The organism is Marinilactibacillus sp. Marseille-P9653, from assembly GCF_916618885.1.
Taxonomy (GTDB): domain Bacteria; phylum Bacillota; class Bacilli; order Lactobacillales; family Carnobacteriaceae_A; genus Marinilactibacillus.
The window spans coordinates 461,372-519,042 of record NZ_CAKAKH010000001.1 but is presented as its reverse complement, the minus strand read 5'-3'; the positions used below and the strand labels follow the sequence as shown (position 1 = coordinate 519,042).

58 protein-coding genes, 7 tRNA genes, 3 rRNA genes and 1 riboswitch (2 of these 69 running past the window's edge) are annotated in these 57,671 nt (G+C 39.5%); of the genes, 11 read left to right on the top strand and 57 right to left on the bottom strand.

Going from position 1 to position 57,671, the window contains the following annotated elements:
• The 4 genes in view from tsaD to tsaB are tightly spaced (at most 27 nt apart) and all read right to left on the bottom strand, a layout consistent with a single transcriptional unit that may run on beyond the window.
• A protein-coding gene (gene tsaD, locus LG377_RS02595; protein ID WP_225743157.1) for a tRNA (adenosine(37)-N6)-threonylcarbamoyltransferase complex transferase subunit TsaD crosses the window boundary here: on the bottom strand, window positions 1-426 show its start. It extends 579 nt beyond the left edge of the window; the window shows 426 of its 1,005 coding nt (coding positions 1-426); its start codon is at window positions 424-426; its stop codon lies beyond the left edge, outside the window.
• Window positions 427-442: 16 nt separating this feature from the next.
• The gene (gene rimI, locus LG377_RS02590; RefSeq protein WP_225743156.1) at window positions 443-910 is read right to left on the bottom strand and encodes a ribosomal protein S18-alanine N-acetyltransferase; all 468 of its coding nucleotides are present in this window, start codon (window positions 908-910) and stop codon (window positions 443-445) included.
• A 27-nt stretch (window positions 911-937) separates the two neighbouring features.
• Complete coding sequence (rimI, locus tag LG377_RS02585; RefSeq protein WP_255612735.1) at window positions 938-1,513, bottom strand: ribosomal protein S18-alanine N-acetyltransferase; 576 nt, start codon at window positions 1,511-1,513, stop codon at window positions 938-940.
• On the bottom strand, window positions 1,500-2,225 hold the full coding sequence (tsaB, locus tag LG377_RS02580) for a tRNA (adenosine(37)-N6)-threonylcarbamoyltransferase complex dimerization subunit type 1 TsaB (RefSeq protein ID WP_225743154.1): 726 nt from the start codon (window positions 2,223-2,225) through the stop codon (window positions 1,500-1,502). The genes rimI (LG377_RS02585) and tsaB overlap by 14 nt, the downstream gene beginning before the upstream one ends.
• Before the next feature lie 185 nt (window positions 2,226-2,410).
• Here tsaB and LG377_RS02575 point away from each other — a divergent pair, with 185 nt between their 5' ends.
• Both LG377_RS02575 and LG377_RS02570 read left to right on the top strand, forming a co-directional pair.
• On the top strand, window positions 2,411-2,602 hold the full coding sequence (locus LG377_RS02575; RefSeq protein WP_225743153.1) for a CsbD family protein: 192 nt from the start codon (window positions 2,411-2,413) through the stop codon (window positions 2,600-2,602).
• 122 nt (window positions 2,603-2,724) lie between these two features.
• A complete protein-coding gene (locus tag LG377_RS02570) occupies window positions 2,725-3,459 on the top strand; it encodes an NAD(P)-dependent oxidoreductase (RefSeq protein WP_225743152.1) in 735 nt (244 codons plus the stop codon).
• Between the two features lie 49 nt (window positions 3,460-3,508).
• On the opposite strand, the gene LG377_RS02565 is transcribed toward LG377_RS02570, so the two are convergent.
• From LG377_RS02565 to LG377_RS12435, 7 genes are all read right to left on the bottom strand, one after another.
• Complete coding sequence (locus LG377_RS02565) at window positions 3,509-4,501, bottom strand: LacI family DNA-binding transcriptional regulator (RefSeq protein WP_225743151.1); 993 nt, start codon at window positions 4,499-4,501, stop codon at window positions 3,509-3,511.
• Window positions 4,502-4,578: 77 nt separating this feature from the next.
• The gene (locus LG377_RS02560; RefSeq protein WP_225743150.1) at window positions 4,579-5,628 is read right to left on the bottom strand and encodes an aldose epimerase family protein; all 1,050 of its coding nucleotides are present in this window, start codon (window positions 5,626-5,628) and stop codon (window positions 4,579-4,581) included.
• A 54-nt stretch (window positions 5,629-5,682) separates the two neighbouring features.
• Window positions 5,683-7,200, bottom strand: coding sequence for a UDP-glucose--hexose-1-phosphate uridylyltransferase (gene galT / locus LG377_RS02555; RefSeq protein ID WP_225743149.1), 1,518 nt, complete (start codon window positions 7,198-7,200; stop codon window positions 5,683-5,685).
• Window positions 7,197-8,369: a galactokinase gene (locus tag LG377_RS02550; RefSeq protein WP_225743148.1), complete on the bottom strand. Its 1,173-nt coding sequence runs from the start codon at window positions 8,367-8,369 to the stop codon at window positions 7,197-7,199. The genes galT and LG377_RS02550 overlap by 4 nt, the downstream gene beginning before the upstream one ends.
• Window positions 8,370-8,507: 138 nt before the next feature.
• Window positions 8,508-8,657 (bottom strand): hypothetical protein, encoded by a 150-nt coding sequence (locus tag LG377_RS02545; RefSeq protein ID WP_225743147.1) that lies wholly within the window; start codon window positions 8,655-8,657, stop codon window positions 8,508-8,510.
• A gap of 82 nt (window positions 8,658-8,739) precedes the next feature.
• Window positions 8,740-8,940: an isochorismatase family protein gene (locus tag LG377_RS12440; protein WP_255612816.1), complete on the bottom strand. Its 201-nt coding sequence runs from the start codon at window positions 8,938-8,940 to the stop codon at window positions 8,740-8,742.
• Between the two features lie 20 nt (window positions 8,941-8,960).
• Window positions 8,961-9,194 carry an isochorismatase family protein gene (locus tag LG377_RS12435; RefSeq protein WP_255612732.1) on the bottom strand — a complete coding sequence of 78 codons (234 nt, stop codon included), beginning with the start codon at window positions 9,192-9,194 and terminating at the stop codon, window positions 8,961-8,963.
• 272 nt (window positions 9,195-9,466) lie between these two features.
• Between LG377_RS12435 and LG377_RS02535 the strand changes: the two genes are divergently transcribed.
• Entirely contained in the window at window positions 9,467-10,180 is a 714-nt protein-coding gene (locus LG377_RS02535; protein WP_225743146.1) for a zinc metallopeptidase, read from the top strand.
• A gap of 56 nt (window positions 10,181-10,236) precedes the next feature.
• Here LG377_RS02535 and LG377_RS02530 read toward each other — a convergent pair whose 3' ends face one another.
• The 17 genes from LG377_RS02530 to LG377_RS02450 form a co-directional block, all read right to left on the bottom strand.
• Window positions 10,237-11,538, bottom strand: a complete 1,302-nt coding sequence (locus tag LG377_RS02530) for a M20 family metallo-hydrolase (protein ID WP_225743145.1) — start codon at window positions 11,536-11,538, stop codon at window positions 10,237-10,239.
• A gap of 92 nt (window positions 11,539-11,630) precedes the next feature.
• Window positions 11,631-12,110: an S-ribosylhomocysteine lyase gene (locus tag LG377_RS02525; RefSeq protein WP_225743144.1), complete on the bottom strand. Its 480-nt coding sequence runs from the start codon at window positions 12,108-12,110 to the stop codon at window positions 11,631-11,633.
• Between the two features lie 60 nt (window positions 12,111-12,170).
• Window positions 12,171-12,821 carry a class I SAM-dependent methyltransferase gene (locus LG377_RS02520; protein ID WP_225743143.1) on the bottom strand — a complete coding sequence of 217 codons (651 nt, stop codon included), beginning with the start codon at window positions 12,819-12,821 and terminating at the stop codon, window positions 12,171-12,173.
• The gene (epsC, locus tag LG377_RS02515) at window positions 12,814-13,368 is read right to left on the bottom strand and encodes a serine O-acetyltransferase EpsC (protein ID WP_225743142.1); all 555 of its coding nucleotides are present in this window, start codon (window positions 13,366-13,368) and stop codon (window positions 12,814-12,816) included. The genes LG377_RS02520 and epsC overlap by 8 nt, the downstream gene beginning before the upstream one ends.
• A gap of 15 nt (window positions 13,369-13,383) precedes the next feature.
• Window positions 13,384-14,532, bottom strand: coding sequence for a bifunctional cystathionine gamma-lyase/homocysteine desulfhydrase (locus LG377_RS02510; RefSeq protein WP_225743141.1), 1,149 nt, complete (start codon window positions 14,530-14,532; stop codon window positions 13,384-13,386).
• Window positions 14,532-15,458: a PLP-dependent cysteine synthase family protein gene (locus LG377_RS02505; RefSeq protein WP_225743140.1), complete on the bottom strand. Its 927-nt coding sequence runs from the start codon at window positions 15,456-15,458 to the stop codon at window positions 14,532-14,534. The genes LG377_RS02510 and LG377_RS02505 overlap by 1 nt, the downstream gene beginning before the upstream one ends.
• Window positions 15,459-15,831: 373 nt before the next feature.
• Complete coding sequence (locus LG377_RS02500) at window positions 15,832-16,527, bottom strand: DUF975 family protein (RefSeq protein ID WP_225743139.1); 696 nt, start codon at window positions 16,525-16,527, stop codon at window positions 15,832-15,834.
• A 16-nt stretch (window positions 16,528-16,543) separates the two neighbouring features.
• Window positions 16,544-17,095, bottom strand: a complete 552-nt coding sequence (locus tag LG377_RS02495; RefSeq protein ID WP_225743138.1) for a nucleoporin NDC1 — start codon at window positions 17,093-17,095, stop codon at window positions 16,544-16,546.
• Between the two features lie 79 nt (window positions 17,096-17,174).
• Window positions 17,175-18,071, bottom strand: a complete 897-nt coding sequence (locus LG377_RS02490; RefSeq protein ID WP_225743137.1) for a hypothetical protein — start codon at window positions 18,069-18,071, stop codon at window positions 17,175-17,177.
• 130 nt (window positions 18,072-18,201) lie between these two features.
• Complete coding sequence (glmM, locus tag LG377_RS02485) at window positions 18,202-19,554, bottom strand: phosphoglucosamine mutase (protein ID WP_225743136.1); 1,353 nt, start codon at window positions 19,552-19,554, stop codon at window positions 18,202-18,204.
• 41 nt (window positions 19,555-19,595) lie between these two features.
• Complete coding sequence (locus LG377_RS02480; RefSeq protein ID WP_225743135.1) at window positions 19,596-20,606, bottom strand: YbbR-like domain-containing protein; 1,011 nt, start codon at window positions 20,604-20,606, stop codon at window positions 19,596-19,598.
• Window positions 20,603-21,463, bottom strand: coding sequence for a diadenylate cyclase CdaA (gene cdaA / locus LG377_RS02475; RefSeq protein ID WP_225743134.1), 861 nt, complete (start codon window positions 21,461-21,463; stop codon window positions 20,603-20,605). The genes LG377_RS02480 and cdaA overlap by 4 nt, the downstream gene beginning before the upstream one ends.
• A 258-nt stretch (window positions 21,464-21,721) precedes the next feature.
• A tRNA-Gln gene (locus LG377_RS02470) sits at window positions 21,722-21,794 on the bottom strand.
• A gap of 6 nt (window positions 21,795-21,800) precedes the next feature.
• Window positions 21,801-21,881, bottom strand: a tRNA-Tyr gene (locus LG377_RS02465).
• 31 nt (window positions 21,882-21,912) lie between these two features.
• Window positions 21,913-21,985: transfer RNA gene (locus tag LG377_RS02460), tRNA-Thr, on the bottom strand.
• Between the two features lie 34 nt (window positions 21,986-22,019).
• A tRNA-Glu gene (locus LG377_RS02455) sits at window positions 22,020-22,091 on the bottom strand.
• Between the two features lie 87 nt (window positions 22,092-22,178).
• Window positions 22,179-22,454 (bottom strand): GNAT family N-acetyltransferase, encoded by a 276-nt coding sequence (locus LG377_RS02450; RefSeq protein ID WP_225743133.1) that lies wholly within the window; start codon window positions 22,452-22,454, stop codon window positions 22,179-22,181.
• 230 nt (window positions 22,455-22,684) lie between these two features.
• On the opposite strand from LG377_RS02450, the gene LG377_RS02445 reads away from it, so the two are divergent.
• Window positions 22,685-23,041: a hypothetical protein gene (locus LG377_RS02445; RefSeq protein ID WP_225743132.1), complete on the top strand. Its 357-nt coding sequence runs from the start codon at window positions 22,685-22,687 to the stop codon at window positions 23,039-23,041.
• 31 nt (window positions 23,042-23,072) lie between these two features.
• A complete protein-coding gene (locus LG377_RS02440) occupies window positions 23,073-24,284 on the top strand; it encodes a cation:proton antiporter (protein WP_225743131.1) in 1,212 nt (403 codons plus the stop codon).
• A gap of 167 nt (window positions 24,285-24,451) precedes the next feature.
• On the opposite strand, the gene LG377_RS02435 is transcribed toward LG377_RS02440, so the two are convergent.
• From LG377_RS02435 to LG377_RS02395, 9 genes are all read right to left on the bottom strand, one after another.
• Complete coding sequence (locus tag LG377_RS02435) at window positions 24,452-25,501, bottom strand: lysylphosphatidylglycerol synthase transmembrane domain-containing protein (protein ID WP_225743130.1); 1,050 nt, start codon at window positions 25,499-25,501, stop codon at window positions 24,452-24,454.
• Window positions 25,482-26,504, bottom strand: a complete 1,023-nt coding sequence (locus LG377_RS02430; RefSeq protein ID WP_225743129.1) for a glycosyltransferase family 4 protein — start codon at window positions 26,502-26,504, stop codon at window positions 25,482-25,484. Before LG377_RS02430 ends, LG377_RS02435 begins: the two co-directional genes overlap by 20 nt.
• Before the next feature lie 267 nt (window positions 26,505-26,771).
• Window positions 26,772-26,844: transfer RNA gene (locus LG377_RS02425), tRNA-Thr, on the bottom strand.
• Between the two features lie 22 nt (window positions 26,845-26,866).
• Window positions 26,867-26,939 (bottom strand) — tRNA-Asn (locus LG377_RS02420).
• A 34-nt stretch (window positions 26,940-26,973) separates the two neighbouring features.
• Window positions 26,974-27,089: ribosomal RNA gene (gene rrf / locus LG377_RS02415) — 5S ribosomal RNA — on the bottom strand.
• 109 nt (window positions 27,090-27,198) lie between these two features.
• Window positions 27,199-30,114, bottom strand: a 23S ribosomal RNA gene (locus LG377_RS02410).
• 163 nt (window positions 30,115-30,277) lie between these two features.
• A tRNA-Ala gene (locus LG377_RS02405) sits at window positions 30,278-30,350 on the bottom strand.
• 94 nt (window positions 30,351-30,444) lie between these two features.
• A 16S ribosomal RNA gene (locus LG377_RS02400) occupies window positions 30,445-31,996 on the bottom strand.
• Together the 16S, 23S and 5S rRNA genes with 3 tRNA genes alongside form the textbook arrangement of a ribosomal RNA operon.
• A 411-nt stretch (window positions 31,997-32,407) precedes the next feature.
• A complete protein-coding gene (locus LG377_RS02395) occupies window positions 32,408-33,139 on the bottom strand; it encodes an O-methyltransferase (RefSeq protein WP_225743128.1) in 732 nt (243 codons plus the stop codon).
• A gap of 130 nt (window positions 33,140-33,269) precedes the next feature.
• Here LG377_RS02395 and cbpA point away from each other — a divergent pair, with 130 nt between their 5' ends.
• Window positions 33,270-33,908 carry a cyclic di-AMP binding protein CbpA gene (gene cbpA / locus LG377_RS02390; RefSeq protein ID WP_225743127.1) on the top strand — a complete coding sequence of 213 codons (639 nt, stop codon included), beginning with the start codon at window positions 33,270-33,272 and terminating at the stop codon, window positions 33,906-33,908.
• Between the two features lie 77 nt (window positions 33,909-33,985).
• Here cbpA and LG377_RS02385 read toward each other — a convergent pair whose 3' ends face one another.
• From LG377_RS02385 to LG377_RS02315, 15 genes are all read right to left on the bottom strand, one after another.
• Complete coding sequence (locus tag LG377_RS02385; protein WP_225743126.1) at window positions 33,986-34,477, bottom strand: QueT transporter family protein; 492 nt, start codon at window positions 34,475-34,477, stop codon at window positions 33,986-33,988.
• A 175-nt stretch (window positions 34,478-34,652) separates the two neighbouring features.
• Complete coding sequence (locus LG377_RS02380) at window positions 34,653-35,009, bottom strand: type II toxin-antitoxin system PemK/MazF family toxin (RefSeq protein ID WP_208559610.1); 357 nt, start codon at window positions 35,007-35,009, stop codon at window positions 34,653-34,655.
• 90 nt (window positions 35,010-35,099) lie between these two features.
• Window positions 35,100-35,351, bottom strand: a complete 252-nt coding sequence (locus tag LG377_RS02375; RefSeq protein ID WP_225743125.1) for a hypothetical protein — start codon at window positions 35,349-35,351, stop codon at window positions 35,100-35,102.
• A 246-nt stretch (window positions 35,352-35,597) separates the two neighbouring features.
• A complete protein-coding gene (gene acpS / locus LG377_RS02370; protein ID WP_225743124.1) occupies window positions 35,598-35,951 on the bottom strand; it encodes a holo-ACP synthase in 354 nt (117 codons plus the stop codon).
• A gap of 222 nt (window positions 35,952-36,173) precedes the next feature.
• The gene (locus tag LG377_RS02365; RefSeq protein WP_305067546.1) at window positions 36,174-37,682 is read right to left on the bottom strand and encodes a DEAD/DEAH box helicase; all 1,509 of its coding nucleotides are present in this window, start codon (window positions 37,680-37,682) and stop codon (window positions 36,174-36,176) included.
• A 380-nt stretch (window positions 37,683-38,062) separates the two neighbouring features.
• Complete coding sequence (gene murF / locus LG377_RS02360; RefSeq protein ID WP_225743123.1) at window positions 38,063-39,442, bottom strand: UDP-N-acetylmuramoyl-tripeptide--D-alanyl-D-alanine ligase; 1,380 nt, start codon at window positions 39,440-39,442, stop codon at window positions 38,063-38,065.
• A gap of 66 nt (window positions 39,443-39,508) precedes the next feature.
• On the bottom strand, window positions 39,509-40,561 hold the full coding sequence (locus LG377_RS02355; RefSeq protein WP_225743122.1) for a D-alanine--D-alanine ligase: 1,053 nt from the start codon (window positions 40,559-40,561) through the stop codon (window positions 39,509-39,511).
• 277 nt (window positions 40,562-40,838) lie between these two features.
• A complete protein-coding gene (locus LG377_RS02350) occupies window positions 40,839-41,090 on the bottom strand; it encodes a type B 50S ribosomal protein L31 (protein ID WP_208559605.1) in 252 nt (83 codons plus the stop codon).
• 206 nt (window positions 41,091-41,296) lie between these two features.
• On the bottom strand, window positions 41,297-42,556 hold the full coding sequence (gene rho / locus LG377_RS02345) for a transcription termination factor Rho (protein ID WP_225743121.1): 1,260 nt from the start codon (window positions 42,554-42,556) through the stop codon (window positions 41,297-41,299).
• A 34-nt stretch (window positions 42,557-42,590) separates the two neighbouring features.
• On the bottom strand, window positions 42,591-43,865 hold the full coding sequence (locus LG377_RS02340; protein WP_225743120.1) for a UDP-N-acetylglucosamine 1-carboxyvinyltransferase: 1,275 nt from the start codon (window positions 43,863-43,865) through the stop codon (window positions 42,591-42,593).
• 81 nt (window positions 43,866-43,946) lie between these two features.
• Window positions 43,947-44,495 carry a biotin transporter BioY gene (locus tag LG377_RS02335; RefSeq protein ID WP_225743119.1) on the bottom strand — a complete coding sequence of 183 codons (549 nt, stop codon included), beginning with the start codon at window positions 44,493-44,495 and terminating at the stop codon, window positions 43,947-43,949.
• A 183-nt stretch (window positions 44,496-44,678) separates the two neighbouring features.
• Window positions 44,679-45,536, bottom strand: coding sequence for a class II fructose-1,6-bisphosphate aldolase (gene fba / locus LG377_RS02330; protein ID WP_225743118.1), 858 nt, complete (start codon window positions 45,534-45,536; stop codon window positions 44,679-44,681).
• A 196-nt stretch (window positions 45,537-45,732) separates the two neighbouring features.
• Window positions 45,733-47,343: a CTP synthase gene (locus LG377_RS02325; RefSeq protein ID WP_225743117.1), complete on the bottom strand. Its 1,611-nt coding sequence runs from the start codon at window positions 47,341-47,343 to the stop codon at window positions 45,733-45,735.
• A 313-nt stretch (window positions 47,344-47,656) separates the two neighbouring features.
• On the bottom strand, window positions 47,657-48,232 hold the full coding sequence (gene rpoE, locus LG377_RS02320) for a DNA-directed RNA polymerase subunit delta (RefSeq protein ID WP_225743116.1): 576 nt from the start codon (window positions 48,230-48,232) through the stop codon (window positions 47,657-47,659).
• A gap of 126 nt (window positions 48,233-48,358) precedes the next feature.
• A complete protein-coding gene (locus tag LG377_RS02315; protein ID WP_225743115.1) occupies window positions 48,359-48,802 on the bottom strand; it encodes a DUF1934 domain-containing protein in 444 nt (147 codons plus the stop codon).
• 183 nt (window positions 48,803-48,985) lie between these two features.
• On the opposite strand from LG377_RS02315, the gene LG377_RS02310 reads away from it, so the two are divergent.
• The 5 genes from LG377_RS02310 to LG377_RS02290 all read left to right on the top strand — a co-directional run bounded on the left by LG377_RS02310 (window position 48,986) and on the right by LG377_RS02290 (window position 54,149).
• Window positions 48,986-49,822, top strand: coding sequence for a lipoate--protein ligase family protein (locus tag LG377_RS02310; RefSeq protein WP_225743114.1), 837 nt, complete (start codon window positions 48,986-48,988; stop codon window positions 49,820-49,822).
• A 107-nt stretch (window positions 49,823-49,929) separates the two neighbouring features.
• Window positions 49,930-51,288 (top strand): HD domain-containing protein, encoded by a 1,359-nt coding sequence (locus tag LG377_RS02305; RefSeq protein WP_225743113.1) that lies wholly within the window; start codon window positions 49,930-49,932, stop codon window positions 51,286-51,288.
• Between the two features lie 7 nt (window positions 51,289-51,295).
• On the top strand, window positions 51,296-52,105 hold the full coding sequence (yidA, locus tag LG377_RS02300) for a sugar-phosphatase (protein WP_225743112.1): 810 nt from the start codon (window positions 51,296-51,298) through the stop codon (window positions 52,103-52,105).
• Between the two features lie 180 nt (window positions 52,106-52,285).
• The gene (locus LG377_RS02295; protein WP_225743111.1) at window positions 52,286-52,723 is read left to right on the top strand and encodes an organic hydroperoxide resistance protein; all 438 of its coding nucleotides are present in this window, start codon (window positions 52,286-52,288) and stop codon (window positions 52,721-52,723) included.
• A 130-nt stretch (window positions 52,724-52,853) separates the two neighbouring features.
• Window positions 52,854-54,149: a Y-family DNA polymerase gene (locus tag LG377_RS02290; protein WP_225743110.1), complete on the top strand. Its 1,296-nt coding sequence runs from the start codon at window positions 52,854-52,856 to the stop codon at window positions 54,147-54,149.
• Between the two features lie 85 nt (window positions 54,150-54,234).
• Here LG377_RS02290 and LG377_RS02285 read toward each other — a convergent pair whose 3' ends face one another.
• From LG377_RS02285 to LG377_RS02265, 5 genes are all read right to left on the bottom strand, one after another.
• Window positions 54,235-54,807, bottom strand: coding sequence for a folate family ECF transporter S component (locus LG377_RS02285; protein WP_225743109.1), 573 nt, complete (start codon window positions 54,805-54,807; stop codon window positions 54,235-54,237).
• 117 nt (window positions 54,808-54,924) lie between these two features.
• Window positions 54,925-55,023, bottom strand: a riboswitch (THF riboswitch).
• A gap of 26 nt (window positions 55,024-55,049) precedes the next feature.
• Window positions 55,050-55,643 carry a 5-formyltetrahydrofolate cyclo-ligase gene (locus tag LG377_RS02280; protein WP_225743108.1) on the bottom strand — a complete coding sequence of 198 codons (594 nt, stop codon included), beginning with the start codon at window positions 55,641-55,643 and terminating at the stop codon, window positions 55,050-55,052.
• A gap of 15 nt (window positions 55,644-55,658) precedes the next feature.
• Window positions 55,659-56,519, bottom strand: coding sequence for a bifunctional 5,10-methylenetetrahydrofolate dehydrogenase/5,10-methenyltetrahydrofolate cyclohydrolase (locus tag LG377_RS02275; protein ID WP_225743107.1), 861 nt, complete (start codon window positions 56,517-56,519; stop codon window positions 55,659-55,661).
• Between the two features lie 3 nt (window positions 56,520-56,522).
• Window positions 56,523-57,188, bottom strand: a complete 666-nt coding sequence (locus LG377_RS02270; protein WP_225743106.1) for a cyclodeaminase/cyclohydrolase family protein — start codon at window positions 57,186-57,188, stop codon at window positions 56,523-56,525.
• Window positions 57,189-57,208: 20 nt separating this feature from the next.
• Window positions 57,209-57,671, bottom strand: partial view of a formate--tetrahydrofolate ligase gene (locus LG377_RS02265; RefSeq protein WP_225743105.1) — the final stretch only. The gene runs 1,205 nt beyond the window's last position; the window shows 463 of its 1,668 coding nt (coding positions 1,206-1,668); its start codon lies beyond the right edge, outside the window — the gene reads right to left on this strand; the stop codon is at window positions 57,209-57,211.

Sequence of the window (57,671 nt, the reverse complement as noted above, 5' to 3'; positions counted from 1 at the left end):
CAATTCTGTGTGTCCGCCACTAACGACCAAAGACAGCAGTGGGAATACTAGCGGCTGTACGAGTTGATTGGCATAAATATGTCCGATAATATGGTTCACTGGGATCAACGGTAAATCATGTGCATAAGCCACAGCTTTTGCTGCATTGACCCCAATGAGTAAAGCACCTACCAGTCCTGGACCTTCCGTAACTGCAATGGCATCCAGCTCTTCATAAGTCGTATTCGCTTCCTTTAGCGCTTCTTCCATGACAATGGTCATTTGCTCGACATGATGTCGACTGGCTACTTCTGGAACAACGCCCCCAAATCTCTGATGACTTTTAATCTGAGAAGCGACAATATTTGATAATTGTTTTGTCCCATCTTCTATAACGGCAGCACTTGTCTCATCACAACTTGTTTCTATTGCTAAAATTCTTTTCATTCTAGTACGCTCACTTTCATAGTTCACATTTCAATACAACAGCATCTTCTCGCGGATTTGAGTAATAGTCTGATCGAACACCAACAGGAACAAATCCAGATTTTTTATACAGTAAGATTGCTGGTTCATTCGATATCCGCACCTCTAAAAATAGTTCTGTTACGTTTTCTTCTCGTAATCTCTTATTGGTTTCTTGCAACAATTGAGTGGCGATACCATTTCGCTTAAAGTCCGTTTTGATTACGATCGTATATACTTCAGCTTCTAGGTGTACCTTAGAACCTCCCAGAAATCCAATGAGTTCCCCTTCATATTCAACAAGTAAATAGAATAGATTGGACTGTTCAAAAGTAGCCTCAAATTGGTCAATCGTCCACGGGGATCCAAACGCAAAACTTTCCTCTGATAAAGCGTGCAATGTTTCTGCAATATCTTCCTGATGCTCCAGAAAACGATAAACTAGATTTGATTGATTCATCTCCATCATGTTTGCTCCTCATGTCTGTTTCGGTCAGTTACTGGCTAACATCATTGTCATTTCCAGTGCATCTTCTCTATCATTTGCATAGTACCCTTTTTTAACTCGCCCATTCGCAAATTGCATTTTACTATACAGACTTTGTGCTCGAATATTTGATACTCGGACCTCTAGGCTGATTTTATCCATTTTTTCAGAAATCGCAATCTGTTTCAATTCTTCAATCAAAAAAGTGGCTATTCCTCTACCCTCATACGCAGGAATTGTCGCGATATTCGTGATATGAGCCTCTCTTGAGACAAACCATGATCCAAGGAAAGCGACTGGTTCTTTTTGATCCGTCACGACCATATAAAAAGCATTTTTATTGTACCGTATCTCGTGAAACAGCGCTGCTCGATTCCAGGGCGTGTGCCCATCATAGCACCGACGCTCAATCAAGAGAATATCGTCAATGTGCTCTTCTGTAGCGATTTTAACACTTAAAAACTGTTCGTCGTTTAACGCAAAGAAAGGATGCTCTAACCTGATACGCTCCGCTATTGGTTCAGGAAGCGGTTCTTTATGTGCAGGTAATCTATCGGTCAACCATTGTTTAATATTTTTCAACCAAGCTTCCCCCTTTGTTATCAGGATTTGCCTCATTCCATTTTTCTTCTGCTTCTGTTAATTTCGTGTATTCAGGTACAAATGTATGAACGTCAACCGGTTCTTCTTCCGCTCCAATCCATGCAAGCACGCTAGCTCTTGGTAATTGCTGAAATTCTGGTAAGACTAATAGACGGTCTTTTAAAGACTTCTGGAATACTTCTCGGTGTTTTTCTGAATCTGTTCCAACAATTATAACAGGCTCTTTTCTTTCTAGAAGCCTATTGACCCATGTTTCTGCAAAGACGTGCTGGTCTTTTTCAAGTTGTTCTAACTTTCCGTTTACAAAGCGGTAAAGGCCGGTATAGATGTTTCCTCTTCTAGCGTCCATGATCGGAACGACCAAAGCTTCTGTCCCCCGAGACGCGTTTCCAGCTAATACTTTTAAGCTAGACACACCTACAAGTTCTATTTCTCTTGTCCAAGCAAGTGTTTTGGCTACCGTAACCGCTATTCGGACTCCAGTATAAGAACCGGGTCCTTTAGCGACGACGACCCTATCTATTTCTTCAATCTTCATGTCAGCATCTTGTATGACTCTTTGCACTGCTGGCATGAGCTGTATACTATGATTTCTTTTAACATTCGTGGTTTGTTCTGCTACTGTTATGCCGTTTTCTACTACGGCAACAGTCATTGATTGATTAGATGTATCCATTGCTAGAATGCGCATTTGGTCTCTCCTTGCTGAATTCCTTTTCTTTAGTCTAGTTTAGCATATTTATGCTATCCGAGAAACTAATGAGGTACTGTTCATAAGCGTATTCTTTGTATTATCGAACAAATCCTCTTATAATTGTATTGTAGTAATGGGTAACCGTTTTATTAGTTTTATAAATTGAAAGGAGTTTTTTGATTATGGCAGATAACAAAGATAGCATGAAAAGTAAACTTAAAGGCGCTAAAGATAAAGTCGTTGGTGAAGCAAAAGATCAATACGGTAAAATGACCGATGATAAAGGTAAGCAAGTTGAAGGTAAAACTCAAAAAGTTGAAGGCAAAGGCCACGAAACTTACGGTAAGGCCATCGAAGATAAAGACAAGCACTAAGACAAGTAGCCAAACAATAAAATCAGCCTACCTTTTACCCATTCGAAGGTAGGCTGATTTTGTACTATTAACTGAACCTTATTAACCACCTTACTTAAATCAATCATAAAAGGAGAAAATTTATGACTAGAATTTTAATCACAGGTGCTACTGGCACAATTGGAACAAATTTAGTGAAGCACTTAAAAACAGATTATGATTTGGTTCTTGCTGATGTTGATTTTTCAGATTTTCCAAGTGAATTAAAAGAAGGTTCAAAAATGATTGAAGAAGATCTAACGATCTTAGAAAACTGGGAAAATGTTTTAGATGGTGTGGATTATGTCATTCAATTAGCCGGAAACCCTGATGCGGAAGCCAACTTTTACGAAGGATTACTGGACTTGAATTACAAGCTTCCTCAAAATCTCTATCAAACCGCAGAGAAAACCGAGAGTGTGAAGCGCATTATCTTCGCTAGCTCAATTCACGCAAGTGATGCCTACCCAAAAAATGTCCAAGTTAAAACATCTGATCCAATCAGACCGGATGATCTTTATGGAGTATCGAAAGTTTTTCTGGAAGGTCTAGCTAGCTATTATGCTTTTAAAAAGGGTATTGAGTCCATTGGCATTCGTATAGGTGATTACAAGTCTCCAGGAGAAGGTGTGGATCCGGAAGCAGATTTGTATTCAAGAGGATCTTACTTTTCCTATAAAGATATGAATCACCTCATTGACTGCTGTTTGAAAGCCGAACTGGAAGAACCTTATTTACTTGTAAACGGCGTTTCCAATAATACATTCCCTAGACTAGATATCGATCAAGCTAGAGTTAAATTAGGGTACCAACCGCAAGTTAACGCATTCGAACTCTAACAATAAGGAAAGGTTTACTAGAGTCTTAATCCACTCTAGTAAACCTTTTTTACGCGCTGTCTCTTTTGATCAATTTTGTACTGACTGTAACACTTTTGATTGCTTCTCTATCTTCTTGTATTCTTTCATGTAAAAGCTGAATGCCACTACGTCCCATCTCTTCTGTATATACCTTAACTGTAGTCAAAGACGGCGTTATGTATTTTGCAGTTGAGATATCGTTGAATCCTATAATGCTCACTTCCTCAGGAACTCTGATTTGATGCTCATAAAGAGCCTTCAGACACCCGATTGCAATCGCGTCATTCGCCGCAATAAATGCAGAAGGAAGATTTTCTTTACCTAGTTTTGTGATGGCTTTCTCCATATTGTCTTTGCCATCTTGTACTCGAAAAGCGCCTTTGAAAAAGTACTGCTCGTTATAGAGTTGCTTTTTCTTAAGGTAATTTTTTACATGATTCGTTCTTGGGTCTGTCCACGTACCGGAAAAATCACTATAAGACTCTTCTCCCGCTATAAATCCAATTTTTTTATGTCCCGTTTGAATCAAATAATCAATGTTTTGGCGCATCGCTTCCTTGAAATCGATCAAAACCGTATCGTCTGCACGGTCATCAGGTATATAATCTACGAAGCAAACATATGGGGCTTGTTGTCTCAGCTTTTTAACTTGAGTAGGACTGAACTTACCGATTGCTAGAATCCCTGCCAAGTCGCTCTCCATTTTTTCTTCTTCTCTATGATAAACGCGTACGATTTCGTAATCCATTAACTGTGCTTGTTGTTCTGCTCCCAGACGAATGGATAAGTAATATAGATCGTTCAGTTCCTCTTCTTCGGTATACCAGTTTACAATCGCAACTTTATACTTTTTCTGAGTGATTTTCTTACGGTGATTCTTGTATTCCAATTCTTCAGCAGCTTCGAAAATTCTTTTTTTCGTCTCATCTCCTACTGAAAGTGTTGGATCATAATTCAATACTCTGGAAACGGTCGAAGTAGAAACTTCTGCCTTTTCAGCTATATCTTTTAATGTCGCCATATCCTTACCCCTCCTCCCTTATCTTACCTATTGTACAAAAAGATGCTCAAAAGAGCACCTTTTTTATTTTTATTCGATTATTTCATAGTACTGAAACGATAGGTTGTCTTAGACTGATACGTTTCTTCTGGACGTAAGACGATGTTCCCGAAACCTTCCTGATTTACAGCATCCGGTAATGCTTGTGTCTCCAGTGTGATTCCGGCATATTGAGGAGCCGGTCTTCCCTTAATCGTATAAGTATCCATTTCAGCGTTATGTGTGAAAATAACCACGCTTTGTTCTTCTGTATACATTTCCACTTTACGACCACTTTGGCTTTCTGTCAAGATGGCTTGAGGTCCTTCTACTGTCTGATCCAGTACAAATGGATGATCAAGTCCTGACAGTGATTTGATTTGAGGTTCGTTTGATAATACTGCTTCTTCGAGAACTTTCGGTTCAGAAAAATCAAACGGGGTTCCTTTAGAGTCTTCCAGTTGTCCTGTTGGCAAATTCCGGTCGCCAAGTGTCCCATGTTTAGTGCTTTTTAACTGAAGTTCGTGATTTAGTATAGGCTGATGAATATCGCCATTCAAATTAAAATAAATATGATTGGTTGGATTAAACAAAGTCGTCTTGTCCGTATTTGCTGTATAAGCAATCGTCCATTCATCGTTCTCATTCAACGTGTATTCAACGCTCACATCCAGATTCCCTGGAAAGCCTTCTTCTCCAGATAAACTCTTGTAAGAGAATACCAAGCTGATCGAATCCGATGCTTCTTTTGTTTCTACGTCAAAAAGTTTGGTGTCCAGTCCTGCCGGTCCACCATGTAACAGGTTCCCTTTTTCGTTCACATCCAACTGAACTTGCGTACCGTCTACCTCGTATTGACCATCTGTTATACGTCCAGCCACTCTACCAATTGTTGCACCATAAAAAGGTCGGTGGGCAAGTATGTCTTCTAAGGTTTCAACATTTAATGTAATATCTGCTGTTTTTCCACTTTTATCCGGTGTCACGATTTTAGTTACAATCGCACCGTAAGGAATCGCCGAAAGAGACACACCCTTTGTATTTGTCATTGTGTATTCCGTTATCTCTTGATTCAAATAAAATCCAAATGCTTTTGTAGTTAATTTCAACCTACTTCCTCCTCTATTAAATAACCTCTTTAAGCAAACGTTATCATCTATATATTATACCGTTTTCAACGTCTCAGCGAAACGGTTAAATGCCTCTTTTCCAGCCTGATCTCGTTTAAATACACCCGCGTCTTTTAGAACTTGTAAGAATACATCTCCAACTGCGGATTGTATCACTTCATTAGCCGTCGTTTCGTTCAACTCTCCATGCTCTTCTTTAAGCTGCTCTGCCCATTCCTGATGGATCTTTTCTACAGTTGCATCTTGTCCTATAAGATAGTTCTGTACTTCAGCTAATTCTCTTTCAAGTCTTGGTGGTAAAATAGCCAAACCCATAACTTCTATCAAGCCAATATTTTCTTTCTTGATGTGCTGTACTGATTGATGCGGATGGAAAATACCATCTGGATAAGTTTCAGATGTTCGATTATTTCTGAGTACCAGATCCAGTTCAAATTGATTCCCCCTCATTCTGGCAATAGGTGTAATCGCATTGTGTGGTGTCTGACCTGTGAAAGAAACAATATCCACTGAATGGTCTTCATACGATCCCCATGCTGTCATGATTTTCTTAGCTGCTTTTTCCATAGACTGCTTATCCGTACTTTGGATACGGACAACGGACATCGGCCATTTAACGATTCCTGCTGTTACTTGCGGCAGATCCTTCAATTTAAATGTTTGCTCCATTTCAGCACGTTCCAGCGCAAAAGTATGTCTTCCACCTTGATAGTGATCATGAGAGAGAATGGATCCTCCAACAATTGGTAATCCAGCGTTAGACCCTACAAAATAATGCGGGAAAGTCGTTAAAATATCGAGTAAGTTTCGAATTGCTTTTTCTCCAACATTCATCGCCCGGTGTTCTTCAGAAAGGAATATCGCGTGCTCATTGTAGTACAAATAAGGAGAGTATTGGTATCCCCAAGGTTCACCTGCAACGTCCAATCGAACAATTCGGTGATTGGTTCTTCCAGGGTGATTTGCATTACCTGCATATCCTTCGTTTTCTACACATAGTAGATTCACTGGATAGTCTGATTTCTCTGTTTTTGCTAGTGCAATTTTTTTTGGATCTTTTTCTGGTTTGGAAAGGTTGATTGTAATCTCAATTTCTCCATACTCTGTTGCATGTCTGTATTCTATGTTCTTAGCGATTTCTCGTGTTTTAATGTAATTACTGTCTTTACTGAGTTTGTAAAAGTAATCGGTCGCTTCTTGTTTACTGTCTTTATATCGATCCCAAAAAGCACGGTTTACTTCTGAAGGTCTTGGTACGATCACATCCATAATTTTCGATTCCAAGATGTCTTTTTCAGATAGTGTATCTTTGATCACGTTCTGGCCTATAGCATATTCAATCATTTGATCCAGTAAAGTTAATGGATCGGAAACCGCTTGTACTTCAACTGGTTTCAGCTCTTTTTTACCTAACAGCTCTACTATCTTATTCGTAAAGTAAATGCTATCTAGCGGATCGATTTTATGATTTGTCTGATAATACTTTATAAATGAAACAATCGTCTGGTCGATTGACTGTTTTTCCAACTTTTTTGAAGTCACGTCTGTCATACAAGATCCCATTCCTTTGTTCCATCCGCTGTTTCTGCTATATAGACCTCGCCCGGATGTCCAATCTCTTCTTCATACGCTTTCTCAACTTGTTCAATAAAGGTTTCTACTGCATCCTGTTCTACGATGGCAATACAGCATCCACCAAATCCGCCACCTGTCATTCTAGCGCCCACAACACCTGGTTGCTTCCATGCTAATTTCACTAATAAATCCGTTTCTTTAACTGTCACTTCATAGTCTTCATGTAAAGAAGTATGCGACTCGTTCATCAGTTGACCAAAAGTCTTTAAATCTCCTGATTTTAAGGCATCAGCTGCTCGCTCTGTTCTTTTGTTTTCATAAACTGCATGTTTGGCTCTACGAACAAGTACATCTTCACCAATGACGTGTTTGTTTTCTTCAAATTCTTGTTCTGATAGTTCACCTAATGAAGAAATTTCTAAAACCGTCTGTAGTTTTTCAAGAGCTTCCTCACATTGGCTTCTTCTTAGATTGTACTCTGAATCGACAAGTTCTCTTCGTGTCATCGAATTCATGATCAGGATTTTATGATCGGGTAAGTCTACGGGTACTTGCTCGTATTCTAGCGTATTAGTATCCAGTAACATGGCGTGAGATTTTTTAGCCATCCCGACTGCAAACTGGTCCAGAATTCCTGAGTTTAACCCCATAAACTGGTTTTCTGTTTTCATACCCAGCTTAACTAAATCAAGCTGTTCAATGTCTAAGTTGAATACTTCTCTGATCACTACACCTGTCAGGAGTTCTAGTGACGCAGAAGAAGATAATGATGCGCCATTTGGGATGTTTCCATTAATATAAATGTCAAATCCGTTAGGTAATGAGCCATAATTTTCTTGGATGTATTGAGTCATACCTTTTAAATAATTCGTCCATTTGTCTTCTTTTTTATATGAAATATCGGTTAAGTCAAAATACATGATGCCGTCATCTGGAAAGTTCGCTGAATAAGCGGCTACAGATTGATCTTCTCTCATAGATACCACTGCATATGTGCCCATTGTAATCGCGCAAGGAAAAACTTTCCCTCCATTATAATCTGTATGCTCTCCAATTAAATTAATTCTTCCGGGAGAAAAAAATACACGTTCTCCGTCCTTTTCAAATACATTCTTGAATCCGCTTAATAATTGTTTCGTCTCCATGCCACTCCCACTTTCAACTGTATTTATTTACATTGTAAGCCTTTTAGTAAAAATAAACAAGTAAATTTAGTAAAAATAGAATCAAAATAAAAACGCCCTCTGAATAGTCACTTAGGCGTTAAGTCTTTCATTAAGGATTTATCCAAAGATACTTTCTAGAATTTGAACGATTGGATCTGAGAGATTCGTCCCCATTGCGCTAGCTATCATGTTCAAGACGAAAAAACTCATTACACCCACCTCAAATATTAAAGCGCCTTTTTTGTATTTTGCTTTATCGTTTTTCATGTGCTCACCTTCTAAAATTACCCTTTCAAAGACAATATCGTTCTTTATACTCTTCCATATACAAAACTTCTACGGTTCCGGATCAATCTAAAACACTTCCAACGAAATCAACAATATCGAGACCTTTCATTTCATATGTATCTTCATCATTCACCGTGCCCGAAGCGTCTTCTATATAAGTGACTTTATAACCTCTATCTACCCCTGCTATCGAAGTGAATAAGCAGCAATACTCTGCATTAAAGCCGACTACAAATAAATGTGTAACCTTATTTAACTCCAGGTATGTTTGTAGTGGCGTGCTTATTTTTCTACAATCTCCATACTTTGTTTTCCGATCGTCTCTTCTAGTTCACTATCAACGGAATTAGGATCAAATATAGAATCCGAGCGCTCAAGGATATGTCTTGTTGAGATCACAATCTGATCCCTTTGTTTGAAATCATCTATGAGCGTATGAATATGCTCTATTTCTTTACTAAAATCTTTCATCTTTAAAAGACCTTTTTGCGCATCTAAAATAATCAATGCCTGCATTGAACGACTCCTTTATCTTTTATACCAGCCTTAAAAGCTCATTTAATACTCATTTTTCTTAACGTTCTATCATTTAGCCTAACTCTGCACTTTTAACACTATGTTAGCAATCGTTTAGAGAAATTTTTTTTGAAACTATTTTAATTATTCTTCACAAAATCATCATAACTATTCCGATGATATCACTGAAACATATGTTTTATTATGGTATAATGGAGTTATTAAAAAACAAATAAACGATAAAATAAACGACTGATTAGGAGGTCACTATCATGCCATTTCTTCCATTTTTCTATTGGGATAACACATTTATTTTAATTATTATCGGTATGGTTATTTCAGGTTTTGCAAGTATGTATGTTCAATCCACTTACCGTAAATACGGTGAGGTCAATAGTAAGAACGGCTTTACGGCTTCAGAAGTTTGCCGTAAAATACTAGATGTTGCGCATCTTCAAGATGTTCGTTTGGAAGGTATCCGTGGTAACTTAACGGACCATTATAATGCTCAAGAAAACGTTTTGCGCTTGTCTGATACGACAAGAAATTCCAGATCCGTTGCCGCAATCGGTGTAGCAGCTCATGAAGCGGGGCATGCTTTACAAGATCGTGACGACTATGGTCCACTAAGACTACGTGCAGCACTTGTACCGGTAACCAACTTTGGACAAACTGCAGCTTTTCCCATTTTATTTTTAGGATTCTTTTTGGGTGAAGCTGGCGGAATGTTTGTTAATATCGGTATTCTACTATTTTCTCTGACTTTACTATTCCAACTGGTTACTTTACCAGTAGAGTTCAACGCTTCAAATCGTGCGATTCAAGTTCTTGAAACTCAAGGATTACTCAGTAGAGAAGAAATCCCTCAAGCACGTAAAGTCTTGAACGCTGCGGCTTTAACGTATGTTGCTGCGGCTATTGCTTCATTCTTAAGTGTCTTGCGTCTCGTACTGATTTTCAGTGGGAACGGACGAAACCGTGGATAATAAATCTATATAAATGAAAAGACGAAATCTCAACTCAAGAGATTTCGTCTTTTTTGTTAGGCGTTTTGTAAGCTTTCAATATAGTGTTTCAATACATGAATCGTCTGAATACAATCAGATAATTCAGACCATTCTTTCGGATTATGACTGATTCCATCTTTACTCTGAATAAACAGCATCGCCGAAGGAATATGACGTCCTAAAATCATCGCATCGTGTCCTGCACCACTGGAAAGCTCAAACGGCTCTATACCATTAGCCCGACAACTCTCAGATAATTGCTGCTGTAAATTTTCTGGCACTGGAGAAGGGGCAACATCGTGTACCGTTTCATGATCAAAGTTCACACCAGTGTTCGCTTCTATTGTTTTTCCTGCTTCGATTATCTTATCGATCAGTTCTGCTCTTGAGTCAAATTGTATATCTCTGATATCGATATATAAAATCACTTCTCCAGGAATGACATTTGTGCCATTCGGCTTAACTTGGATATTCCCGACGGTTGCTACAGCTGAATTATTGACTGTGCGTGGTAGTCTGCTGACTTCTTGTATAAATGCACTAGACGCAACTAAGGCATCTTTCCGGTCGTCCATTGGTGTGTTTCCAGCGTGTCCTGCAAGTCCCTCAAACGTTACTTTCAACCAATACGGTCCTGCTATTCCCGTTACAACACCACAAGGAAGCCCTGCTTTCTCCAGTTTCTTTCCTTGTTCGATATGCACTTCTACGAAAGTCTCAATTTCCGATAAGTCTCTTTTTGCATCTTGATATCCTTGAACAGTCAGGCCAACATCTTGGATGACATCTTCAAATAAACGACCATCATAATCTCTTCGTAGGAGCGTTTTCTCCATATCTGTATCGCCTACCATTGCTTCGCTACCGGTTAATCCACCATTAAATCTAGAACCTTCTTCATCGGTAAATATGACTACTTCATATGGTTTCTCAGGAGTATATCCTGTATCTTTCCATGCCTGAGCGACTTCAAGAGAGGCTAAGACACCAATCGTTCCGTCAAAATGTCCCCCATTTGGTACGGTGTCCACATGAGAACCACTTAAGACAGCTGGGTTTTCTTTCTTTTTACCTTCTAATCTCCCAAAGATGTTCCCCGCCCCATCTTCGGTAACTAGTAACCCAGCTTCCTTCATCCATCCAATCACTTTATCCTTAGCTTCTCTTTCAAGAAAAGAAAAACCAGGACGTCTAGAGCCTTCTTCTTCCGTCAAACCAATATTAGCTAGCTCAGATAAGCGTTCTGCTATTCGTTTGCCAGATACCCCGTTTTTCGATAACGTACCATCGTAAGTCTTTAATAATCGCTCATTTAAATTCATGTATGAATTTGTCATTTTATTCTCCCCTTAACGATTTTTAATTTATTATAGCATGTTCAAAAGAAAAAAAGAGATGATCCTTTTGGACCATCTCTTGAAACATTTTATTACTTTGCATCTTCCGCAAAGACAATGTGCCACTCTTGTTGTTTAGACAAGAATTCGCGTGCAACTTCTTTAGCACCTTCTAAGGTATGGTGTGCAGCCCAGCCACATTGTTTTTCGTTACTAGCCGGTACTTCGTCAGCTTCTAGAATATCTTCCATTGTACGTTTCAGTAAATCTAAAATCTCATCGTAATTCTCGTGGTTGATTACGGTTAGATAAAAACCTGTCTGGCATCCCATTGGACCAAAATCAATCACATAATCTGCATGATTGCGAATATGTTCCGCAGTCAAATGCTCCAGCGAGTGAACCGCCATCATATCCATATGCTCTTTATTTGGCTGTGAGAAGCGGACATCATATTTAACAATGACATCCCCATTCGCACCCGTTTTGCGATCTGCGACTCTTACATATGGTGCAATAACTTTATTGTGATCCAAGTTAAAACTTTCAACGTTCATTCTTTTTTCTACCATAATATTGATCTCCTTTTTACTCTTTACTTTCGTAATTGACTATTGATTTTGCTGAATAGATTAAGACTTAGTTTTTGTTCCTTCCATTATCCAGACATACTCATTCATCTGCTGGAAAGATACCTCTACAAAACCAGCTTCTTCAAATGCCATTTGAACCTGTTTCAGCAGTGGATAGTATTCTCTTCTCAAATCATCTACCAGTTCAGCATACCCTAGATTTGATGCTTCTTCAATCTTTAATTGGTAAGCTGCTTTCGATATAAATAAGGTATCCGCAAACACGACTTTTCCACCTTTTGGAAGTAGCTGAATATATTGTTTAAGAACATCACGCTTTTCATTATCAGTCAAATGGTGAAAGACATAAGAACTGACAACCGTATCAATTGTTTCATTTGGAGTAGGGTACTGCTGCATGTCTCCATCATAAACAGCAAAGCCTTCTGGCAATTTTTCTTTCGCTCGTTCTCGCATTTGCGCTGAGGGCTCTACTGCAAATACTTGCTTATCAGCATCTATTAGTTTTTGCGTTAAATTGCCTGTACCAATACCAAATTCAAGTACTTTATCTCCACTTCTAGCTACGATTTCTTCCAATATCTGTTCGTAGTTCCTAAAAACAGCTTTATACTGAATATCATTTCCTTCAACGAATGTATCGTAAGCTTCCGCCCATTCAGAAAACACTTCTAAGAATTCTCTACCCACTTTTCTCTTCCTCTCTTATTTCACTACTGATGATAGGTGCTCTTTTGACAATTTGAGCAGGTATCCCGACAGCTGTAACCCCAGTAGGAATATCTTTCAAGACAACCGCACTAGCACCAATCTTGGTGTAATCTCCAATCGTTACATTCCCAATCACTTGTACGTGAGCCGATAAAAGAACATGATGGCCAATCGTCGGATGCCTTTTTCCTGTTTCGTTTCCACGACCACCGAGTGTTACGCCATGAAACATCTGTACGTCGTCTCCGATTTCTGCTGTTTCTCCAATGACGATACCCATTCCATGGTCAATAAATAATCGTTTACCAATAACCGCACCTGGATGGATCTCTATTCCTGTTAGAAATCGAGCGAATGTTGAGACGATTCTGGCAAGTAACTTCAGATTCTTTTTGAACAGAAAGTGAGCGATTCTATAATAAATGGTTGCCCATAGTCCTGGATACGTTAAGAAGACTTCAAGATGAGTTCTCGCAGCTGGATCTTGTCTCTTATATGTTTGAATCAATTCTTTAAAGGACTCCATATGCGCTCCTTCTACCTACTGATTTTGAACATGAGAAAAGCCCATATCTAAGTCTTCAATTAAATCTTCTACATCTTCGATTCCGACAGACAATCTAATTAATTCATCTTTAATACCAGATTTCAATCTTTCTTCTTTTGGAATCGAACCATGTGTCATCAATGCCGGAATCTCGATCAAACTCTCTACAGCCCCTAAGCTTTCTGCCAGAGTAATCAATGTTAACTTCTCAACGAATGCCTTAGCAGAAAATCCTTCAACTAATTCAAATGAAATCATTCCACCGAAGCCAGTTGTCTGTTTTTTAGCAATTTCATGACCTGGATGGGAAGCGAGTCCGGGGTAGTAAACTTTCGCTACTTGAGGATGTTTATCTAGATACTGCACAATTTTCTTGGCGTTTGCTTCATGTGCATCCATCCTAATAGCTAGAGTTTTAATCCCTCTTTGAATGATCCAACTATCTTGTGGTCCTAGTATACCGCCGATTGCATTTTGGAGAAATCCGAGTTCTTCGGCTAATTTATCATCATTCGTCGTGACCAGTCCGGCTACGACATCACTGTGTCCTCCTAAATATTTGGATGCGCTATGTAGCACAATAGAAGCACCAAGTTCCAGTGGTTTTTGATGATAAGGTGTCGCAAAGGTATTGTCTACAATTGAGATCAACTGATGTTTTTTCGCAATTTTCGCAACTGCTGCAATATCAGTTATTTTTAACAATGGATTGGTTGGTGTTTCTAGAAAAATCGCCTTAGTCTGTTTTTGGATGGCTTTTTCTACCAATTCAATCTTGCTCGTATCAACAATGGTGAACGTTAATCCTAATCTTTTCAGAATTTTATCCATCAGTCGATACGTTCCCCCGTAGACATCGTCTCCAACAATGATATGATCTCCTTTTGAAAAAAGTGAAAATATCGTATGTGTTCCGGCTGAACCAGATGCAAAAGCAAATCCACGAACCCCACCTTCCATATCAGCAATAAGCATTTCAAGAGCTGCTCGGGTTGGATTCCCCGTTCTAGAGTATTCGTATCCTTTATGAACGCCTACTTTTTCTTGCTTATAAGTAGATGTCTGGTGAATGGGTACGTTTACTGACCCCGTCGCCTCGTCATGACTAATACCACCGTGAATGTACGTTGTTTTCATTCTCATTATGATTGAACTCCTTTATAAATGTTTTTTGATAAATATCGCTCACTACTGTCTGGAAAAATCGTTACGACTGTACTTCCTGCTGGTAATCGCTTCACTTCTTTTAATGCACCCGCAAAAGCTGCACCACTAGAACTCCCAACGAACAGACCATTTCGCTTAGCTAATTCTTCTGTGTATAAAAAAGCTTCTTTATCTGAAATCGTGTAAACCAGATCGATCCATTCTTTTTTCATAAAAACCGGAATGAACTCCATTCCTATGCCTTCTGTTTCATGAGGCCCTGGCTGCCCACCGCCCAAAATCGAACCCTCTGGCTCTACAACAACAGTCCGAATATCCGGATTGTACTCCTTCAGATATTTGGCGACACCACTGAATGTTCCTCCACTACCTGCGCCAGCCACAAAAGAGTCTGGATAGTGATTGTCTAAGTCGGCTATCAGCTCCGGCCCAAGCGTTTCATAGTAGGTCTCCGGATTGCGTTCGTTCTCAAATTGCAAAGGAAGATAAGCATTTGGATGTCTATCTTTTAAGTCTTTCGCTTTTTTTATAGCCCCTTTCATTCCTTCTTCTGTAGGAGTATGGACAATTTCAGCTCCTAACGCTTTCATCAATTGTTGCTTTTCCTGACTAAACTTTTCGGGAACAACAAATAGTGTCGGCAAACCATAAGACAATGCTGCTAATGCTAGTCCAATACCAGTGTTTCCGGCAGTTGGTTCGATGATTGTCGTTTTGTTGTTGATTTCGCCAGACTGCAACGCTGCTTCTATCAACTTTTGACCTAAGCGATCTTTGATACTTCCACCGGGATTAAACATTTCTAGTTTTGCTAGAATTCTTGAACCATCCGGGATATCATATCCTCTTATTTCAAGCATAGGGGTTTGTCCAATCAACTCTGTTATACTTTGGTAAATCATTTTCCACGCTCCTTCAGTAAAGTCTCTGTATAATCAAAAAAGCGCACAAGGCTATGCCTCATGCGCGCTCACTACTTTATTAAAATCGGATAGATTCATCTTATCCTGGTTTGCAAGGTCCTGAATTTCCCGGGATTTACTGGCGTATCTGGATAGGCTCATCGATTTTGATAAAATATTTTTGAGGGCATGAAGAATAAACTGTGCAACATGTACAACAGCAACCTTTATTCATGTTCAAAAATAATTTTTTCAATGAGTCCATTCCTTTCTATTTTGAATGTGTTTACATTAATTGGAGTAATCATATCACTGTTATAAAAAGAAGTCAATCAGCAAATTGGCTTCCATTCGCTAATCGACTTCTCTATTCTTATCTTGAGCGAAGAAGGTCTTCGTAGAAAATGGCTTTTGAGGTTTCAATATAAGGTGTGATGAAAAGATACCCCAAGCCTAACGTGAATGCTCCAACAAAATGCCATCCAGTAAAACTCAATTCTAAAATAAACAATCTTCCTTTATGACCGTCCATCAGTTCTCTACTACGTGTGATACAGTCCGTAGGTGAAAGGTAGTGCCCACTCTCTGTAGCATCTTTATAAATATAATAAGACAATTCGTAAGCGTAAGCTTTAACAACTCCCGGTATAATAAAAAGTAGAGACCATAGAAAAGTAAATACACTTTGAAGAATATATAATACAATAATAGGAAGTGTGTAGCCTTTCCTAAAGACTTGTAGCGAATCTTTTAAAGGATCTATTTCGTAGTCAGGATAACGTACCATATCTAATAGTGTATAAGAGACACTTGTAGCAAATAGTATTGTTAGAATATTTGACATGATTTCTCTAATATTCAAACTGAAAGTTGCATTAATATCAGGGTCTCCTCCGAATACCAGGTTATTTCCAAAAAAATCTGGATTGAAGAAACTGAATAATGCAGTTGATCCACCGACAATTAATAGCCCAATCAATACTGGTATCACATTTAATAAAGCCGCATCTTTCCATCTACCTTGTAACGTCTGTCTGGCCAACCTTCTGATTTCTCCTACTGGTAACATCTTATACCCTCCAATTTCAAATCAATTTATTTGTACCTGTGATACTTTTATTCGCTACTATTAAATTGCTTAGTTGATTTACTAAAGTACTCGTCGACCTATCTGGTAGTTGTTTATTCAATAGTTCGAGGTTTTCCAAAATCGTCCAACAAATCGACTGGTCTACTTTATCTTCAGATCCACATAACACCATAAACCGTTTTTCATAAGCTTGAAGTAAAATAGATCTTTGTTCTGGACCCGCTAACCCCATTCTCCAGGTCGCACGTAGGGCATTTTCAGCAAGATCTTGATTGGGCACATATGTACACTTCCAAATATCCTGAAAACTATGTAATATTCTGCATTCAGGATCGCTGATGGATAAGTAGCATAAGAGCTGACTTGCACCTGTCTTCTCGTAAAGATCGGATGATTTCAAACCTGAAAGCAATGTGTCCCAAACTTCGTAAGACCAGTCTACTTGAGTTTCACTTTTCTCTAAAAGCAAAATAAACGCCGTTAACTGACACTCTTTTTTACCGTGTTCAATTATTTCTAACAACATACGAGTTTCTTTATCCATCATCAAATTCATCCTTTGGCATACTGTCCTTGTTTAACTGTATCTTTATTTTACTAGAGCCATTCGGACAATTCTATCATGCTTAAGACTGATTTTTATTGAGATCATATAAGTCTAGTGATTGTTCTATCTCTTTTTCGACCTGTTTTCTAAGCGCACTGAGTCGATGTTGAGAAGTTGTGATTTGATTTAATAGATTTTCAAGACTCGATAAATTATCTTGGATTTTATTGTAGTTACTAACATCTGTAAAGATATTGTCCAGCATAAAATCCATTAAACGATGACTATTCGAAAGATATTCGTATCCACTACCCCAACCATAAGAAACATCTTTCAATTCTTCTTGGTAACGCATCAAACCAACTTCTACTTTTTGCATAATGGACTCTGCTTTATCGATATGATCATATTTAACCACATCTGTTAAGAATCCTCCTCCAAGCATATCGACTGTTGACCAGGACTTTGCAGAATCTAAAGCATCTATCGCTTCGTCTATATATCTTAAAATCTTTTGCCCAATGGAAAAAGCTTCATCAATCTCTTCACACGTCTCTCCCCACTGCTTTCTCTCACTGAACGCTTCCATTACTTCTTCTCTATAAGTATTACTTGTCTTATTCAATTGCTGCTTTAGTGCATGCAATTGCGTCGTCAATTGACGACGTTCATTTTCCAAGCGCTCTTGTTCTAAATAGGCTTGTTCCAATGCCTCGGTACAATCATTTAGTTGTTTGTAGGCTTTGGCTCTAGATTGCTCTGTTTTTTCTATGTATTGTCCTTCTCTACCAATCAAACTGGTCAAGAAACGTTTAAACTGTTGCTTTGGATAATGTTTTGATGATTCTGTAAAAGATTCGTATACTCGCTTTGCATCTGATTTTGCCCGCATGCACTGGTTTAAATGCTTATGGTTAACAGTCAACGCCTCTTTCACTCTTGTCAGTTTCGCATAAAGATTGTCTAACTCTATCACTTTTTCTGCCTTCTTTCGATTGACGACTCATTTTGTTTTTTATTATACCGATTGTTTTGTTTCTTCGCTATAACAAGTTAAACAAAAAAGGCCGAAGCAAATGCTTCGACCTTTTATTGTTTAACTTGAATTAGTTCGTTCCAAGCTCTTCACGTACAACGTTGGCGATACGTTCTACATAGTTGACTACAGCTTCTTCAGTCTCTGCTTCTGCCATAACTCGTAGCAAGGATTCTGTTCCACTAGGACGAACGAGTACACGTCCATTTCCAGCCATCTCAGCTTCGACTTCTTCAATAATTGTTTTAATTGCACTATTGTCCATTACATTGTGTTTGTCCGTAACAGGAATATTCACTAGTTTTTGTGGATACGTAACGACTTCTTCCGCTAATTCAGACAATTTTTTACCAGTTTGTTTCATAACGTTTAGTAATTGAACACCCGTTAGTAATCCATCACCTGTTGTATGATAATCAAGGAACACAACATGTCCTGATTGTTCTCCACCCAAGTTGTAACCATTTTTAAGCATTTCTTCTACTACATAACGGTCTCCGACTTTTGTTTTGACAGATTCTAAATCATGTTCTTCAATCGCTTTATAAAAACCAATATTACTCATAACTGTAGAGACGATCGTGTTTTTCTTTAACCGTCCTTCGTCATGCATGTATTTACCACAAATATAGAGAATTTTATCTCCATCTACGATGTTTCCTAATTCATCAACAGCAATCAAACGGTCACCATCGCCATCAAAAGATAATCCAACATCCGCTCCTTTTTCAAGTAAGAATTCTGCAAGATGTTCTGGGTGTGTACTTCCGACACCGTCATTGATGTTTAATCCATCAGGTGAAGCTCCCGTTACATCAAATTCTGTATCCAAGTCTGCAAACAAGCGGTTCAATAAGGGACTAGCTGCTCCGTTGGCACCATCTAGTGCAACGTGGATCCCAGAAAGATCGCCAGAGATTGTTTGTGTCAAGAATTGGATATATTTCAGCATACCTTCTTTGTACTCTTCAGAAGTTCCTAAACCATCTGCGCTTGGGCGTGGTAGAGTATCTTCATCAGCGTCAATCAATGCCTCGATTTCATGTTCTTGATCGTCAGACAACTTAAATCCGTCTGCTCCAAAGAACTTGATCCCATTATCTTGAACTGGATTATGAGAAGCTGAGATCATAATACCAGCAGTTGCGCCTTGTTGACGCGTTAAGTATGAGACCCCAGGAGTCGTCAATACGCCAAGTCTTAAGACTTCCGCTCCTACAGAAAGTAATCCAGCAATCAATGAGTACTCTAGCATACGTCCAGATACTCTAGTATCTTTTCCGACTAATACGCGTGGTCTTTTTTCATCTGTATGTTGAGCTAGCACATAGCCGCCATATCTACCAAGCTTAAAAGCCATTTCTGGAGTTAATTCTGCATTTGCAATTCCTCTTACTCCATCTGTTCCAAAATATTTTCCCATTGTTTAATAGTCTCCTTTTCATTCACAAAAACTCTGATTTTTTATTCTGAAGTGCCTTCATCCGTTGAAGCTTCCTCATCACCTGTTGTCACTCTAATCAACACTTCCAGCTCTTCAGGATCTGTTTCCGTGATATCCTCAGGTAATTTCAAAGGTACTGTTCGAACCGTTGATTCAGTAATGCCTGAAACATCTACTTCTACCGAGAAGTTATTCAGCGCCTCCAGAGCATCTGTTTCTCCCGTTACTTTGATATTTTCTGGTTCTCCTTGTGCAATTTCAAGTGCATAAGTGTAATTTTCATCCACTGTCCCTGTTTCTCTTAAAACGATAGGAACCGTTCTTTGCGTGCCTTCAACAGGAATCGTCACGTCAATTTGCTGAGGATCAATGTTTACATTCAAAGGATCTCCCATATCATTTAAAACTAAAACATTTAAAGTCATATCTATATCATCTGTCACGCCACTATCTTCTGGTACAACAACCACCATTACATCTGCAATCTCATCCATCGTTGACTCAGCTCCGGAAATTCGAACTCTTTCAGAAGATAAAACAGGTGTACCTGCTCTATATCCTTCAGCTAAATGAGTTGAGTCATTGAACTCAACGCGCACATCGTGTTCTTCAACCCTTTTTTCTTCAACTGTTAAAGAAAAATCAGATGGACTGATACTATAATCTAATTGACTACTGATGCCTTCTGCTTCTAAGCGAACCGTATGTGACCCAGGACCTAATTCATTTAAATCAGGTGTAACGATATTAAAATTCTGAGTAGCTAGTGTCTGCGTTAATATCGCCTGCGGTCCTTCCAGACGAATCGTTGCCGTTTCTGGTATTCCAGCTACAAAATAGCGATCGCGATCAACATTGATATCGATCGGCATATTTGTAATAACCTCGGTACTTGTAATACTGGCACCATCTGTTGGGTTGGTTGATAAATTTCTAGAAGCTTCTTCGTAGTAAACAAATGAAAACAATAAAATCGCAAAGAACAGCGCAATGAAGCGTGTTACCCAGTTGTTATCCAAGTTCCATTTCATTTGCCAGACACCCCTTTCCGAACGGAGTCAATGACTCTTTGTAGCGGTCCTTGTGTCTCTTTTTCTTTTTCACTCATCACTAATTCTTTATTTAAATAATTCACAACATCGTTACTACTCATTTCAGTAATGAGGTTTCCGCCACGGGCGATACTAATCTCTCCGGTTTCTTCAGAAACAATTAACGTAATCGCATCCGTAACTTCCGATAGTCCAATCGCAGCTCTATGCCTTGTTCCTAGCTTTTTAGGAATCGCTGGACTCTCAGATAATGGTAAATAACTCGCTGCAGTCATAACCTTGAAATCTTTGATAATGACTGCACCATCGTGTAATGGTGTATTTGGAATAAAAATATTGATCAAAAGTTCAGAGGAAATATCTGCTCCAATCGATATACCTGTTTTAATATATTCATCCAAACCACTTTCCATTTCAATAGAAATCAATGCACCAATCCGTCTTTTACTCATATACTGAATAGCTTGTGCCAAATCCTCTACAACGACTTCACTTGGATTACTTTTCCTTCTTCTACCAAATACAGAACCTCTACCTAAATGCTCTAGTCCACGTCTTAATTCTGGCTGGAAAATAATAATCAAAGCCAAAGCAGACCATTGAATGACAAAATTCACGATGAATTCTGTTGTATTCAATTGTAATACGGCACTAAATAATTTAAGTAATAATATTACCCCTATACCTTTGAGCAACTCAATCGCTCTTGTACCACGGACAATTTTAATCAACTGATAGATAAAGAATGCTACGATCATAATATCTACAATATTGATAGCTGTTCTAAAGGTCCACAAGTGCGACCAGTCAAAGTCCGATAATAAATCAAAGGGCATGAAAGTCACCTCCTAATTCTAAACATGCACGAAACAAGTATATCATAATTAAGCCATTTTATTGTTAATTAAAGCGAAATTCGTTACATTTAATCTTTGAAGAAAGTCAGAAAAAAAGAGGCTGGGACAAAACTAGCCAAATAGAAGAAAGCCGTCAAACCTAGGATATCTATCCCTTGATTTGACGGCTTTTCTACTTGTCTGATTTTACGAAACAATATTAATCAGAGACTTTTGTCCCAGCCTCTTTTAAAAATACTGGGCTACCAGGATTCGAACCTGGGGAATGACGGGATCAAAACCCGCTGCCTTACCGCTTGGCTATAGCCCAAAAAAATGGAGGGAGTAGGATTCGAACCTACGAACCCGAAGGAGCGGATTTACAGTCCGCCGCGTTTAGCCACTTCGCTATCCCTCCGATATAATTCAGGAAAAAAGTTTCATCTGAATGCCGGCTAAAGGAATTGAACCCTCGACCCACTGATTACGATTCAGTTGCTCTACCTACTGAGCTAAGCCGGCCCAAAAGCAAACATACCTTAAACAAATTTCCAAATGACCCCTACGGGATTCGAACCCGTGTTACCGCCGTGAAAGGGCGGTGTCTTAACCGCTTGACCAAGGGGCCATTCTATCTCGTGCTTTTTTTAACACAAGATATATTGTATTATGAAATACCCCTTTTGTCAACAGTATATATGATTTTTTTAAAATTTTACGCATCTACATTGATTGTCTTGTATTTGTCAGATTTTCTCTTAAATAGTTCAACTACATACGGACAAACCGCCTTGATTTTCTTTCCTTGTTTCTCCATATCTTCCACTACTGTATCTACTAATTGTTCCGCTATTCCCTGGCCTCTCAAAGAAGGATCTACGAATGTATGATCTATTGCAGCGACATTATCCTTAGGAATAAAAGTGATTTCCGCAAGCAACTTCCCTTCTTCTTCTTTGTAGAATCGATTTTTTCCTTTAGTAAAATCCATTTCTTTACCTCCTAAAACCATTATAAAATTAATGTTAGCATATTTTAAAAAAATTTACTTCTATCTTACCTTTTACAAGTGAAAAAGATGTCGAAATTGTCAATAAAACCGCTTTAAATCAATTTTTTTCTGAAAACATCCATAAATCATTTGACATCTAAAAAATGAGGAGTAAACTAATAATGCTAGAGCGCCAAAGAACATTATTTCCCAAAGGAGGAGACATTTTTATGTCCGAAATTTCTAAAGATCAGAAGATACTAGTCATCATGATATTAAACAAAACAGAGTTATTAGATGAGTTGCTTTTAGAGTTTACAAGTGCAGGTATTGATTCTGCTACAGTATTAAATTCTGTAGGTATGGCACAACAATTATCTACGCTTGAAAACACTCGAATCCTTTCTACTTTGCGTCCGTTTATTACATCTGATCATTCAGAGAACAAGATGATTTTCACGATCGTAGACGAGTCACAAATTGAAACGATACGCACTGTTGTTAAAGATGTTATCGGAGATCTATCAGATCCGGATACTGGTGTACTGTTTGCCATACCGACTTTATTCACTGAAGGTTTTCATTAACATACTTTGCTAGGAAGGAAGAGAGATTAAATTGGAATTCAACACTATGTTTTACGTGGCTCTGATGTTACTTATAGGGTCTTTATTCGGTCGCGTAGCCGCTATGATTAAATTACCAACCGTTACAGGCTATATTTTTGGAGGCTTGTTGATTGGTCCATCATTTTTCCATATCATGCCCGAAACCGTTATAGATAATATGGAGATTATATCTGAAATTGCTTTAGCTTTTATATCTTTTACCATCGGACTATCATTCAAGGCAAGTTACTTGAGAAGAGTTGGTTTGACTCCACTGATTATTGCTGCCATTGAATCTACATTAGCAGCGGTGCTAGTGGCTGGTTCGTTGATGCTCATAGGGAGTGACACAGCATTTTCCCTGATTATGGGCGCAATCGCTGCAGCAACCGCACCAACTTCAATTTTACTCGTTATGAAAGAGTACAGCGCAAAAGGACCAGTATCTGAAATGCTCAAAAGTGTAGCAGCTCTAGATGATGCCACTGCACTCATTTTGTTTGGATTTTGTTCTACTGCGGTTAGAATAATGGTGAATACTTCCGGTGAAAGTATCAACGTCCTATCTTCAATTTTCCAACCAATCTTAAGCGTCTTTATTGCATTGGCGGTAGGTGCTGCTGTTGGTTTCGCTATGAAGTATCCTTTGAAATACACGAAAACGTCTGGGCAAAAGCTTGGTTTGTTGATTGCTTTCGTGTTTTTATCTAGTAGTATCTCGGTTGGATTTGGCGTCTCAGAGTTGCTTTCAGCTATGATGACTGGTACTGTGCTTACGAATATTTCAAGCGATGCACCACAGATGGGGGAATTTTCTGATCGTATTACACCTCCAATCTTCATATTATTTTTTGTATTAGCTGGTGCACAGTTAGATATTCATATCATTCCAACTGTCGGATTAATTGGAATTATGTATATCATTTTCCGCGTTGTCGGAAAATTCTCAGGGGCTTATATCGGGGCTTTATTAACGCATTCCCCTAAAGTCGTCAGAAACTATCTTGGCTTTATGCTGTTACCTCAAGCAGGTGTCGGAATTGGATTGATTGCCATTTCAGCTGGTATTTTACCTGAGTATGCTGATCAAATCAGAACCGTCGTTTTAAGTGCAACGTTGCTTTATGAATTTTCTGGACCTGTCATCACTAAACTCGTTTTGCGTAAAACCGGTGAAATTAGTACCATCCCGTCAAATGTACAAGAAGCTGCAGATTTTTAAAACCCTATCTTTACCTTAAAGAAAAAATCCGGAAATCAATGACTTCTACAGAGGTCGTTAATTTCCGGGTTTTTATTTTGTAAGTATTCTATCATAATCGAACGAATAAAAAAATTTAGAAATACAGACACTCACTTACGTCGTCTGTATTTCTAGGGGGGAATTCATTATTGTTCAAGAGTATGTGCGTTAACTTCATCTCTTTTAGCAAAAAAGAAAAAAGCACCAAAAATCAAACAACTATAATATGTGATGATGCGCCAGAATATCAGACACAGTATCAATATAGTTGGTTGAAGAATCAAGCCAAATAGCAAAGAAAAACTGTACTCAGCTCCACCACTCCCTCCTGGTATAGGAACCAATGAGGAAAACATCATGATAAATGCATGAAACGCAATAACTTGAAATAAATTAACGTTTTCAATGCCTAGTCCTTGTATGATGAAAAATGGAATACTTAAAAATAAACTTAACTGTGCTATCGTCAATAGACTACACTGGAACAACAACTTTAAATCAAAACTCATTCGATTACTTTCCTCATGAAATGAAAGGAGCTTACGATCCAATTTTGCTTTCCATAGCTCGTACCGTTCTTTTTTAACGAAAAAAGATACCGGCCTCAATGCTGAATGGGCAATAAAAAAGGCGACTCGTTTACTTTTTGCGATTGTTACAAGCGTAATGATCACGACTGTATTTAAAATAAAGCCGATCATGATCAACAAACTCAATTTGGGAATAGAATTATTTTGCAAATAACCAAAACCAAAGATTAACACAATAAATGAACTCAAAACGAGCATCGATTGAAAAATGATAAACTTTATTAGTAAAATCGAACTACCTACACCAACAGATATCCCATTTTTTTTCATCAGAAATAATTGAGCAGGTTGTCCTCCACTAGCAAATGGTGTAATGGTATTGAAAAATTGTCCGATCATTGTAATTTTGACAGACTCCCAAACCGTTTGAGGACTATCAACTTTTCTAGTGATTCTTCGAAGCACCATAGCTTCTAAAAACCAGTAAGCACACATAACGAGCATACCTATGAATAACCATCTAACTTCTACTTGTCGTAAATTTTCTACCGCAGCATGTACATTAATATCTCTAAAACGAAATATAATATAGCCAATGCTGACACCAAGAACCAAAAACAAGCTTATCAACTTATTTTTCTTTAATTCAATTCCTATAGATTTCATGATAATAGTCCCTCCATATACTCCAAAGTCGCTCTTCAGAGTAATATTGTGCTCCCTTACGCGCTTTCCTTCTTGTATCCTGGTAATGATCTTGATTCAACCTTAATTGCTCAATAGAGGCCGCAAAATCAGCTATTGTACGTCCTTTAATATAGCATCCTTCCAATATAGCCTCGTATAACTCTAAATCTCTGGTTAAAATAGGAAGACCACTACTCATGGCTTCCAAAATGGTCATTGGAAACAGTTCATTATAAGAAGGCATAAATAATAAATCTGATGCATTATAATAATCATTCATCAAAGCACGATCAATAATACCTGTAAAATGGACATTCTTCGGCGGATGATCAAAAATATTTTTCAATTCTTCGTATCCTGCAGTCATTTTTCCGAACGAAAATCCTCCTACCCAGATAAATTGAACTTGAGGGAGTTGTTTTGAGACAGCAATAAAATCTAGTATCCCTTTACGATGCTGGATTTGTCCAGCTCCAATCACCACGAACGTGTCTTCTGGTATATTCAATGTTTCTCTAGTAGCCAGTTTTCCCTGAATATCCATAGGATAGAAATCTTTTTTTGCTACAAAATTTGGAATATACGTTATTTTTTCCTTCTTGATTCCATGTGCTTCTAATTTAGGGATAAAAGCAGGATTGACGACAACCAATCCATCCATTCTTTTATAAAATGAGAGTAGGTATCTATTGAAAATTTTCTCTACAAGAAAAGGTAACTGTAGACTACCTTCCAGTTTTTCCGGTAAAAAGTGGACATGACCTACTCTTATCCCTCGTTTTTTTCTGGAGAATGTAGAAAGATAAAACCCAAAATCTACTGTATGGTAATGTGTAATATCGGCTTTTATATTTTTATTAATTGTTAATTCATATGTATTTGAGTCATCCTTATTCAGTAAGTTGATAAATTCTCTATAAGCTGAACCAACGCCTTGGCCCTTAACTTTTTCTGCTGATGACAGCATATTTAGTTTAAGCATCATTTACCTCTATTTCCCTTTAATATCATTCAAATACTACTATTATTTCTTTCTGATCTTTAAAGGATGCCTTCATTTTTTTAATCTTATTCCGAAAAACTTCCGGTCAGTAGATAGTATACCAAAACCTGTTCTTATTGACATTAGACTTTAGACCGATAAAACATAAACTTAACAATAAGGTGGCAGTGATTTAATTCATCTTTTCTGTTGATTTCTAATTAATGAGTCAAAAAAAGACAACGCCTAAGGACGTTGTCTCATAAAAGCCACTTGCCGGATTCGAACCGGCGACCTCATCCTTACCATGGATGCGCTCTACCTACTGAGCTAAAGCGGCTGATATTTTTTGCAAATAAAAACTCCGCAAGCAGGGCTCGAACCTGCGACAACGCGATTAACAGTCGCGCGCTCTACCAACTGAGCTATTGCGGAATCAAAAAATGGTATTAGATAAAAAAAAAGAACTGCACGGCAACGTCCTGCTTTCACAAGGGGAAACCCCTCACTATCCTCGGCGCTGGGAAGCTTAACGGCTGTGTTCGGAATGGGAACAGGTGGATCCTTCCCGCCATCATTACCGCACAATGACTCTTTTTCTTTTTATAAGAGAACGTTGTTCTCTGAAAACTAGATAGTTGAATGCTAGCAAACATGTTTTGACGCAACACCCTCATACTCTTAACCCCGTTTTGTGGTTAAGTCCTCGATCGATTAGTACTGGTCCGCTCCATACATCACTGTACTTCCACTTCCAGCCTATCTACCTGATCATCTTTCAGGGATCTTACTTCCTTAAAGGAATGGGAAATCTCATCTTGAAGGGGGCTTCACGCTTAGATGCTTTCAGCGTTTATCCCGTCCACACATAGCTACCCAGCGATGCCTTTGGCAAGACAACTGGTACACCAGCGGTGTGTCCATCCCGGTCCTCTCGTACTAAGGATAGCTCTTCTCAAATTTCCAACGCCCGCGACGGATAGGGACCGAACTGTCTCACGACGTTCTGAACCCAGCTCGCGTGCCGCTTTAATGGGCGAACAGCCCAACCCTTGGGACCGACTACAGCCCCAGGATGCGACGAGCCGACATCGAGGTGCCAAACCTCCCCGTCGATGTGAACTCTTGGGGGAGATAAGCCTGTTATCCCCAGGGTAGCTTTTATCCGTTGAGCGATGGCCCTTCCATACGGAACCACCGGATCACTAAGCCCGACTTTCGTCCCTGCTCGACTTGTAGGTCTCGCAGTCAAGCTCCCTTTTGCCTTTACACTCTGCGAATGATTTCCAACCATTCTGAGGGAACCTTTGGGCGCCTCCGTTACTCTTTAGGAGGCGACCGCCCCAGTCAAACTGCCCATCTGACACTGTCTCCCAACCGGATTACGGTTGCGGGTTAGAGTGGCCATACAGCGAGGGTAGTATCCCACCATTGCCTCCACCAAAACTGGCGTTCTGGCTTCATTGGCTCCTACCTATCCTGTACAAGCTGTACAGACACTCAATATCAAACTACAGTAAAGCTCCATGGGGTCTTTCCGTCCTGTCGCGGGTAACCTGCATCTTCACAGGTACTATAATTTCACCGAGTCTCTCGTTGAGACAGTGCCCAAATCGTTACACCTTTCGTGCGGGTCGGAACTTACCCGACAAGGAATTTCGCTACCTTAGGACCGTTATAGTTACGGCCGCCGTTTACTGGGGCTTCAATTCAAAGCTTCGCCGAAGCTAACCTTTCCTCTTAACCTTCCAGCACCGGGCAGGTGTCAGCCCCTATACATCTTCTTTCGAATTAGCAGAGACCTGTGTTTTTGGTAAACAGTCGCTTGGGCCTATTCACTGCGGCTGACCAGATGGTCAGCACCCCTTCTCCCGAAGTTACGGGGTCATTTTGCCGAGTTCCTTAACGAGAGTTCTCTCGATCACCTTAGGATTCTCTCCTCGACTACCTGTGTCGGTTTGCGGTACGGGCAGCCTACTTCTAACTAGAAGCTTTTCTTGACAGTGTGACATCAGATACTTCGGTACTATAATTTCCCTCCCCATCACAACTTGTCCGTATAGATATAAGCATTTGACTCATATCAAGACTTATTGCTTGGGCGCGCATATCCAACAGCGCGCTTATCTTAGCCTTCTGCGTCCCTCCATTGTTCAAACAAAGCAGACTGGTACAGGAATCTCTACCTGTTGTCCATCGCCTACGCCTATCGGCCTCGGCTTAGGTCCCGACTAACCCTGGGAGGACGAGCCTTCCCCAGGAAACCTTAGTCATTCGGTGCACGGGATTCTCACCCGTGTTTCGCTACTCATACCGGCATTCTCACTTCTAAGCGCTCCACAAGTCCTCACGATCTTGCTTCAATGCCCTTAGAACGCTCTCCTACCATAGAACCATAAGGTTCTATCCGTGGTTTCGGTATCTTGTTTAGCCCCGGTAAATTTTCGGCGCAGGACCACTCGACTAGTGAGCTATTACGCACTCTTTAAATGATGGCTGCTTCTAAGCCAACATCCTAGTTGTCTGAGCAGTCCCACATCCTTTTCCACTTAACAAGAATTTTGGGACCTTAACCGACGGTCTGGGCTGTTTCCCTTTCCACTACGGATCTTATCACTCGCAGTGTGACTCCCGGATCTACATACAGTGGCATTCGGAGTTTATCAGGATTCGGTAACCCGATAAGGGCCCCTAGTCCAAACAGTCGCTCTACCTCCACGATGCACTATCCGAGGCTAGCCCTAAAGCTATTTCGGAGAGAACCAGCTATCTCCAAGTTCGATTGGAATTTCTCCGCTACCCACACCTCATCCCCGCACTTTTCAACGTACGTGGGTTCGGGCCTCCAGTGCATTTCACTGCACCTTCACCCTGGACATGGGTAGGTCACTTGGTTTCGGGTCGACGACGGCATACTAAACGCCCTATTCAGACTCGCTTTCGCTGCGGCTCCACCTCTTCGGCTTAACCTTGCATGACATCGTCACTCGCCGGTCCATTCTACAAAAGGTACGCCATCACCCGTAAAAGGGCTTTGACTACTTGTAAGCACACGGTTTCAGGTGCTGTTTCACTCCCCTTCCGGGGTTCTTTTCACCTTTCCCTCACGGTACTGGTTCACTATCGGTCACTAGGAAGTATTTAGGCTTGGGAGATGGTCCTCCCGGATTCCGACGGAATTTCTCGTGTTCCGCCGTACTCAGGATACCAGCTAGGTAAGATCAGATGTCGTATACGGGGCTTTCACCCTGTCTCGCGAACCATTCCAGGTTCTTCTACTATCTTTACTCGTCCATATCGCCGGTCCTACAACCCCAAAGAGCAAGCTCTTTGGTTTGGCCTCTTCCCGTTTCGCTCGCCGCTACTCAGGGAATCGCATTTGCTTTCTCTTCCTGCAGGTACTTAGATGTTTCAGTTCCCCACGTCTACCTTCTTCTCAGCTATGTATTCACTGAAAAGATATCACCCTATGACTGGTGATGGGTTCCCCCATTCGGAAATCTTTGGATCAAAGCTCACTTACAGCTCCCCAAAGCATATCGGTGTTCGTCCCGTCCTTCGTCGGCTCCTAGTGCCAAGGCATCCACCGTGCGCCCTTGTTCACTTAACCTTGCGGTTAAGAGTATGATATTAATTAGCGATGAGAGTTCTATTCAAGGAACAAAACTTTCTCAATTTGTTAATCTCGGTGTTGTTTCTTAACATGTTTGTTATTAATTCAACTATCCAGTTTTCAAAGAACAAAGCACAATCCTGAAATATCAGAACTGTAATGGAGCCTAGCGGGATCGAACCGCTGACCTCCTGCGTGCAAAGCAGGCGCTCTCCCAGCTGAGCTAAGGCCCCATCGTATAAAATTGAGAACGATCAAGCTCTCAAAACTAAACAAAGTAAAGTAACCTGTGCAAGGTTCCGTTTGCCCTTAAGGCAATATCCTTAGAAAGGAGGTGATCCAGCCGCACCTTCCGATACGGCTACCTTGTTACGACTTCACCCCAATCATCCATCCCACCTTCGGCGGCTGGCTCCCCTAAGGGTTACCCTACCGACTTCGGGTGTTACGGACTTTCGTGGTGTGACGGGCGGTGTGTACAAGACCCGGGAACGTATTCACCGCGGCGTTCTGATCCGCGATTACTAGCGATTCCAGCTTCATGCAGGCGAGTTGCAGCCTACAATCCGAACTGAGAATGGCTTTAAGAGATTAGCTCAACCTTGCGGTCTGGCGACTCGTTGTACCATCCATTGTAGCACGTGTGTAGCCCAAGTCATAAGGGGCATGATGATTTGACGTCATCCCCGCCTTCCTCCGGTTTATCACCGGCAGTCTCGCTAGAGTGCCCAACTGAATGCTGGCAACTAACAATAGGGGTTGCGCTCGTTACGGGACTTAACCCAACATCTCACGACACGAGCTGACGACAACCATGCACCACCTGTCACTCTGTCCCCGAAGGGAAAGCTCTATCTCTAGAGTGTTCAGAGGATGTCAAGACTTGGTAAGGTTCTTCGCGTTGCTTCGAATTAAACCACATGCTCCACCGCTTGTGCGGGTCCCCGTCAATTCCTTTGAGTTTCAGCCTTGCGGCCGTACTCCCCAGGCGGAGTGCTTAATGCGTTAGCTCCAGCACTGAAGGGCGGAAACCCTCCAACACTTAGCACTCATCGTTTACGGCGTGGACTACCAGGGTATCTAATCCTGTTCGCTCCCCACGCTTTCGAGCCTCAGCGTCAATTACAGACCAGAAAGTCGCCTTCGCCACTGGTGTTCCTCCATATATCTACGCATTTCACCGCTACACATGGAATTCCACTTTCCTCTTCTGCATTCAAGTCTTCCAGTTTCCAATGACCTTCCACGGTTGAGCCGTGGGCTTTCACATCAGACTTAAAAGACCGCCTGCGCTCGCTTTACGCCCAATAAATCCGGACAACGCTTGTCACCTACGTATTACCGCGGCTGCTGGCACGTAGTTAGCCGTGACTTTCTGGTTAGATACCGTCAAGGTCGGGGCAGTTACTACCCGACTTATTCTTCTCTAACAACAGAGCTTTACGATCCGAAGACCTTCTTCACTCACGCGGTATTGCTCCATCAGGTTTTCACCCATTGTGGAAGATTCCCTACTGCTGCCTCCCGTAGGAGTCTGGGCCGTGTCTCAGTCCCAGTGTGGCCGATCACCCTCTCAGGTCGGCTACGTATCAAAGCCTTGGTAAGCCATTACCTTACCAACTAGCTAATACGCCGCGGGTCCATCCATAAGCGGCAGCCGAAGCCACCTTTCATCTAAGAGACAGGCGTCTCAAAGATATATGCGGTATTAGCATCCGTTTCCGAATGTTATCCCCCTCTTATGGGCAGGTTACCCACGTGTTACTCACCCGTTCGCCACTAATCCATTCTCTGCAAGCAGAGAATTTCATCGTTCGACTTGCATGTATTAGGCATACCGCCAGCGTTCGTCCTGAGCCAGGATCAAACTCTCGTTTTAAGTGTTTGACTTGCTCATTGATTAAAAATTGTGAATGAACCTTGTTCATTCGTTTAGTTGTCTTGATTCATAAATGAATCGAAGACCCCTGCACATTTGGTTGTTTTTACTTTGTTCAGTTTTCAAAGATCAATCGTTTAGCCTCTCAGTTAAGTTGTTCTCACAAACGTTTACTCAACTTGTCGACTCATACTATATTACATCATCTTATCGAAGATGTCAACAGCTTTTTAAAATTTATTTTTTTCAATTACTACAGCGAATCAGTTGAAAAGATCGAACCCCTTAACTGTGTTTCGTTATCAGCAACGTTTTATACTTTACCAGTTAGAATCGATCTCGTCAACAATTTTCTATATATTTTTTAAAAAATCATTTTTTACCATTGATCAAACATTGATGTATCAACATTTACATTGAATCGTTTGAATCAGATTCTTTTTCTTTCATGAATGAAAAATCATAGTCTTCCTTTTTTGTAATCAGTAATAGCCCATCCCCTAATGGAAGTAATGTTGTATCTAGTGCCGGATGATCCAATACAATCTCAAGAAAAGCATTCAATTTTTTATGAATCTTTCTTCTTCTTCTTGGAATATCCTTTACATTTTCCAGTATCGTGCCACCTTGAAGTACATCATCGACTGCCAAGATACCACCTTCTTTTAAAACACGCATACAATCTGGGAAGAAATCATAATATTTTGCTTTAGCACTATCCATAAAAATAAAATCATACTGATCTTCTTTAAGTTTCTCTAGCCATTCATCCGCTTGTCCTTCAAGAAGAGTAACTCTTTCTTCAATTCCTAGTGTTTTAAAATTCGCTTTGGCCTTTTCAAGCATAACCGGATTTCGATCTATTGTCGTAATCTTACTTTCTTCACTTGTATATTTAGCCATCAATCCAGCAGAGAATCCAATTGCTGTTCCAATCTCTAATATTTCTTTTGGATTAATTTGACTGAATAACCATACAAAAAAAGCAACCGTTTCATGCGGAATGATAGGAACTCGTTTCTCATGGGCTTCTTTTTCTATCGTCCCTAGCTTACCATCTAATTGTTTTTGTGCAGATCTCAAAAAATTTCTGACTTCTTCATTCACGACTGGTCGATCCATCATTTCATTAATTTTATGCATATTAACCTCATCTTTCTTTTTATGAATTTCCATTTTATTTTACAGGTATTTAGGTACTTCTCCAAGTGTTTATCTGTTATAATTATAATGTGAGAATAGAGATAGTTAAATGAGAAGGAGCCAATAATCAATGCTAATTAAACAGTTATCTGTACCAAAAAATGTTGTAAATACCATTTCGGAAAAAGCAACGTTACAAGAGTCGATCGAACTATTAGAAGAAACAGGTTATCGATGTGTACCTGTATTAGACGAAAGTGGTAAAATCTTCCGCGGAAACATCTATAAAATGCACATTTATCGCCATAAAGCGAACGGCGGAGACATGAGTCTTCCGGTTACTCACTTGCTTAAGAATGCGACAAAATATGTGCACTTAAATTCTTCTTTCTTCAAAATATTCTTTATGATTAAAGATCTTCCTTATATTACTGTTTTAGATGATAACAATCACTTCTATGGTATTTTAACGCATAGTTCTTTGATTGACCTTCTGCAACAATCTTGGAGTATTGATCAAGGAAGTTATGTGCTGACGATTGCAACGCCTGGGCAAAAGGGAGATTTAACGTCAATCACAAAGATTATCAATCGCTACTGCTCAATCATGAGTTGTATAACTCTAGACGTTAAACGTGAAAACATGGTTCGTCGTACAATTATGACATTAGAACCAGGTGTTTCAGAAAAAACACTAGAAGAATTGACTCATAATCTGGAACGTAAAGGATTCAAAGTGGTTGGAACGGAAGATCTTCACAACAACTAACGCCTTATTGTAAATCACTATCAAAAAAGCAGTGTCTCTATCATTAGAGTCACTGCTTTTTTACGCCCGTTTTTTTGTTACTTCATTTGTTGTCTAAAATTGATTTTACGATCTATAAACAGCATTAAGGGAATCCCAATTACCATTGTTACGAATTGACTGATGAAAAGTGATAGGTAAAGAATCCAAAAAGCTTCTTCTGCACCACTTAGCATAATTAGAAAAGCAATCATAAAAGTGAAAACAGAAAATACAATTGTATTGACGACCATTTTCTTTTTGATTGATACCATATTTCTCGTTAAGAAAATGACTACAATAAAGGAAACGATTGTATGTCCTCCACCAAGTACCCAATCATATACTCCAAATGGCGATAGTATAATATTCGCAATGATTACACCAACGCCGATACCGTATGCATATTTCTTATCAAAAGTTACCAGGTGATTCAACATCTCAGATAAGCGTACCTGTATCGCTCCAAAACCTAGAGGTGCAATGATGAGTGTGATCACTACATACAAAGCTCCTATAATAGCATTTAATACCCATTGTTTTGTTTTCAAATTAATTTTCCTCCTAGTTTTTGATAACGTGGGTTGGCGCTCTCGAACCACGGCTGTTAGACAACGAGTAGTAGTGTATCATGATTTAAAGGGTTGGCGCAACTGAATATGCAAAAAAAAAGAGGCAATCTATTTTCTAGACTGCCTCTTTTACTAAGTAAATTGGATCATATGATCAAATATGTTTATATTTATTAGATAGTCCTACACTGATAGATAGCGCCTCGTCCACAGAATCCATTATATTTGCATTTAAATGTGTCACTTTATCTCTGAGTCTCTGTTTATCAATTGTTCGTATCTGCTCCAATAATACAACAGAATTTTTCTCAAGTCCTTGATCTGCTCCAACCTCAATATGCGTTGGCATTTTACCTTTTTGAATCTTCGTTGTAATCGCTGCAACGATAACAGTTGGACTATACTTATTACCGACATTGTTCTGGATAATCAAGACTGGCCTCATTCCGCCTTGCTCCGACCCAACTACCGGCGATAGATCCGCATAGTAAATATCTCCCCGCTTAACCATAGGCGTTTTCTCCTCGAAGGTACCCTTTTGGAATGGTCCGTTTCATGCGACCCTCAATGACTCCTACTTCATCGCATGATACTTCCCGTTTTAGATATGATAATGTGCTTCGCTCTCGCATCCATCAAATTCAGAACATATCTCTAAATTGATGTTAGCCATTTCAGCATACCCTTTCCGCATGGCATCCATTTTATTCATACTCTCTTTAATACAATAATTGACCATTTGGGACATTAATTCATTTTTCTCAACATTTGTTTCAACACAAAATTCCACTAAATCTTCGTAAACCGATTGATCTAACTCAATAATCATTTTCTTGTTGCGCTGCTCTTCCATGATTGTGCCCTCCAAAAGATTATCGCTTACCCATCATCATCAAGTCTTTGTCAGAACAATCAGATTTACGCTCTCTAACAACAAGACTATCAAACATTCAGTATGTTGGATCCATTTTAGGAATGAATCGTGCAAATTTCTATCTTAAGGTTAAGTTTATCATGAACGATACGATATTAAAACTAGCCATCCCACTCATTTGTGACGAAAGTATGACCAAATAACTACTGATTTTTGATGATACAATCAATTTCTCTCTAATATCACCTGTGCTGCAGCGGTTTTTTCCGTATGTGTTATAGTAATCCAAGTATTCCCGGTAAACGGAGAGTGCGTAATTTCCGGTTTTCCGGAAGGACTATTCATTATCTCAATATCCTGAAACCCGACTTTACCAATACCTGTTCCTAACGCTTTAGAAAAAGCCTCTTTCGCTGAAAATCTCCCTGCAAGGAATTCTTCTTTGCGCGTGCCTTTCAATTGCTCATAAACCTGAAGTTCATTTCGAGTCAAAACACGAGATGGAAAACTTTCTCTTTTTTCACAGGCTTTCCTGATTCTTGAAATATCTACAAGATCTAGCCCAATTCCTACAATCATACAATCCCTCGTTTTACTCTAAATATGTGTTGCTCTATTTTCTTGGCTTACTTGTTTTCAATACTACCAGAATCCTACTAAAAAGTCATACATAAGCTCTATGGCAGACATTTCAACCATTACATACGCATCTTTAAGCTGATCGTATCCAAATGTATTTTGAATAAAATTTAACAATCTAAAAAAGGGATCCAAATTCTGGATCCCTTTATACATTCTTTTTTAGCTGTTGTCTTTATTCGTGCTGCTACCACGGTCTTTACGATAGTTATTACGACGACTGCTACCTTCGCTACGTCCTTTTCCATCACCACGTCTACCAGTACGCTTGTTGTTACTATTTCCGCTACGGCCATTTCTATTACGATTGCCGCCTTTTCCACTACCGCCACCACTACGTTTACGATCTTTGTTTGGTAGAGGTCTTTGAGGTGTGATCGTTACAGGTACTTCAGTAGAATCCTTGATCATTGTTTTGACCAAAGCTGCTGCAATATCCTCTGACGAGTAAGCACTCAATAGTTTTTCAGCTGCAGTATGGTATTTATCCAAACCGTTTTCCACGATTGTTTTACGGATATCTTCCATAGCAGACTCAAGCTGGCTTTCGATTGCTTCGTCATTTGTTGGTGGACGAAGAGAAGTAATTTCTTGCTTCGTTAGGTTTTCAATTGTACGTAGATAACCCATCTCTTGAGGTGTTACAAACGTTACAGAAACGCCTTTTTCACCTGCACGACCAGTACGTCCAATACGGTGAACGTAGCTTTCTGGATCTTGAGGAACATCATAGTTATAAACGTGTGTTAAACCTGAAACATCTAATCCACGTGCTGCAACATCTGTTGCTACTAAAATATCCATTTTACCTTTTTTAAAGTCGCTCAATACGCTCATACGTTTACTTTGTGAAAGGTCTCCGTGGATTCCTTCAGCTTGGTATCCGCGCATTTCCAAACCTTTAGCTAATTCATCAACACGGCGTTTCGTTCTACCGAAGATGATTGCTGAAGTTGGATTTTGAACATCGATTAAACGAGTTAAGATATCAAACTTCTCATTGTCACGTGCTTTAGTGAAGTATTGATCGATTGTTGTAGCAGACAATGTTTTTGTTTTAATCGCAACTGTTTCAGGTGATTTCATGAAACGTTCTGCGATACGTTTAATAGGTGTTGGCATTGTTGCTGAGAATAATAGTGTCTGACGCTCTGAAGGTACTTCTTTGATGATAGATTCAATATCTTCAATGAATCCCATATTCAGCATCTCATCTGCTTCATCTAAAACAAGTGTTTCAACTTTATCTAGTTTCAGAGTTCTACGTCTGATGTGGTCTAGCAAACGTCCAGGAGTTCCTACGACGATTTGTGCGCCACCTTGGATTTGTTTGATCTGTCTTCTAATATCCGCTCCACCATAAACACAAGTTACTCGTACACGTTTATCTTTACTCAAACGGAAAATTTCTTCCTGTGTCTGGATAGCTAACTCGCGAGTCGGTGCAATGATTAAACCTTGAACGTTGCGGTTGCTTGGATCGATTTTCTGTAACATTGGAATACCGAAAGCGGCAGTTTTACCTGTACCCGTTTGAGCTTGTCCAATGACATCTTTGCCTTCTAAGGCTAATGGTATTGTTTTTTCCTGGATTGGGGTTGTTTCTTCAAATCCCATACCCTCTACTGATTTCAATATCTCTGGTGCAATGTTTAATTCGCTAAATTTCAAAAAATAATTCCTCCTATTGTTTTCCTTGGCTTCTATTTTTCGTGGAGCCAAGGAGTAATGCCTTAAAATGAGCTTACAGGCTCAATAGGTCGGCACTACTTAAAAGAAACTTATCTCCTCTACGTTGATGAGGGTAGTTCGTCGTTTCTTTTTCACATAAAGACCCTAATGTTCGTATACGAAACGCTCGACGCGAAACACTAGGGTTTTAAATTCTTCTTGACTCATATTTAATTAAAAATCATTTACTTTAAATTAGTATTCCGCTAACGAAAGCAAAATTGAACAATATCGAACCGTTGCTCAACAGATATCATAGCATGCATAGTTTTTTTTTTCAACTTAATCGATGCATATTTCAAATGAATACGTTTTACACTCTATTTACGTTTTAATTCTTCTACAACGCCGAGTATACCTGTTCCTAAGCTTGATTTCAGCAAGACCATATCGTTCTTTTGTATAGTCTTTCTCAGGTAATCTATCATTGGTTTTTTATCTCCTGAAAAGTATCGGATATTCTCCGCACTGAACTGTTCTTTTACTTGTTCGTATACAACACCCATTTCATCGCCATACAAGACTAGATGATCGATGGACTTTGCATCAATAGATTCCGCTACACTTTTGTGCAAGGATTTAGATAAACTTCCAAGTTCCAATATATCTCCTAGAACAACCATTTTTTGTCCTTTGACTTCTATATTGGAAAAATAATTCAATACAGCTTTCATTGAAGAGGGACTTGCATTGTAAGCATCATTCAAGAGTTGCGCTCCGTTAAATCCTTCTAGCCACTCTAGACGATTTTTAGTCAACTGGAAGTGTTCGAGTTTTTCGGCGCTTGCTTCAATCTCGATTCCTAGCTCCAACCCGACAGATAAAGCAGCTAATGCATTTTGAACATTATACTCACCCGGAGTCGGTAACGTAATCGTCAACTCTGGAACCAGATTAACTGAAAATTTGGTTGATTTAACGTCGGGCTCTATATTTATTGAATACAGATCTTCTTTATCCGTTTTCCCAAAAGTTCTCGTTTTAACTGCATTCATTTTTTCTATTCGTTGCGAGAGTAAAGGTTCTTCTCCAAGATAAATCAAGGTTCCGTCTGCTTTTAGACCATCCACTATTTCCAGTTTCGCATCTGCTATACCAGACTTTGCCCCAAAGAACTCAATGTGAGATTCTCCTATCATTGTGATAACAGCAATGTCTGGCTCAGCTAATACTGAAAGCGCGTGGATTTCTTGAGCTTGACTCATGCCCATTTCCAAAACAGCTACTTCCGTATCTTCCGGCATTTCTAAAATGGTATAAGGAAGTCCAATATGGTTATTGAAGTTCCCAACTGTTTTATGTGTTTTGAATTTGGCTGACGCAACCGCGGCAATCATATCTTTTGTCGTTGTCTTACCGTTACTTCCTGTCACACCAACCACTTTAGGATGAACTTTTTTCAAATACCATTTCGAGAATTCTTGTAAAGCTGTTAACGTATCTTTCACTAAAATAACGGGTATATCTTTGGGCGCTTTTTCTATCGGATCGCTCCAAAACGTTGCACTCGCTCCGTTTTCAATGGCACTAGTAATATATTCATGCCCATTTCTTTCAGCTACGAGCGGCACGAATAAGCTTCCTTCTGAAAGATTTCTTGAGTCAAAAGATACTTCTTTGATTTTGATCGTTTCGTCTTTAGCGTAATAGACGACACCCTCTGTTGCTTCTGCTATTTCGCTTAATGTCCATTTTGTCATTTCATTCTCTCCAATAGGAAGGAGCGATCAATTGATCGCTCCCATTTATTCTGTAGATTCTTAACATTAACGATCTTTTAAGGCTTGACCTTGTCTTGCTTTAAAGCGACGTAATCCAAGCTGGATCAATTCTTCAATTAAATCTTTGTAAGCTAGTCCTGTATTTTCCCATAATCTAGGATACATACTGAAGTCTGTGAATCCAGGGAATGTATTGACTTCATTAATATAAATTTCATTGTCATTCGTCAGGAAAAAGTCGACTCTAGTCAATCCACTTCCATCAATTGCTATAAATGCTTTGGCCGCATATTCTCTTAATGTTTTAGTGATATCTTCAGGTAGTTCTGCAGGTATTTGCGGTACGACGTCATTCGATAGATATTTAGACTCGTAATCATAAAACTGCTGCTCTTTCACTAGTTCCCCTGGTACTGAAGTATTGACATCTTCATTTCCCAGCACTGCAACTTCTATTTCACGGGCTTGTATGCCTTTTTCTACAAGCACTCTTCTGTCGTATTCGAAGGCTTTTGCAATTGCTTGCACCAACCCTTCTCTATTCGTTGCTTGTGTAATGCCAACACTTGAACCCATATTCGACGGTTTAATAAACATTGGGTACGACAATTTAGCTTCCGCTTCTTCTATCACTACATCTTGATGGACACGCCACTCATTTACTTTGACTTCGTGATAAGGAACAATTGGTAATCCAGCTTCTTTGAAAAGAATCTTACTAATAATTTTGTCCATACCCGTAGCACTTGCTAATACACCGGCGCCGACATAAGGGATCTCTAGTACTTCAAGTAACCCTTGAACAGTTCCGTCTTCGCCATTTGGTCCGTGCAAGACTGGGAAAACGATTGAATTCTCTTTTGGTATTTCATTGAACTGCATTTCATTTCCAGAATCATTGAAGATTAAATCTTCACTGGATTTCAGCTGGTCTGGATCTGTTATCTCTTCGCCTCTCAACCACTTGCCTTCTCGAGTGATAAAAACTGGGGTAACTTTATAATAATTGTAATAGATTTCTTTCAGAATAGAGTAGGCCGATAAAATAGAAATATCGTGCTCTGCACTTTTCCCTCCATAAACTAGAAATATATTCATCTGAGTTTTCTCCTTTAGTGTTGATTCGTCTTCACTATTTTCTCAAATACCGGTGAGGTGTCCTAACCAGTATTTTAGCAACAAACTTCTAGCTTAACAACTAAAACTATACAGATTTAATAAAAGCTGTTGCATGCTTCGCTAATTTTTTTCTATTCATTCAACACTTGTATATTCTGGTAAAAACACTGGAAATCCAAACCCATTATTCTATGTATTTAAAACGTAAACAAATAAAAAAAGCCCTGGATATCCAGAGCTTTTCTTGAAATACAGTTTATGCTTCGTCCATACCGTATTTTTTGTTGAAACGGTCGATACGTCCATCTGCTTGAGCAAATTTTTGACGACCAGTATAGAAAGGATGTGAGTCAGAAGTAATCTCCATACGAATTAATGGATATTCTTTTCCGTCTTCCCATTCTACTGTTTCGTTAGATGCTTTTGTAGAACCAGACAAGAATTTAAATCCTGTAGTAGTGTCCATAAAAACGACTTGATGATATGTTGGATGGATTTCTTTTTTCATAGTGTTTTCACTCCTTATGCCATAAAATCTCTGCGATCTCATAGTTGTCTTCTGTCATAAAAAAAGGTTCTTCTGTCTAAACTAAAATAGCAGACATTCTTACCCAATTTTAGATTGTATGCAACACTAAGTATAATAGCATGATTAAATTAGTGTTGCAATCATTTTCGTAGATTTAAATGATTTAATTAAACTCCTAATGCCCATTATTTCTGAGTCAGCATTTTCTGTACAAATTCTTCGTTTTTCTTATATCTACCTAGTGTTTTGATAAACTGATCCGTATAGTCGTACGTGTCGTTCCTCATACCCCGTCTTAATTTATAGACTGCTTCATATTGTTCTTTTGTCAGTAGCATATCTTCTTTTCGAGTACTTGAACGTTTGATGTCGATCGCCGGATAGATTCTTCTCTCGGCAAGCTCTCTTGACAGATGCAATTCCATATTACCGGTACCTTTGAATTCTTCATAAATGACATCATCCATTCTGCTTCCTGTATCCACAAGCGCAGTAGCTACGATTGTTAGACTACCACCTTCTTCTACATTTCTAGCAGAACCGAAAAAGCGCTTAGGTCGATAAAGCGCAGCAGGATCAATCCCTCCACTTAATGTACGACCACTTGGTTGTTCAACCAAATTATAAGCACGTGCCAGTCTTGTGATGCTGTCCATCAATATGACGACATCTTGTTTATCTTCTACCAGCCTACGGGCACGTTCTAGTACAAGCTCACTGACTTTCACGTGGTTCTGTGGCTGTTGGTCAAAGGTTGAGTGCACCACTTCTCCGTCAATACTACGCTCAAGATCTGTAACCTCTTCTGGACGTTCGTCAATCAGCAATACAATCAATTCCACCTCTGGATGATTGTGCTTGATTCCATTAGCAATCTCTTTGAGTATCGTAGTCTTTCCTACTTTAGGTGGCGCTACAATCAATCCACGCTGACCAAAACCAATCGGTGCAATCAGATCGAGCATACGTGCTGATAATTCTTTTGGAGTCGATTCGAGGTTGATTCGTCTGTCAGGATAAAGTGGCGTCAACGCTGGAAAATGCGGTCTTTCTCGTGCTTCTTCCGGATTTTTTCCATTTACTTGACGAACATTCATTAAGCCATAGTAGCGCTCTCCGGATTTTGGTGGTCTTGCTGTACCGGTAATTTTATCTCCGTTTCTTAATCCGAAACGCGTCATTTGAGAAGCAGAAATATAAATATCTTCATTACTGTGAGAATAATTGATCGGTCGAAGAAACCCGAAGTCTTGAGTATAAATTTTATCTAGCACTCCAGAAACCTGGAAGTATCCCTGTTTTTCTTCCTGTACACGAATGACAGCCAAAGATAACTCTTTTTTATTCATTTGACTATAATACGGAATTTTAAGGTTTTTAGCTAGCTCATAGATTTCCTTCAATGTCTTCTGCTGTAAATCTTTAAATGTTAAAATATTCGCCACTACTGCTTCCCCTATTCGTTTAATCCATTTTTTTCTATTTTGTTACTGTTACTTCTTCCATTCGAATGTCAGCGCCTAAGGCTGTCATTTTTTCAATAATATGCGAATATCCACGTAAGATGTTCTCCACACCAGTGATTTCCGTCTCACCTTCAGCAATCAGTCCAGCTATCATCAAACAAGCACCCGCTCTTAGATCACTTGCTTCAACTTGTGCGCCCTCTAAACTAGAAGCCCCTTCGATCAATATCGTATCGCTCGTAACTCTTGCTGCTGCACCCATGCGATTCAATTCAGGGATATGTTTGACGCGCTTAGGATAAATGGTATCTACAATAGTAGAATTTCCTTCAGCCATCATTAATAGAGGTGTAAATGGTTGTTGAAGATCGGTAGCGAAACCAGGATACGGCAAGGTCTTGATCGAGACACCTTTCAGTTTCTCTGTCGGTTCAAAAACGCGTACGGAGTCTTCTCCGATTTCCATTGGAACACCCATTTCATCCATTTTCGCAATCAAACCTTCGATGTGTTCTACGATGACATTCTTCACTAGCACATCTTTTCCAGCTGCTGCTGCCATGATCAAGTAAGTTCCCGCTTCGATACGGTCAGGAATTACTGTATGACGACATCCATGCATTTCTTCAACACCATCGATACGGATGATATCTGTTCCGGCACCTCTAATTTTTGCACCCATGTTGTTTAATAATGTTGCTACATCAATAATCTCAGGTTCGCGGGCAGCATTTTCAATAATCGTTCTGCCTTTTGCTTTTACAGCAGCTAGCATGATATTGATCGTTGCTCCGATTGAAACGACGTCAAAATAGATTCTTGAAGCTGTCAGGCCTGATTCGTCTGTTTTCAAGTACATGGCACCTAGTTCGTTTTCAACAGTTGCTCCGAGTGAACGAAATCCTTTAAGATGCTGATCGATCGGACGAGGTCCTAAGAAACAGCCACCTGGAAGTCCTACGACACCTTGGCCGAATTTAGTCAGTAGTGCACCCATGAAATAGTAGGATGCACGTAGACTTTTGATTTTACCGCTTGGCATCGGAATAGACACCATCTCTGAAGGGTCAATGACTAACGTCGATCCGTCAAAATCTGTTTTTACGTTCATTTGATTTAAAATTTCAATTAATGAGTGCACATCTTGAATATTTGGAACCCCTTCTAGTGTGACAGGAGAATCTGCTAATATGGCTGCTGGTATTAAAGCTACTGCACTGTTTTTAGCACCTGAAATGGTTACTTCGCCGGTTAATTTATTTCCACCGTTTATCATTATTTTTTTCATAATTGCTTATACAAGCCTCTCTTTTAAGAAAATGTTTTTTTACTTATCTGGTTTAAGGTTAATCGTTTATTAGCTCGTTTATTAGACCGTTCGTACCAATACTGCTTCAAGCCTCTGGTATACGAGTCCTGCTGTAAAGGCTTTGATCATGTCTATAGGTAAAAAAGCTGTGACATTGGTCACGATGATTGTCTGCCAAGAAATCGCTGTTTCGAGAACTTGATTCATAATAAAATACTGATAGCTCATGCCGACAATATAAAGCACAATGATACCTATAAACATTGTTCCAAGCATTTCAATTGTTGATGCGCTTCTTTTGTGCAGTCTACCTACAACCAGACTAACGAGAATGGCTCCAATAATATATCCAAAAGCCGGAGACAGTATACTCTGAAACCCGCCTGTTCCTCCAGCGAACACTGGGAATCCAATTAAACCTAGTAACATGTAAAGGCACATTGTTAAAGCGCCTTTCAATCTACCGATTAGAGCTGGAATCAACAGGAAAAAGAATACCTGCAAAGTGATAGGGACAGGGCCAATTGGAATAACGAATACAGATGCGACTGAAAGCATCGATGTTAGTAGCGCAATTTGAATGAGGTCTTTTGTTGATTGGTTTTTCAAAGGGATCTTCCTTCGCTTTTTCATAGTTTCAAACACAGATAAGTATATACAATAAAGATTGGTAACACAATATGAAATACAAGAATGATATCGTCTTGCAACACGCTATTCATCACTATGTAAAACAGTAAAACGACGCCTGAATACTCAGACGTCGTTTTATTTAGATACTATAAGTTTTAATTAACCTTGGTTAGAAGAACCAAATTCTTGCATTTTAGCTTTAGTAGTAGCTGTAATGTTTTCTTTACCAGGTCCGATAACTTTACGTGGATCGTAAACTTTATCGTCGTTAGCTAGAACTTCACGCGTACGTTTAGTCCATACTTGTTGCAATTCAGTGTTAACGTTAATTTTAGTGTGACCATATTCGATTGCTTTTTTGATTTGGTGAGTTGGGATACCAGATCCACCGTGTAATACTAAAGGTGCACCAGTTAACTCAGAAATTTCTTTCATTTCGTCGAATCCTAGTTGAGGTTCGCCAACGTAGTCTCCGTGAACTGAACCTAAAGCAGCAGCTAAAGCATCGATTCCAGCTTCAGTTACCATACGTTTACATTCTTGTGCATCAGCATATGTTACGTTACCGATAACGCCATCTTCGTTTCCGCCTACAGAACCAACTTCAGCTTCTACAGAAGCGCCTTTAGAGTGTGCGTATTCTACAACTTTTTTAGTTGCTTCGATGTTTTCATCGATTGGGAATTTAGAGTTGTCAATCATTACTGAAGAGAATCCAGCTTCGATTGCAGCCGTACATGTTTCTAATGAAGAACCGTGATCCAAGTGAACCGCTACTGGTACAGTGATGTCCATTTCTTCCATCAAAGCATTAACCATTGCAGTTACTACTGTAAATCCACCCATGTATTTTCCTGCTCCTTCAGAAACTCCCAAGATTACTGGAGATTTTTCTTCCTGAGCTGCTGTTAGAATAGCTTGAATCCATTCTAAGTTATTGATGTTGAATTGGCCTACAGCATACTTACCTTCTAGGGCTTTGTTCAACATTTCTGTCATACTCACTAAACGAGTCATGTATTTGTTCCTCCTTAAAATTTTCGCACTTTTAAACCGAGCTTTCATAATCGGTTTCTATTTTATTATAAACAAAATTCACAAATAAAACTAGTTAAATATTGAGATTTAGACGGGATTTCCATTATCTATATCTAATACTTTATATTTTTTTAATTAGATTAGACTCTCGCCTCTATTCTAATCTTTTCGCCATTTATTTACTTAACGCATTCTCCAAAGATTTCTCTACGAATGCTGCAAACAATGGTTGTGGTCTGTCTGGTCTAGAAATAAATTCAGGATGGAACTGGCAACCTACAAAGAATGGGTGATCCGGAACTTCGATAATTTCAACAAGACGGTTGTCTGGAGAAACCCCTGAGAAGATTAAGCCTTTTTCTTCAAGAATCTCTCTGTATTCATTATTGAATTCATAGCGATGTCTGTGGCGTTCTTGAACAACTTCTTGATTACCGTAAGCTGCTGCTGTTACCGTGTTTCTCTCTAACTTACATGGGTAAAGTCCTAACCTTAAAGTTCCACCCATTTCTACAACATCTTTTTGATCAGGCATTAAATCGATGATGTTATGCTCTATTGTTGGATCTACTTCTGCTGAACCAGCACCCTCAATCATCGCTACATTACGTGCATATTCTATTGTCGCTAGTTGCATACCTAAACAAATACCAAAGTAAGGAATTTTGTTTTCTCGAGCATGCTGAATGGCAAGTAATTTCCCTTCGAGACCTCTTGATCCAAACCCACCTGGTACTAAAATACCATCTACATCTTCTAATTGACTCATCAATTCAGAAGGTGTTAATTTCTCAGCATTCACCCATTTGATTTCAATATCAGAATCAACAGCGTATCCTGCATGTTTCAATGCTTCTACTACAGACAAGTAAGCATCCGGCAACTCAACATATTTACCAACAATGGCTACACGTGTTGTATGTTTTAGGTTCTGAACTTTTTCTTCTAGTTTCTTCCATTCAGTCATGTCTGCTTGAGGAACATCTAGTTTAAGATGATCCACAACGATTTGATCCATGTTCTGTTTTTGCAGATTCAATGGAATCGTGTAAAGTGTTTCTACATCTAGCGATTCGATAACGGCTTTAGAATCTACATCTGTAAACAAAGCTAGTTTATCTTTTGTATGCTGGTCAAGTGGATATTCTGTTCTGACGATCAGCAAGTTTGGTTGAATCCCTAAACTACGCAATTCTTTTACACTGTGTTGTGTTGGTTTAGTTTTCATTTCTCCTGCTGCTTTCAAATAAGGAATCAACGTTGTATGAATGTACATCACGTTATCCGAACCCACTTCGCTCTTCATTTGACGCAAAGCTTCTAGGAATGGAAGAGATTCGATATCTCCAACTGTTCCGCCTACTTCTGTAATAATGATATCTGAGTCTGTTGTTTGCGCAGCACGCATAATTTTTTGTTTGATCTCATTTGTAATGTGCGGGATAACTTGAACAGTTGCTCCAAGGTAATCTCCACGTCTTTCTTTGTTTAGAACTTCTGAATAAACTTTACCGGTTGTGACGTTTGAGTACTGATTTAGATTGATGTCGATGAAACGTTCGTAGTGACCTAAGTCCAAATCCGTTTCTGCTCCATCATCTGTTACAAAAACTTCTCCGTGCTGATATGGACTCATTGTTCCCGGATCCACATTGATATACGGGTCGAATTTCTGAATCGTTACTTTAAGTCCTCTGTTTTTCAGTAGTCTTCCAAGGGAAGCTGCTGCGATCCCTTTACCAATTGAAGAAACTACGCCGCCTGTTACAAAAATATATTTTGTCATTAAAAATCCTCCTATATGATCTGTTCGGGAAAGTTCAGTGCAGTAAAGCTTAACCTTGTAAAAAGTTGTTCCCTGTTTTCTACAATTATCCCTCTAAAAAAGAGAAAGCTCCCCATTCTATATAAGAATAGGGAGCTTGATATCTATTGTATTCCGCTCTGCCCTATCAAGACTTTCTACTCACTTTTTGGTAAAAGTTTGCAGACTGCCTCTTAGGGTGCCCAATAAATATAATATAGACTTCATACATGTTCGTCAAGAGTTTTTTGAGCATCCTGACATACTGAACCAATTAGTCTTTTATGTTCAATGGTTACTCTTCTTCGTCGTCATCGCCTAAAACGTCTTCGTCGTCAACAACAGAAAGTCCTGCGATATTTTCATCATCATCATCATCATCGCCAAGATCTTCCAAGTCTGCTTTGTATTCGCCAAGATTTTCTTCATCTTCGTCGTCTACCATGACGCCGTGCTCATCAACATCTACACGGTCTCCGAATTCAACGACATCTTCTTCAACATCCTCTTCATCATCTTCGAACACTTCGATTTCATCATCGAAGCCTTTACGGTTTCTACGACGTGGTTTTTCATCTTCTTCATCATTGTCGTGTGTGATTTCTTCATCGATTGAATCGATTGGATACCAGCTGCGAAGTCCCCAGCGGTTAGAACCTAAAGAAATGAAACGACCATCGATATTCAAATCAGTATAGAACTGGATCATTTCTGCTTCCAGTTCATTGTCATCGATGTTTAAATATTCTGCAACTTGCACGAGTAAATCATTGTAATTTGTTACTTGCCCAGTCTGTTCCAAAATAGCGTGCGCTACGTCTACCATTGCTAATTCATCTTTTGATTGTCCATCGAATTGTTTGAGTTCCAAACCCACACGACCTTTCTTGTCTATGCTCATTTTTACTTATCTGTAAGGTATATCTATCTTTTTCGACCACCGTTTTTCAGCTCGTTCAAGTACAACCTTTTACGGCATCCAGTTTATACTACCTTATCACGTTGTAAAACGCAATCTAATTTGATAAGAACCTAGTCGTTCTTCGTTGAAATAAAGAACATAATCTGCAGATACTCTACCAGCGAACGGGCGATCATAGTAGCTGATCTTCAAGTCTTGTGTCTCTACTCGAATCGGCATGATGCCAGCAGCTGTCTTGTATTGCGTCTCTGTTATTTCTTCACTACTGAATGTAAGACGCGTCATATATTCTCCTCGTCGGATCAGATTAACCGTTCCGTTTGGATTAATTTTCACCGTAACCGGGACCATTGATTCTCCATCAATTTTTTCTTCATATCTAATATAATAGCTATTGTTTATATAAATCACTCGGCCTTTTTCCTCAAAAACATGATGGTGTGTTTCCCCGTTTTGTACGTAGGAACTTTCCATAAAGATTTCTGCAGGCATTCCGTTCGTTAATTCTTTTGAAGGCACAATCCATTCTCCTTTCATCATTTAATCCATTAGGCAGTAAATGACTCATTCTATGCTTTTCAGTTTATCACAAAATCAGATTGACGTCTCACACTTCCTTTTCTTTATCGCTTTATAGGAAAAAAAAACAATCTTTGTTATACTGTATTCATCAATATTATTACACTTAAAGGAAGATTCTACATGACTCCATTAACTGAACTTTCTATTCCGGATGAAAAACCATATCTCTTATTTGATTCAGAATCTTCTCCTTTTGAACGAACTCCTGCATCTCCTTTTGCGCTGACAGATGCGTTTATTGATTACGCTGTGCGGTTAGAACAACCCGTACTACACTTCTGGTCGACAAAGCCGCTTGTTATCTTAGGGATGATGGATACAAAATTACCCTACTTAGATACGGCACTGACTGTTTTGAAAGAAGCTAAATACGACTTTGTGGTTAGAAATTCTGGCGGTCTAGCTGTAGTCAGCGATCCTGGCATTCTGAATATCTCTTTGATTTTTCCAGAAGGAGACGAGCGCCTGACTATCACGGAAGGGTATCAGCGGATGCATCATTTAATTGAACAAACTTTCAAGTCTTACGGGAAATCCATCGATGCGATTGAAATACCCGATTCTTACTGCCCTGGAGATTATGATTTGAGTATTGATGGCAAAAAAATTGCCGGTATCTCTCAGCGTCGAATCAAAGGCGGTATCGCCATCATGATTTATATCAGTGTTACTGGAGATCAGAATGCACGTGGAAATCTTATTCGCACGTTTTATGAAAAAGGACTGTCCGGTACTAAAACGAAATGGACATTCCCGAATGTACGACCTTCATCAATGACGACTTTGGAAGAAGTTTTCGGAATACCTTTTTCTCTTGTTCAAGTAAAACAAAGCATAACGATGACCATACAGAAACTTACAACACAGCTGAGTTTGGGTCAATATGATAAAGATCTTGAAAAAAACTACCTCGAAGGTATGGAAAAGATGAAGAAAAGAAATGAAAAAGTCCTGTGATCAATCAACCTTTACCGATCACCTTGACTGATAGAGAGGAGCCTCAGCCAAACCAGACAGTCGCACTAGTTTTTAGATAGAGCTTCCTAAAAGGTTGGCAAAACATTATGAGCGCAGACAAATTCGAACGTATGGATCGATTGCCTTTCGAAAAGGTTTTTAAAGATCCTGTCCATGATTATATCCATGTAAGACACCGCATCCTGCTAGACCTGATCGATACAAAGGAATTTCAACGCCTTCGCCGAATCAAGCAGTTAGGTACTGCTCAATTCACTTTCCATGGAGCGGAACATTCTCGTTTTTCTCATTCACTTGGCGTGTATGAGATCACAAGAAAAATTGTTGATATGTTTGAACGGAATTACCCACAAGAGTGGGATCTAGATATGCGCCTAGTCACGCTATGTGCCGCCTTGCTGCACGATCTCGGACATGGCCCATTCTCGCATACCTTCGAGAAAATCTTTGATACGGATCATGAAGAGTTCACAACCGATATTATTTTATCAGAAGGCACTGAAATTCACGACGTGCTCAGACGCGTTTCACCAGATTTTCCCAATCAAGTCGCAAGTGTGATCACAAAAGAACATAAAAATCCTCAAGTCGTTCAACTGATTTCAAGCCAGATTGATGCGGATAGAATGGATTATCTTCAGCGCGACGCCTTTTTCACGGGTGCGACTTATGGTGCTTTCGATTTATCTCGTATCCTGAGAGTGATTCGCCCATATAAAGACGGGATTGCTTTCCAGTATCAAGGTATGCACGCAGTAGAAGATTACGTTGTGAGTCGTTTCCAAATGTATATGCAGGTTTATTTCCACCCTGCTTCTAGAGGGATGGAAGTCACACTTGATCGCTTGTTGTATCGTGCAAAACAGTTATACGAAGAAGGGGCGCTTTATCCGCAATTCCCTTTACTAGATCCATTCTTCAAAGATACGTACTCCTTGGATGACTATCTTAAGCTGGATGACGGTGTTCTTCAGACGGCTATTAACCTGTGGACGAATAGCGAAGATGCTTATTTGAGTGCTTTATCCAAAATGTTCCTGAATAGACAACCCTTTAAGTCCTTGTCTTACCAAAAAGGAAAAGATGACTATCTTGTTGAAGCATTAAGAGATATTGTAGGGAATCTAAAGTATGACAAAGACATTTTCACGCGCACTAACAGTAGCTCAGATTTGCCTTATGACTATAAGCTTAAAAGTAAAACACCGATTCACCTTATGCAGGCTGATGGAACACTGGTTGAACTTAGTGAAGCCAGCCCTATCGTTCGCTCGCTGAGCGGGAATCTGCATGGTGACCACAGATTATTTGTGCCAAAAGAGTTCCTAGAGAATCATTTGACGAACAAAGCAGTCAGTATGTTCCAGGAAGACTATGATGAATTTCAAAAATATATTTTGAACGACCGGATCATTGATCCGAATAAAAATAGAAGTGGAGAATGATTGACACATGAAAAAAGATTTAATTGCTATTGATATGGATGGTACTTTGTTAAACCCGGACCGTAAAGTAACAGATGAAGTGAAAAAAGCCATTCATGAAGCGAAATCAGCTGGAATCAAAATTGTTCTATGTACTGGCCGTCCTTATCCTGGTGTAACGGCTTATCTGGAAGAACTGGATCTTAGAAATTCTGGAGATTACGTGATTACTTATAATGGTGCGCTTGTTCAAAAATCCGATACAGAAGAAATTGTTTCTCAACATACGATGGACCAGCAAGATTATATTACATTGGAAAAAGCGGCTAGAGAAGCCAATGTTCACTTCCACGCCATCCGAAATAGTGGAATCTACACACCCAACAAAGATATCGGAAAATATTCTGTATTAGAATCTCATATAAACCAAGTCCCCTTGTTTTATAGCGCCCCTGAAGATATGGATACCGATACACCTTACAATAAGATGATGATGATCGATGATGAAGAATTGCTGGAAGCAGCCATTAAGCAACTTCCTAAAGAACTTTGGGAAAAATATACAATTTTACGTAGTGAACCCTTCTTCTTGGAGTTTTTGAACAAAAAAGCTAATAAAGGGATTGCTTTAGAAGATCTTGCAAATAGCTTGAACATTCCACGTGAGCGCGTTATGTCTATCGGTGATGGCGGAAACGATGTTCATATGATTGAATACGCTGGAACAGGTGTCGCAATGGGTAATGCAAAAGACGCTGTCAAAGACGTAGCTGATGCATTTACAACTTCTAACGCTGAAAATGGTGTGGCTAAAGCCATCCGCGATTTCGCATTATAATTCTTTTAACAGACTGGAAGCCAGATACAACCGGCTATTCCAGTCTTTTTTCAACTTCTTCGTCATCATTCTTTAAAAGTAAGCATTTTTGGAATTTTGATTTTAAAATCGTATGATTTCACCCTAAAAATGATGAGTGTTATACTTTGCTTAGAAAATCATAAAGGAGATGGAATAAACATGGCAGACAAACCAGTATACACAACTGCATCAGTAAACACAGGTGCGCGTAATGGAGAAAGTCATACTCCTGATCGTTCATACGAGGTAAACGTAGATACACCGAAAGAAATGGGTGGATCAGGAAACGGTACAAACCCCGAGCAGTTATTCGCTCTGGGATACAGTGCTTGTTACCACGCTGCACTAGACCACTACAAAAAAGAAGAAAAAATTGAGAATAAATCTCAAGTAACCTTAACGGTTCATTTATTGAAAGATCCAAGCGATGGTGGATTTAAGTTAAGCGTAGAAATCGAAGTGGGTATCGAAGACTTAAGCGATTCTAAAGTAGAAGATCTTGCAAATAAAGCACACCACTACTGCCCATACTCGAAAGCAACAATGGGCAACATCGATGTTAAAGTTAGCGCTGTTCCTTATGTAGAAGGAAAATAATCAATTAAAACCAGTAAGACTCAGGTATTTGATGCCTGGGTCTTTTTTTGTATCTAATGAATTCTTCTTGACTACGGGAATGTATGTTCCTATAATTAAACCAAACTTACATCCCTAAGGAGAAACCATTATGGTACAGCGAATGGACTACACACATGAGCCCCGGCGACAGATTTTATGCATTGATGTAAAGTCTTTTTTCGCTTCGGTTGAGGCTGTAGACCGCCATCTACATCCACTCGAAGCGTATATTGCTGTGGTCAGCAAGCCAGAAAATAATGGTGGCCTCGTTTTAGCTGCTTCTCCTATGGTAAAAGAAACTTATGGAATCAAAACGGGTTCTCGTATATACGATATCCCTAAACGATCAAAAATCCAGATTGTTGAACCGAGAATGGCTCTCTATCTCGAAAAAAATATTGAGATTCTGAAGATTTTCAAACAGTTTGTTTCCACTACAGATTTGATGGTCTATAGTATCGATGAATCCTTTCTAGATGTTACGCATTCTCGTCAGCTTTTTGGTTCTGCAGAAGAAATCGCTAAGAAGATTCAATACTTAATCTGGAAAAAAATGAATTTAGTTGTCACCGTTGGGATCGGTGATAATCCTCTTTTAGCAAAGCTTGCACTGGATCATGAAGCAAAAAACAATCGACAGAAGAACTTCATAGCTGACTGGCGGTATGAGCTGGTCGAAGATACCGTATGGAATATACATCCTATGACTGAATTCTGGGGGATTGGATCTAGAACCGAGGCGCGTTTATTACGTATGGGTATTTCCTCTATTTATGAACTCTCTCAATTTGATGTGCATCAACTGAAGAAAAAAATTGGTGTGATTGGAGAACAACTTTTCTATCATGCTCATGGAATTGATCGGACACAGTTTTCTGAAACATTCACACCTCGGTCAACTTCTTTCAGTAAAAATCAGATATTAAATCGCGACTATACAGACAAACACGAAGTAGAAATCGTCATCAGAGAAATGACGGAAGAAAATGCCATGCGTCTACGTAGGCATTCTGTCACTACCAGCGTGGTTAAGCTTAGTTTAGGTTATTCAAAACATATCGAAGATAAAGGATTTAGTCATCAGATGATCATTGAAGCAACAGATTCCTCAAAAGATCTAATTCATTCTTTACTTCTGTTATTTGAGCGTCATTATACTTACAAACCGGTACGCGTTATAAACGTCAGTTTCGGTAAAATCAGACCAAAACAGGCTTTACAATTAAACTTATTTGAGGAAACGCAACAATTAATTGACCGGGAGGAATTAGATAAGACGATCGATCATATCCGTCAAAAGTATGGGTACACGTCTCTTCTCCATGCCAGTAGCTTGGTTCAAGGCGGTATGGCGCTACAAAGGTCGAAACTTTTAGGCGGCCACCGTTCCGGTATTCAAAAATAAATCAATAAAAAAGTCTTTATAAGTTGGTCAGAAGCAATTGAATATGCTTTGACGTCTTATAAAGACTTTTAAAAAACGGATCATTCTATTTTTTAGCTGTTGAGTATTTTCGGTAAACATTTCTCAGTTGTTTGTTGTTCGTCAAAAACCAGATCGCTAGCACTCGGACAACAAGTGTCACAGCATTTTGAATTAGTCGAGGAGGCAGAATAACTGCCAGTGGATTACCTGTTAGGATGAATACCCATGTCGTGTTGAGCACAATGTGTATAAACAAGGCAATGACCACTTCGACTGCTATGATGTTTCGTAGTCGAATGTCTTTTTTATGCAGAAACAGGCCATAAGCAAGGCCAGTTAGCAGTGCAGATAAAGTAAATCCTGGAAATAACGTACCCGCTCCTCCTAAGAGCACAAAGGCTAGTAAATCTGCTAGAGCTGCTGAAATCCCAGCCACAAAAGGACCAAATAAAATACCAATAAGCGCAATGGGAAGGAACGCAAAAGTGATTCTAATGACTGGTGTAGTAATGCCCACTCGACTAAGTGCCAAGTTCATAGCAATCAATACTCCTACAATCGCTAGTCCTATCGTTCCAATTTTCCAATTTGACTGTTTTCCATTCTTACCATAAACGGTCTTTTCTTGATTTTGCATGATTCGAAGATCTCCTTTAATTTAAATTTTGTCCCGCATGAACAGGATACAACTTCTATCTATATTTCATTAGACAGAAGCCAATTAAAGAGTCCTCGCTAAAAAACCATAGAGCTTTAAAGCGGATGCAGAGAGGAGTCGCAAAACTCAATCGTTTTTTCGTCTGAGGGCGACATCCCATCCACTCAGCACTTAACGCTCATCTCTTACTCTTTTGTATTCTAATTTTTGCGTAGAATCGTTTATTCTTGGATCGATTTTATTATAGCATGATTTTTGCTCTCTGGTGTGTCTTTTAAGGTAATCATATAATTTACAGGTATATCATGATTTTCAATTGGGATTTCATTTACAAGTTGATTGAAATGCACAAGCGATATCGTTGAATGAGGATAATTCGTTAGCAGTCGATCATAGTACCCACCACCAAATCCTATTCTATATCCTGTTTCCGTATAGACAATTCCCGGAACAATCATCAGATCAATTTCATTAGAATCTAATTGCGTAGTCTGTTCTGGAATTGGCTCTCGGATTCCAAAGTAACCCGATTTCACCTGATTGAACTGTTCAATCTGATAGAAGTGAAGTTCTCGTGTAGCGTGAATGGCCTTTGGTACACCGACTTTTTTCCCTTCTAGCCAGGCTTGTCTGATAATGGGTTCAGTGTTCCATTCAAAGCCGTTTGAAAGTGTCACACCAATACTTTGTGCATTTTTCCAAATCGGCGAACTAAAAAGTGCCTCGTAGAAGCTTGCTTCTATTCTTCTTTTTTCTTCTGACGTCAAGGAGGTCAATGTTTCAATCACTTGCTTGCGAATGGCTATTTTCTCCAACTACCTGCGCCCCTTTTAATGCTTGTGTTCTACTTGTAGTGACCACGCTGCTTTTACCACTTGTTCAGCGAGAATGGCCGTAGTGATCGTTCCGATACCACCTGGAACAGGCGTAATGGCAATTGCTTTATCCTTAACTTCATCGTACTGAACATCTCCGCATGGTTTTCCATCCACGTGTCCATATCCGACGTCAATAACCACTGCGCCTTCTTTGATGTGCTCAGGTGTTATCAAATGAGCTACTCCTGTAGCAGATATCACAATATCCGCTTGTTGGGTGTAGTTTTTCAAGTTTTTCGTTTTGACATGACAGTTAGCTACTGTTGCTTCTTCGTTTAATAATAAGATAGCTAAGGGTTTCCCGACTACCGGGCTACTTCCAATGACGCACACATCTGCGCCAACTAAATCAATATCGTAATAATCTAATAGCTCCATCACTGCTTTAGGTGTACTTGGCCATAATCCGGTCCGATCATTTTCGACTAATTTTCCAAGATTACTCGGGGTTAACCCATCAATATCTTTTTCAGGGTCGATTCTCAGTGCAATATCATTTCTCGATAACCCTTCAGGAAGTGGCTGCATCACAAGAATTCCATGAATTTCACGGTCCTCGTTTAGATCATCAAGGGTTGAAAGGATTTTGTCGGGTGATGTTTCTTCTGAAAAAATAACAGATGAGACTTCAATCCCGACCTGATTCATGGTTTTGATTGCGGCCGTTTCATAAGAGATGGAAGAAGCTTCTTCTCCAATCCTGACAATCGCTAGTGTGGGCTGACAATCAACTGATTTCAATTCATCTACAACAAGTTTAGCTTGTTGGCTGATTTTTTCTGCTACTGGCTTTCCTTTTAATACGTTTACCATGTATTACTGCACTCCTCTTACATCCATTGATGGCCACTTTTTGTGCATCAAATAGTATTTTGAATCTGCATATAACTGGTCTGCTTTTTCTTCACCCTGGACAAGGTAGGTGTTCCCTAATCCTTCTAGCTCTTTTTTTGTTTGTTCATCTTTCATAAAGTTTGTATTTACAAGGACATTCAAGTGAGAAGATTGCAGTGTGGTTCTGGCAAACAATACACCTACAGCAATATCATTTACAATAGATCCTTTGATCGGTATGCGAGCGAGCCGCTCATATAACTCAATCAGTTTCAATGTTGTTTTCATCATGCTTAAAGGCGGCTGTACAGCACCATGAAGCCCTTCTTCGATTGCTCTCTGACGACTACTTTTTTGTTCTTCCGTATCTTTGGGCAGCTTATATGCTTTAGAAACAGGCTCAAAAGCAATAGCATCCTGGTCTTTGAGTTTTTCAAAGTGTTCTCTAACTTCTTCAGCCTCTTCAAGAATGGTCAGAACTTCCTGTCTTGAGTCCTTCAGAGATTTTTTATCTTTTTGAATTTCTGAGACCATGTGGACGAGCGCGGCACTCATTGCACCTACTAGCGCAGTAGCACTCCCCCCTCCAGGCAAGCCGTTTTCCGACTGCAGCTGATTCAAGTAATCAGATATTGACTGTTCAGTCATCTCGATTCCCCTTCTTTCTTCTAGAATAATCCGGTTATCTTTCCTTCAGATGTAATATCCACTTGTTCAGCAGCTGGTTTTTTAGGGAGTCCTGGCATACGCATGATATTACCCGTCAAGACAACGATAAAGCCAGCTCCTGCAGAGATGGATAACGCTCTAATATTCACACTAAACTCTTCTGGTCTACCCAATTTTTCTGCTTGATCAGACAAAGAATATTGCGTTTTAGCCATACAAATAGGTAGGTTCCCGTAACCGAGCGCGGTGAGCTTTTCTGCAGTCTTTTTAGCCATTGTAGTCCATTCGGTTCCTGAACCACCATAGACTTTTTGAACGATTTTCTCAATTTTTTCTTCAATAGAATCTTCTAACTCGTAAGCGAATGTTAATTTGGATGGCTGATCACAGACCTCAACCACTTGTTTCGCAAGCTCCGTTCCTCCGTTTCCACCTTCAGCCCATACGTCAGACTGAACAACT

Excerpts from the sequence above, each read along its gene's own strand:
- LG377_RS02380 (WP_208559610.1), bottom strand. The coding sequence starts at position 35,009 with ATGGTTAAGCGGGGAGATATTTACTATGCGGATCTATCGCCGGTAGTT.
- LG377_RS02510 (WP_225743141.1), bottom strand. The coding sequence starts at position 14,532 with ATGAGAATGAAAACAACGTACATTCACGGTGGTATTAGTCATGACGAG.
- LG377_RS02535 (WP_225743146.1), top strand. The coding sequence starts at position 9,467 with ATGCCATTTCTTCCATTTTTCTATTGGGATAACACATTTATTTTAATT.
- LG377_RS02550 (WP_225743148.1), bottom strand. The coding sequence starts at position 8,369 with ATGGAGACGAAACAATTATTAAGCGGATTCAAGAATGTATTTGAAAAG.
- LG377_RS02350 (WP_208559605.1), bottom strand. The coding sequence starts at position 41,090 with ATGAAAAAAGAAATCCATCCAACATATCATCAAGTCGTTTTTATGGAC.
- rimI (WP_225743156.1), bottom strand. The coding sequence starts at position 910 with ATGGAGATGAATCAATCAAATCTAGTTTATCGTTTTCTGGAGCATCAG.
- LG377_RS02525 (WP_225743144.1), bottom strand. The coding sequence starts at position 12,110 with ATGGTAGAAAAAAGAATGAACGTTGAAAGTTTTAACTTGGATCACAAT.
- LG377_RS02450 (WP_225743133.1), bottom strand. The coding sequence starts at position 22,454 with ATGGATTTTACTAAAGGAAAAAATCGATTCTACAAAGAAGAAGAAGGG.
- LG377_RS02340 (WP_225743120.1), bottom strand. The coding sequence starts at position 43,865 with ATGAAAAAAATAATGATAAACGGTGGAAATAAATTAACCGGCGAAGTA.
- LG377_RS02310 (WP_225743114.1), top strand. The coding sequence starts at position 48,986 with ATGACTCCATTAACTGAACTTTCTATTCCGGATGAAAAACCATATCTC.
- LG377_RS02495 (WP_225743138.1), bottom strand. The coding sequence starts at position 17,095 with ATGATGGATAAAGAAACTCGTATGTTGTTAGAAATAATTGAACACGGT.
- LG377_RS02530 (WP_225743145.1), bottom strand. The coding sequence starts at position 11,538 with ATGACAAATTCATACATGAATTTAAATGAGCGATTATTAAAGACTTAC.
- LG377_RS02270 (WP_225743106.1), bottom strand. The coding sequence starts at position 57,188 with ATGACTGAACAGTCAATATCTGATTACTTGAATCAGCTGCAGTCGGAA.
- LG377_RS12435 (WP_255612732.1), bottom strand. The coding sequence starts at position 9,194 with ATGCAGGCATTGATTATTTTAGATGCGCAAAAAGGTCTTTTAAAGATG.
- LG377_RS02285 (WP_225743109.1), bottom strand. The coding sequence starts at position 54,807 with ATGCAAAATCAAGAAAAGACCGTTTATGGTAAGAATGGAAAACAGTCA.
- LG377_RS02545 (WP_225743147.1), bottom strand. The coding sequence starts at position 8,657 with ATGAAAAACGATAAAGCAAAATACAAAAAAGGCGCTTTAATATTTGAG.
- LG377_RS02290 (WP_225743110.1), top strand. The coding sequence starts at position 52,854 with ATGGTACAGCGAATGGACTACACACATGAGCCCCGGCGACAGATTTTA.
- LG377_RS02565 (WP_225743151.1), bottom strand. The coding sequence starts at position 4,501 with ATGGCGACATTAAAAGATATAGCTGAAAAGGCAGAAGTTTCTACTTCG.
- LG377_RS02500 (WP_225743139.1), bottom strand. The coding sequence starts at position 16,527 with ATGTTACCAGTAGGAGAAATCAGAAGGTTGGCCAGACAGACGTTACAA.
- LG377_RS02305 (WP_225743113.1), top strand. The coding sequence starts at position 49,930 with ATGAGCGCAGACAAATTCGAACGTATGGATCGATTGCCTTTCGAAAAG.
- LG377_RS02325 (WP_225743117.1), bottom strand. The coding sequence starts at position 47,343 with ATGACAAAATATATTTTTGTAACAGGCGGCGTAGTTTCTTCAATTGGT.
- yidA (WP_225743112.1), top strand. The coding sequence starts at position 51,296 with ATGAAAAAAGATTTAATTGCTATTGATATGGATGGTACTTTGTTAAAC.
- cbpA (WP_225743127.1), top strand. The coding sequence starts at position 33,270 with ATGCTAATTAAACAGTTATCTGTACCAAAAAATGTTGTAAATACCATT.
- fba (WP_225743118.1), bottom strand. The coding sequence starts at position 45,536 with ATGACTCGTTTAGTGAGTATGACAGAAATGTTGAACAAAGCCCTAGAA.
- LG377_RS02505 (WP_225743140.1), bottom strand. The coding sequence starts at position 15,458 with ATGATTTACCAAAGTATAACAGAGTTGATTGGACAAACCCCTATGCTT.
- LG377_RS02445 (WP_225743132.1), top strand. The coding sequence starts at position 22,685 with ATGTCCGAAATTTCTAAAGATCAGAAGATACTAGTCATCATGATATTA.
- glmM (WP_225743136.1), bottom strand. The coding sequence starts at position 19,554 with ATGGGAAAATATTTTGGAACAGATGGAGTAAGAGGAATTGCAAATGCA.
- LG377_RS02435 (WP_225743130.1), bottom strand. The coding sequence starts at position 25,501 with ATGAAATCTATAGGAATTGAATTAAAGAAAAATAAGTTGATAAGCTTG.
- galT (WP_225743149.1), bottom strand. The coding sequence starts at position 7,200 with ATGACAGACGTGACTTCAAAAAAGTTGGAAAAACAGTCAATCGACCAG.
- LG377_RS02295 (WP_225743111.1), top strand. The coding sequence starts at position 52,286 with ATGGCAGACAAACCAGTATACACAACTGCATCAGTAAACACAGGTGCG.
- LG377_RS02275 (WP_225743107.1), bottom strand. The coding sequence starts at position 56,519 with ATGGTAAACGTATTAAAAGGAAAGCCAGTAGCAGAAAAAATCAGCCAA.
- cdaA (WP_225743134.1), bottom strand. The coding sequence starts at position 21,463 with ATGCCCTTTGATTTATTATCGGACTTTGACTGGTCGCACTTGTGGACC.
- LG377_RS02395 (WP_225743128.1), bottom strand. The coding sequence starts at position 33,139 with ATGCATAAAATTAATGAAATGATGGATCGACCAGTCGTGAATGAAGAA.
- LG377_RS02480 (WP_225743135.1), bottom strand. The coding sequence starts at position 20,606 with ATGAAATGGAACTTGGATAACAACTGGGTAACACGCTTCATTGCGCTG.
- acpS (WP_225743124.1), bottom strand. The coding sequence starts at position 35,951 with ATGATTGTAGGAATTGGGCTAGATCTTGTAGATATTTCAAGAATCAGG.
- tsaB (WP_225743154.1), bottom strand. The coding sequence starts at position 2,225 with ATGCGCATTCTAGCAATGGATACATCTAATCAATCAATGACTGTTGCC.
- LG377_RS02375 (WP_225743125.1), bottom strand. The coding sequence starts at position 35,351 with ATGGAAGAGCAGCGCAACAAGAAAATGATTATTGAGTTAGATCAATCG.
- LG377_RS02430 (WP_225743129.1), bottom strand. The coding sequence starts at position 26,504 with ATGCTTAAACTAAATATGCTGTCATCAGCAGAAAAAGTTAAGGGCCAA.
- murF (WP_225743123.1), bottom strand. The coding sequence starts at position 39,442 with ATGACAAAATGGACATTAAGCGAAATAGCAGAAGCAACAGAGGGTGTC.
- epsC (WP_225743142.1), bottom strand. The coding sequence starts at position 13,368 with ATGGAGTCCTTTAAAGAATTGATTCAAACATATAAGAGACAAGATCCA.
- LG377_RS02570 (WP_225743152.1), top strand. The coding sequence starts at position 2,725 with ATGACTAGAATTTTAATCACAGGTGCTACTGGCACAATTGGAACAAAT.
- LG377_RS02355 (WP_225743122.1), bottom strand. The coding sequence starts at position 40,561 with ATGAATATATTTCTAGTTTATGGAGGGAAAAGTGCAGAGCACGATATT.
- LG377_RS02575 (WP_225743153.1), top strand. The coding sequence starts at position 2,411 with ATGGCAGATAACAAAGATAGCATGAAAAGTAAACTTAAAGGCGCTAAA.